Raw genomic sequence first — 57,208 nt, 5'->3', positions numbered from 1 at the left:
TGGTCGGAAGCCGCGACCGGGCGCCCCGTCCGCCAACAATCCGACCTGTTCGCCAGTCATGCGCTGGCCGTCTCCCCCGACGGCGCCCTTCTGGTCTGCGGCAATTACGGCCAAATCCAACTGTGGGACGGGGCCGGCGGGAAGAACCGGGGCCTGCTCGGGAATCACCGGGGGCTGATTACCAGCCTGAGCTTTGCGGCCGGGGGCCGGATTCTGATCTCCGCCAATTATGCCGAATCAGGCGTGCAACTATGGGACATGCAAACACTCGCCCGATGGCGCGCGTTGGAGAAAGAAAATCTGGGCAAACAGAAAAACACCCCGTCGTCGGTCGCGGTGACGCCGGACGGCCGGATGCTGGCGACCCACAACAAAAGCGGCGAGGTCCATCTGTGGGAGACGGCCACCGCCGGGGAACGCCGGACCATCCCGACCGAGATCGCCGACATCGCCGAACTGGCGTTCTCGGCGGACGGCCAAATACTGGCCGTCGCCGGACCGGATGGCCTCATCCAGTTTCTTGATCTGGCCGGGGGCCGGAAAATGCCCCTCTTGTCGGCAGGCCCACTGGAGAGTGGCGCCTCCCCGGCCATCGCCTTCTCGCCGGATGGCCGCCTTCTGGCGACCGTCCGGAACGACGCCACCATCATGCTCTGGCCGGCGCCCGCGTTGCCGCCTCTCGTGGGAAAACTGTCCAAGCGGCCCGGAGAAGTGTGGAACGATTTGGCCTCGGACCATGCGGCGACCGCCGATCAGGCCATCCGCACCCTGACCGCCTGCCCGGCCGATGCGGTGATTGTTTTGAAAAGCCATTTCAAGCCATTCCTGTCGCCAAGCCGGGAAGCGATTACCCGTTGGGTGACGGACCTCGACAATGATCGATTTGCCGTCCGCGAACGAGCCGGGGCCGAACTGGCAAAGCTCCGGCAACTGGTCGTTCCGGCGTTGAAGGCAGGACTGAAGAACAAGCCCGGCGAAGAAAGCCGGAGCCGGATCGAAAAACTACTGGCCCAAGCAGAGGCCGGACGGCTGGAACCGACCGGGGACCAACTCCGCGAAATCCGGGGAGTCGAAATCCTCGAATCGATGGGAACCCCGGCGGCGAGACAACTCTTGGAAAGCTTGGCTTCGGGCACCCCGGAAGCCCGGCTTACTCAAGAGGCGAAAGAATCCCTGAGCCGACTGAACTCGAAAGCCCGCCTCTCCGGGGGAACGCCCTGATGTTCCGCATCTCGCTTGTGTCACTGATGATGATCGCCCTCGACGTCGGCGCCGAACCCGGCCCCGCCCCACGCGAGATTCGGACGGACCTATACGGCGACCGCCTCCCGGAAGGGGCCATCGCCCGGCTCGGGACCGCCCGCTGGCGGCTTGACGGGTTGGTCAGGTTTCTCGCATTTGGGCCGGATGGGAAGACGATTCTTTCTTGCACCAAGCGGGAGTTGATCGTCTGGGACCGGGAGACCGGGTTGGCCAAGTGGCGGTTGTCGACGGGAGCGGATGTTTCTTCGCTTGTTCTCTCGGGCGATCAGCGGATTTTGATCGGGACCGGCAAAACGCAGATCCGGCGATGGGATTTGGCGAACGGGCGGGAGTTGCCAGCCATCAAGGAAGAGGAAAAGCGATACGCCGTGGCGGCTCTCTCCGCCGACGGATCGCTGGTGGCGGCCGGGGAGGATGGCAGGTCCGAAATCGATGTCTGGGAGACTGCGACGGGCAAGCGACTCCATCGCTTCTCGCCGGGGGAAAACTTTGCCCTTCGATTGCTGGCGCTTTCTCCGGACGGCCGCCGATTGGCGTATGCGGGCAACGACGACCACATCACCCTGCTTGATCTGGCGACCGGCCGCGAAGGCCTGCGGCTCCGCAAACCCGGCGCCCTGATGGGCCTCACGTTCTCCCCCGATGGCAAGATGGTGGCGGTCATCGGGCTGGACCAGATTGTCTGCCTGTGGGACGCGGGAACTGGCGAACTGCGCCATCAATGCAACGCGAATTTTCCGGAAAGCAATTTTAGGAACGTGATCGCTTTCGCCGCAGACGGCAAGACGGCGGTTCAGACCAGTATTAATGGCATCGCGTTATGGGATACCGCCACCGGCCGGAAGTTGCAAACCCACCCGGCGACCGATCACCTGACCGCTGTTGCCTTGTCGCCGGACGGGAAGACAATCGCCATCGGCGGCCGCGAACAGAACATCCGGCTGATGGACGCGGCCACGGGAAAAATCCTCAACCCCACGGCCGGGCACAACGCCCCGGTTTGCGCGATCGCCTTCTCTCCGGACGGGCGGACCCTCGCATCGGCCGGGGAGGACCGAACCATCCGGATGTGGGACACGCGAACCAGCCGGGAGTTGTTCCAAGTCTCCGGTCACGATAGCGGCGCCACCAGACTGTTCTTCACGCCGGACGGCCGTTTTCTGATCTCCACCGACAAAAACGCAACCATCCGGTGGTCGGAGGCGGCGACCGGCCTTCCCCTTCCCCGACGATCCGTCATGTCCATCAGCCATCCTCTGGCCCTATCCCCGGACGGGACCATCCTGGCGTGCAACGATGGCGGCCGAATCCAACTGAGGGACGGGGCCACCGGGGCGGACCGGGGACCGCTCGGGATTCTTGGGCATGAAGTCAACAGCCTGAGCTTTGCGGCCGGAAGGCGAATCGTGGCCGCCACAGAAGGCGGGGAGCCAGGCATCCAATTGTGGGATGTGCAAACCCGTGCCCTGTGGCGGACTCTGCCGGGCGGTCAGCACCGGAGCGTACAGCCCCACTTGATGGCCGTGACGCCGGACGGCCGGATGATTGCCATGCAGCAAGCGGGCGGACATATCGATTTTTGGGAAACGGCCGGCGCGGGGAATCGTCGAACCATCTCGACCGGGCTGCCCCAAATCACCGAACTGGCTTTCTCGCCGGATGGCCAAATGCTGGCGGTCGCCGAAAATGGCGGCCTCATCCAGTTTCATGACATGACCGAAGCCCGAAAATCGGGCTCCCTGTTGGTGGGGCCGCTGAATGCCGAGGCCCGCCCCACGATGGCTTTCTCGCCGGACAGCCGGACGCTGGCGGTTGTCGGGAGGGATACCACCATCACACTCTGGGCCGTGTCCGTCTTGCCCCCGTTGGAGAGAAAAGCGTCGATTCTCCCCAAGGGTTTGTGGGATGATTTGGCGGGAGATTCGGTGACGGCCTATCACGCCATCCGCATCCTGACCAACAATCCGACCGATGCGGTGAGTTTTCTAAAAGACCGCATGCGACCGGCCCCGCCAACAGACCCGATGGCGATTGCCCGCTGGGTGACGGAACTCGACAACAACCGGTTTGCCGTCCGCGAACGGGCGGGAGTTGAATTGGCGAAGCTTCGGCACCTGGCTCTCCCCGCCTTGCAGGCCGGATTGAAAGCCAAGCCCGGCGCCGAGGCGCAAGGCCGGATCGAAAAATTGCTGGCGGCCGTCAAGATCAGGCGACCCGACTTGGCCGGGGACGAGCTCCGCGAGGTCCGGGCCGTCGAAGCCCTTGAAGCGGTGGCAACCCCCGAAGCGAAACGACTCTTGGAAAGTCTGGCCAAAGGCGCCCCGGAAGCCCGCCTCACGGAAGAGGCCAAAGAGTCTCTGAGTCGGTTGAATCGGAATACGAACCGGCAATGAGCCGTCGCCCGGCGGGAGCGAGGCTTGGAGGGCCGCCTCCGAGGTCGTTTCCCCTACGATGATTCTGATTCTCTTTCACGAGGCTCTCCATGCGCCGATTCCTCCTGCTGGCCGGCTGGCTGCTCCTTGCGATGACCGGTCAGGCCGCCGACAAGCCGAACATTGTGTTTATCTTTTCGGACGATCATGCCTATCAGGCAATCAGCGCCTATGGCGATCCCCGGAAGTTGAACGAGACGCCGAACATCGATCGGCTGGCGAAGGAGGGGATGCGGTTTGATCGTTGTCTGGTTCCCAATTCCATTTGCGGGCCGAGCCGGGCGTGCGTGCTGACCGGCAAATACAACCACCTGAACGGGTTTTACAACAACACCAACAGCCGGTTTGACCCGGCCCAAGTCACATTTCCCAAGTTGTTGCAAAAAGCGGGTTATCAAACGGCCGTCGTCGGCAAGTGGCACTTGATTAGCGACCCGACTGGGTTTGATTACTGGCACATCCTGCCGGGGCAGGGAATCTATTACAACCCGCCGATGATTGACAACGGCAAACGAGTCAATCATACCGGCTATACGACGGATATCATCACCGATCTTTCGCTGGATTGGATGAAGAACCGCGACAAGTCGAAGCCGTTCTTGTTGATGTGCCAGCACAAGGCCCCGCACCGGGAATGGTCACCCGCCCTGCGGCATCTCGGGCATGACAACGACCGCGTTTACCCGGAGCCGGAAACCCTGTTTGATGATTACTCCGGCCGGGGCAAGGCCGAGAAAAGCCAGGACATGACGCTGGAGAGAACCTTCACCCGTCTGGATGCCAAGTTTGTTTATCCCCCCGGCATGAACGATGAACAGAAAAAGGAATGGGACAAATATTATGCCCCCCGCAACGCGGCCTTCGAGAAGAACAAGCCGCAAGGCAAAGACTTGGTGCGATGGCGGTACAACCGCTATCTGCATGATTATCTCGGCTGCATCAAGGCCGTTGATGAAAGCGTCGGCCGGGTGTTGAAGTATCTGGAGGACAACAATCTCGCCGAGAACACCATCGTGGTGTATGCCTCCGATCAGGGGTTCTACCTCGGGGAACACGGCTGGTTTGATAAGCGCTGGATCTTCGAGGAATCCCTGCGAACGCCGCTCTTGGTCCGCTGGCCCAAGACAGCCAAACCTGGTGGAACAACGAACAAAATCGTCAGCAACATCGATTTCGCCGAGACATTCTTGGAGGCCGCCGGGGTTGAGATCCCCAAGGAGATGCAGGGCCGGAGCCTGACGCTGCTGCTTCGCGGGGAGACGCCGAAAGACTGGCGGACCAGTTTTTATTACCACTATTACGAAAACAGCCCGGCCGTTCATAATGTGGCCCGTCATTACGGGGTGGTCACGGATCGTTATAAACTGGTTCGCTTTTACGACCCGGAGTTTAACTATTCGGAACTGTTCGACCTGCAAAAGGACCCAAAGGAACTCACCAGCATGTTCGACAAGCCGGAATATGCCGACGTTCAAAAAGAACTGGAAACTGAATTGGTCCGCTTGCGAAAAGACCTGAAGGTTCCCGACCCCGACCCGCCTGAGACGATCATCGGTAAGAAGGAGCCGAAGAAGAAGGCGAAGGAGTGATTGCGGTCAGGTGAATGTTTTGGCGAGCCGAACATTGCCATCTGTCGGGGACCAGAGTACTCCGCACGCTCCGCGTGCGGTCGGGGCTTTGACCCATTTCATCATCTGCCATACGGGAAGTCCTATCCGCACGCGGAGCGTGCGGAGTACCCTGGTCCTCGACCGGTAATTCTTTGTTTTTTACTTTCCGGCGGGGTTTTGCAGCAACGGCGTCAAAACATCGCGGGCAAACCTTTGTGAGAATCTCCCCGCCCCTTCGACCGTCATGTGTTCGGTGTCGCCAAATCCGTCTTCGGTGATCCAATCTCGTGAATCGACCACACTCGCGTGATAATCCCGTTTAAACCCGTCCAGCAGGCCGTTTACTCGATCATGAACGGTTGTGGTGGCCCATGATCGAAGGGACGGCGATTCGGGCATGAGGACCAACACCACCCGAATGTTCTGGTCGCGGCACGTTTCCAATAATTCCCGCAAGCACGCCTCGGCCGTGGGGCTGACATGGAACTCCGAATAGTGTTTGGCGACTGATTTCTCCGAGGCGGCAAGGATGGCCTGATAACGAACCGCATCGTGGTGTTCAAAGTTCGGAAGCCGTTGGAAACCATGAGGATCGACGCCCCGCCAGCGCACGTCGATCTTGCTGTCTCGCGGCAGCCACCGGCGGGCTTCGATCGCCAGGAGGAATGACCGCTGGGAATATGACAGTGTCAGTTGGTCCCACGTCCATTCACCAAGGAAAAAGTCTGGGCGGCCGGCTTGCCGGGAGACGGCGTCCACATCAGCCAGACCTGTCCGGCGCAGATAATATGCCCGGTCTGTCCGGATGGCATCCTCTCCGTCCAATCGCAGGGAGACCGGTGAAATTTCCGCCACCACGAGATCGGGGGTAATGCCTTCGGCGAGGATTCGCCGCAGGCACAGCAATTCGATCAGCGGCCCGCCAGAATTGATGCCATAATTGAACACCACAGCCCCGTCGGGCAAGTCCCCCATCGCATCCGGGCGAATGCCCATCCCGGTGCGAGAACTGCCCAGCGTGATGACAAGCGGTCCGGATTTTGAACGCTCGCCCAATCGGTCGCGGAGTTGGTACAGCCGTATTCCATACTCCGGATCACGCAAATCCGGGCGAATGCTCTCAAGAACGGCGAAAAGCGACGCTTGTCCGAGCAAGAATCCGACGGCGAGCCATCCCAACACCTTCCGGGCGCGCCGCGAGGCTTCGTCACGTCGGCGAGAACGGAGTTTCGTCATCGGCCTGGAGCATTCCACGGATTTGTCGTCCTAAAACTGAAAGTAAATGAAGCCCTTGGCTCCTTCGGGCGCGAGGGTCAGGGCGATCATCAGGGCACCTGCGTATCCGAATCCCAAAACAGGGGAGGGTGTCCGGGAAACCACGCGGCGCCAGCCGCCGTTACGGGCGACCATGTGACACACAGCCATGACGGCCATCGTCCACCACAGACTGACCCCGGCCAGCGGCCCCGGCAATCCGGCCCGCCACGACAGCATGCGACCGAACATCACATACGCCGCCTCGAAGGTCGTCGCCCGAAAAAGAACCCAGCAAAAAGTCACTGTCAGAAACGTCACGGCGATCCGGACCGCCGTTCCGGGCACTGATTCGAGAACCGAACGAAGCGCCGGCCTCGGGCCACACCATCGGCGGAACGCACGATGACCGACCAACAGCGAGCCGTGAACCATGCCCCAGACGATGAAGGTCCAGTTGGCGCCATGCCAAAGCCCTCCCAGAATCATGGTGAGCATGAGATTTCGCGTGGTTTGCCACTCGCTTCCCCGGCTTCCCCCCAACGGGATGAACAGATAATCTCGCAACCATGTGGAGAGGGAAATGTGCCACCGCCGCCAGAACTCTGACACGTTGGCGGCCGAGTATGGCATGTCAAAGTTGATCGCGAGTTTGTAACCGAGCAGATGAGCCGAGCCAAGGGCCATGTCGGTGTAACCCGAGAAGTCACAGTAGATCTGCAACGCATAGGCCAGCGCCGCAAGCCAGATGGCGGCGGTTCCGTATGATCCGGGATTGGCAAAAACAGGATCGGCCATCATGGCCATTCGGTCGGCCACGGCCAGCTTTTTAACCAACCCCAGGATCAGGTATTCCGCTCCGAGCCTCGCGCGTGGCCAGCTCCATCGTTTGGGCCGGGCGATTTGTGGCAGGAAGTCCCTGGCGCGGACGATTGGCCCGGCGACCAAATGGGGAAAGAAAGTGATAAAAAGCACGAAATGGGCAAGGTTTCGCTCGGCCCGGATACGCCGACGATACACATCGACCGTGTAATTGATGGCCTCAAATGTGTAAAATGAGATGCCAATTGGCAAGATCACACGAAGCAAGGGGAGCGAGGCCGTCCCTCCGGCCCGGTGCAGAGCTGCCTCCAGTGACTGAAGAAAGAAGTTGGCATACTTGAAATAACACAACAGGCCCAGATTGCTTGCCAGACTGATGAAGAGCAATAGCTTTCGCACTCGATGCGAGGAAAACCGGTCCATTCCCCTGGCCAGCAGGTAATCAATGACTGAGCTCACGCCGACAACAAGCGCCAGCCACTCGTTCCAACTCGCATAGAAGAACAGGCTGGCGGCGAGCAGCAGCCAGACGCGAGCCTGCCGCCACGGCAAAAGCCAGTGAATCACAAACACGCCCGTGAAAAACACGAGGTACTGTAGCGAGCAAAACAGCATGTCGCTCGGACTCCAGCGAATCGCCCGGAGATACTCCCGGCCAGGCGATGGCGACACATCAAAGGCGGGCCAGTTCGTGTTCAATCAAACAGGGTTGAAAGACTTCACTGCAGTTCATCATCGGTCGGCCGTCATCCTGACTTAAGGCCGTCTCGCGGCAAGTCGTCCGCCTCATAGGCAAAAGAGAAGGATGCCATCGCGGGTCTAAATTCTCCGCTCACCGGCATTGCGACAGCTTACCGCATCCCCGTGTTTTCCAAGGCTTTTCCATTTGTGTCCAAAATCTGGAAGTGATGAATCCCCGGCTTGGTTTCGTCCTTGTGGGTCCAGACGATTTTCTTGTCGCGGGTGATTTCGGTCAGTTTGACATCCTTGGCCCCGGCGTGGTGGCTGGTGATGACGGTGTTGCCGTTCGGCAGGCGTTGCACGCCGCAGGCGTCGTTGATCGGCTTGCCGGGGAGGTCGTCGTTGGTCACGCGCCAGACTTCTTTGCCCTTGGGGTCCACTTCGATCACCAAGTTGCCCAGCGTGCAGCCGATCAGGGTGTTGCCGTCGGGCAAACGGATGGCCGTGAAAGGCCAGTGCGGCGTCTTTGCTTCCCAGACGATCTTGCCCTTGGGGTCATACTCGCGGACGACTTTGTCCAGCAGTTGCGGCACCAGATAATTGCCGTTCGGCAGCTTTCGGGTCATGCGGGTTTGCAGGTGGTGGTCCTTGGTCTGGGCGGTGATCTTCACTTCCAGTTCGATCTTGCCGTCCTTGTTGAATTCCAAAATACGGGGATCGTTCCCGGCCTCGGTGATCATGTATCGTCCGTCGCCGACCAACTGGGCGGTGTTCACCTCGGATTGCGCTCCCTTGGCGGAGAAGAGAACATTCTTGTCCCGTGACAGATGGACCACGCCGCCGCCGGGGAATTCCTTGTTCTTGGTGATCGTTAGCAACACGCTGCCATCGGGCAACACCCAGCCGTCGCGGCTGCCTTGGGGATATTCCCAGAGAATCTTGCCGTCGCCCCCCTTGATGTAGGTGGCCCCGCCGGTGGCGAGAAACGAATGCGTGATCGCCGGTTCTTCCGCCCGTGAGGCGCCGACGAACGAACCTATGGCCAACACGGCCGCGACTAAATGACGAACCATCGAATGCTCCGTTGTGAAGGGGAGGAACATTCTATGGCCCGCGTGGATGGTCCGGCTGATATGATTGACCATGACAATCTTCTGCGGAGAAAAGTTGATGGGGCGTCTCGGCCTCGTGCTTCTGTCCGGCCTGCTGGTCGCCCAATCAGGTCGGGCGTGTAGCATTCCGGTGTTCCGTTACGCCCTCGAAAAATGGGCGCCGTCGAAGTACGAACTGGTTGTCTTCCACAAGGGGCAGCCGGCGCCGGAAGAACAGAAACGTATCAAGTCCTTTCGGGACGACGCGGCCACCGCTAACCTGCTCATCAACACCATCGACCTGACTTCCAATCTCGAACCGAACATCCGGAAAATCTGGGAACGTCTGCCGAAGGACATCCTGCTTCCTTATGGCGTGTTGCGTTACCCGGAGGCCAGCGAGAAAACGCCGCATGTGTGGGCCGGGCCATTGGCCTCCCCGGAACTGGACGGGTTGTTGATTTCCCCCGGCCGGGCCAAATTGTTCGGCCGCCTCACGATGGGGGACACCGCCGCCATCATCCTGCTTCTCAGCGGGGACGCCAAGGCCGATGAGGCAGCGAGGGCGTTTCTGGCCAAAGAGGTTCCCTATTTCGCGAAGCGGATCACACTGCCGATCCAGACGATGGAGGGGCCGCAGATCAAATCCCTGTTGCCGCTGGACATCCGCTTCAACGTGGTGGAGCTAAACCGCACCGGCGACGAGGCGATGGTGGCCGCGATGCTGCTCAACAGCGAAGACGGTTTGCCGGAAGAGAAGGGGCCGATTGCCTTCCCGGTCTACGGCCGGGGCCGGGCGTTGTGCAGTTTGCACGGCGACGACCTGAAAAAGCCGGACGAACTGCAACGAGCGATGGAATTCGTCTGCCGGGCCTGTTCGTGCCAGGTGAAGGAACTGAACCCCGGCATCGACCTGCTGATCCACGGCGATTGGGAGGAGATTTTCGAGGTTGAAAAAGGCCCCGCCCCGCGAATCACAACGGCCGTCGAAACCACCCCGGCCCCGCAACCGAAGAAGGCCGATGCGCCGGAACCGAAGAGCGGCGAACGGCCCGTTCCCCAAACACCGCTCGTTCCCGAATATCGCACCCCGCCGCCCGCCGATTATCAGGCCGTCGAAGTGCGAACGACTCGCGATGATGATTCTCCCTCCCGCCTGAAGCCGTATCTGCTCGCCGGGGCGGCTTTTCTTGTGTTGCTGTCCGGTGTTTGGGTTTGGCGATCCCGCCGCCCCCGTCCGTAAAACCTTCGGTAAATTCCCGCCATGCGTTATCTTCCCTGGCTTGTCCTGGTTGGTTCCGTCGGATTGCTCGGCGGTATCGCCCTCTTGTGGAACAACAACCCACCCGTCCCGGCCCCTGATGAGCCGGAGGCCAAGCCGGAATCGGTGATTATCGTCCATGTGGCGGCCGCCCTGCGACCGCCGATGGAGAAGGCCGCCGCCGCGTTTGAGAAGGACACCGGCATCAAGGTCGAACTCCGCTTCGGCCCCTCCGAGCAACTTCTCAACACACTGAAGCTGACCAAGCAAGGGGATTTGTTCCTCCCCGCCGATGACAGTTATGTGAACCAGGCCCGCGAGGCGAATCTCACCGAACAGCGATATGACCTCGCCCAAATGAACGGCGTGGCGATCTTCCGCAAGGACTACCCGAAGGCCGCCGCCGACATCACTTGGGATGACGTGTTCAAACCGGCCACGAAGATCGGGCAAGCCAACCCGGATATCACCGCCATCGGCAAGCTGACGCGGGACCACCTTTCCAAGTCCGACCGGTGGAAGCAAATCGAAGCCAAACAACCGGTGATGCTCGGCACCGTGACGGAAGCTCTGAACGCCGTGAAACTCGGCAGCGTGGATGTGGCCATTGTGTGGGAGGCGCTGGTCCCCAAGGACAGCCCGTTGAAGCGGGTCGCCCTGCCGGGGCTAGAGGGCATCAAAGCCAATGTGACCGTGGCCGTGTGCAACGGGGCCGAGAGCCGGGCCGAGGCCCGCTGGTTCGCCCAATACTTGGAGAAAGAAGACGGCGGCCAGGTGTTCTTCCGCGAGTTGGGCTATGCCCCGCCGCCGGTGGCTGAACAACCGAGGGCCGAATCGAACAAGACCGGCGAAACCGTGGAGATTCTGCTCTATGCCGGGTCGATGCTCCGCCCGGCGGTGGAAAAGACGATCAACGAATTCGAGAAGGCCGAAAACGTCCGCGTGATCCGGGTGTACAACGGCTGCGGCATTCTGGTCGGCCAGATGCGCACCGGCCGACACCCGGATTTGTACATCGCCTGCGATCCCCGCTTCATGGGGGAAGTCGAAGACCTGTTCCTGAAGCCGACAACCCTTTCCAACAACCGGCTGGTGATTGCCGTTCCCAAGGGAAACCCGGCCGGACTCAAGGGCTTGAAAGACCTCGGCAAGCCGGACCTCAAGGTGGGCGTCGGCCACGAACAACAATGCGCCCTTGGCGCCATCACCAAGGAAACATTCCTCAAGAGCGGCGTCTACGCGGATGTGAAACGGAATGTCAAAGTGGAATCCCCCTCCGGTGATTTGCTGGTGAACCAATTGATGACCGGCTCGCTGGATGCCGTCGTTTGCTATGTGAGCAACGTGAAACCGAACGAGGCGAAACTGGATTATGTCCCCGTCACCGGCATTCCCTGCGCGGCCCCGCAACAGCCGGTGGCCATCGCCAAAGACAGCACCAAGCAGGCCATCGCGGCGAAATTGATTGAATACCTCCGCACGGCCGAATCGAAGGAACGCTTTCTGGAACTCGGCTTCGGCTGGGAATGGAAAGGGCCGACGAAATGAGAGCGGCCCGCTCCACGGTGACGTTCTATCTCGGATTGGGGTCGATCGGCGTCTTCTATGTCGGCCTGATTCTCGCCATGCTCGCGGCCGACTTGTTCTTCACCACGCCGGACCATCTCTTGGGCGCCCTGCAAACCCGGGAGATTCAGTACGCCATCCGGCTTAGTCTGGTGTCGTGTTTCGTCACCACGCTGTTGTCGCTGTGGGTGGCCGTTCCGCTTGGTTATCTCTTGGCCCGCACACAGTTCCCCGGCAAGGCGATTGTGGACACGATTTTGGACATCCCCATCGTGTTGCCGCCGCTGGTCCTCGGCCTTAGTTTGTTGATTCTGTTTCAGATGCCTCCCGGCAAGTGGATCGAACATCAAACCACCCACCACATGGGGAAGATGCTTGTCCTCGGGGTGTTTCCCCTGTTCGCGAGCGTGGTCGCGTGGTTGTTTGCCCGTCGGCATGTTCCCTATTGGGCCATTCTCTCCGGCGTCGCCGTCGCCACCAGTCTGCTGATGGTGACGGGAACACTCGACCGCCCGATTCATTGGTCCCAGACAAACTTCGGCACCGGAATCACCTACGCGATCCCCAGTGTGATCCTCGCCCAATTTTCGGTGAGCGCCGCGTTCGCCGTCCGCACGATGCGGGTGACGTTTGACCAGATTTCCCCCCGCACGGAACAGGTGGCCCTTACGCTCGGCTGCACGCGGGCGCAGGCGTTTTGGCTGGTCGCCATCCCGGAATCGTGGCGAGGATTGGTGACCGCCGCCACCATCGCCTGGGCGCGGGCTTTGGGGGAATTCGGCCCCATCCTGATCTTCTCCGGAGCCACCCGCATGAGGACGGAGGTGCTGTCCACCACGGTGTTCCTTGAACTCAGTGTCGGCCGGTTGGAAGGAGCCATCGCCGTTTCCCTGCTCATGGTGATTGTGGCGGTGTTCGCCCTGCTGCTAATGCGGACCTTCGGCCTGCGGGGTGGGTCCGTATGATCCGGTTAGACGAGGTGTCGATCCGGGCCGGGACATTCCGGCTAGAAGGCATTTCCCTGGAGATTCCGACGGGTTCCTACGGCGTGCTGATGGGTTCCACCGGCTGCGGCAAGACCAGCGTGCTCGAAGCGGTCGCCGGGTTACGGCGTGTGACCGCCGGAAGTATTTTGCTCGGCGACCGTCGTTCCATAACCAACCTTCCCCCCGGATTGCAAGGCGCAACGACCGGCACGGTTTTGTTCGGCGACCGCGACGTGACCAACCTTCCCCCCGGTGAACGGGGTATCGGCTATGTTCCGCAAGACGGGGCGTTGTTCCGCACGATGACCGTCCGGCAGCATTTGGCATTCGCCTTGAAACTCCGTGATGAACCGGCCGACAAGATTGCGGAACGGGTGGAGGAATTGGCCGATTCATTCCGCATCGGGCATTTGCTGAACCGCCGGCCGGCCGGGTTGAGCGGCGGCGAGATTCAACGGGTGGCGCTGGGCCGCGCGTTGTCGTTTCGCCCGAAATATCTTTTGCTGGACGAACCATTGAGCGCCGTGGACGAGACCACCCGGGATTCGCTGATCGCCTTGCTGAACACCATCCGGGCGACACGGGAGGTGACCGTGTTGCACATCACGCACAGCAGCGCCGAGGCTCGTGAACTGGCCGATGTGCGTTATCGCCTCGCCAATGGCCGGGTCGAGCGTGAAAGGGGCGGCCATGACGCCTGACCTCACTCCCGAAGAACAAGCCACCTACGAATGGCAGACTTGGATTCCCGGCTTCGGCGAAGAGGGGCAGCGTCGCCTCAAGGCCGCCACCGTGTTGATTTCGCGTCTCGGCGGTGTCGGTGGCACGGCCGCTTATGCGCTGGCGGCGGCCGGGGTGGGCCGGATGATTCTGGCCCATGCGGGGAAGATCAAACGGAGCGACCTGAACCGGCAACTGTTGATGACACACGCCGGATTGGGAACGTCCCGCCTTGATTCGGCCGTGCGGCGGTTGAAAGAACTCAACCCCCGGCTGGTCATCGAGGGAATCTCGGAGAACCTCAATGAAACCAACGCCGACCAGCTTGTGCAATCGGCGGATGTGGCCGTCTGTTGCGGGCCGCTCTTCGAGGAACGGCTGGCGATGAATGCCGCCTGCGTGCGGCACGGCAAACCGATGATCGACGGGGCGATGCACGAACTGACGGGCCAGCTTTCCACGATGTCCCCCGGCCGCACGGCCTGTCTGGCGTGCCGGGTTCCGGAGATCCCGCCAACATGGAAACGACAATTCCCGGTGTTGGGGGCCGTCTCCGGGACGGTGGGGATGCTCGCGGCTGCCGAGGTGGTGAAAATCCTCACGGGAATTGGCGAGCCGCTGTTTGGCCGTCTGCTGACGTTTGACCTCCGCGACATGCGTTTTCGCACGGTGAACATTCGCCGCCGTCCCGACTGCTCTGTTTGCGGCGGCGTGAGGAATGAATGAAGTTCCCCCTTGCTTCCCGCCACGCGATCATGCACAATCAAATCACAACCATCGTTGTTCGTTGTCATCCGAAACATTCATCATCACCAAGCTCTCCCGGCGGTGAACATGTTCCACGGGAACACTCATGTCCCTAGCGTTGGCGGGAAAAACAGTCGCTTTGGCCGAGGGCCGGCAACTGGAAGAACTCAAAGCCCTGTTGGAAAAAGAGGGGGCCATCCCCTTTTGCTGCCCGTTGTTGAGCATTCTGGACTCTCCCGATGCGGAGCCGGTCAACGCGTGGATTGACGAGTTGATCGCCGGGAAACTGGATGTGGTGATTCTGCTCACCGGCGAAGGGTTGCGGCGCCTGATGGGCTTCGCCCAGCGGGCCGACAACCGCGAGGCCGTCATCGCGGCGCTGGGCAAGACGCGAATCATCACCCGCGGCCCGAAACCGGTGCAGGCGTTGAAGGAAGTCGGGTTGAAGCCGGCCCGCGTGGCCACCGCCCCGACGACCAGCGGCGTCATCAATTGCCTTCAGGAAGAAGACTTGGCGGGCAAGACCGTGGGGGTGCAACTCTATTCCGAGGCCAACGTCCCCCTTCAAGATTTTCTCACCCAAGCCAGGGCCATCGTCCGGCCGGTTCAACCTTACGTCTACGCCCCCTCGGCCGACGCCGATCGGGTCGTCGACCTGATCCATCGAACCGCCAGCGGGGCAATCGATGTGTTGGTGTTTACCAGTTCACCACAGATTGAACGCATTTACGAAGTGGCCGCCGAACGCCAGCTTGACGCCGTCTGGCGCCAGGGCCTTCACCGGGTGAAAATCGCCTCCGTGGGTCCGGTCGTCACGGAAACTCTCCGGAACAAAGGCGTGAACGTTGACATCCAACCTGAACAGGGTTTTCAGATGAAGAATCTGGTGGTCCATATTGGGCGGGCGATTGCGAAGGGGTGAGCAAACTTCGTCACCATTTCATCCGATCCAATGAGTGATGATGAAGCCAAGAGCCCCACTGCGTGAGCGGTGGGGGTGGCTTCCCGAGGGTGAGGGCCACCCCCACCGCTCACGCAGTGGGGCTCTTGGTCTTCGGCCTGAAACGATGTCAAAGATCAGGCGTTAGAAACCATGTCCTTCTCTCACCCGCAATGGCTTCCCCTCCTCGGGCTACTCCCCGTCCTCCTGTTCATGGAATGGCTGGCCCAACGCCGGCGAAACCAAGCGTGGGCCATCTTCGCGGAGGGTATTTCGCTTCAACAACTTTCCACCGTGCCCAACGTTCGCCGATGGCGGGCCTTCTTTTCCATCGCCCTCGGCGCCGGCTTTTTGCTGCTGGCGTTGGCGGGGCCGCGATGGGGGGCCGGAGGGGAAACCGGCGTGGTGATCGGGCGGGATCTCATCATCGTTCTCGACCTGAGCCGGAGCATGACGGCCGAAGACATGGCCGACCCGACGCATCATCAACGCTGGCAGGCCGCCCAAGCCGGGGTGCGGGATCTGGTGACGGCCGCGCGACGGCGGGGCGGGCATCGGTTTGGATTGGTGGTGTTTGCGGCGAAGCCTTGGCTCGTCTGTCCGTTGACCTCCGACGAGGAGCATTTTCTGGCCCGGCTGGAAGAGTTCAGCCCCAAGGCCCCGCCGCTGGAAATCCGGCCGGGGGCCGACGAGGCGATTTCTTCCGGCACGTCGATTGGGGCGGGGATCGCCTTGGGGCTGTATTCACAAGACCCGCGATTTCCCGGCCATCGGGATATCCTGCTGCTGACCGATGGCGACGGGCCGGGTGTGGAAGAGGAAGTTCAACCGGCGATCCGGATGGCCGCCGAGCAGGGCATTCCGGTGCATGTCGTTGGCTTGGGCGACCCGGACAAGCCGACATCGCTGGTTCTTGGTGCGGCCCAGGAAGATTTCGTCGGCACGAAGTTACAGGAACCCTTGTTGAAGGACATCGCCCGCCGGACCAACGGGGAATACATCCCCGCCCACCGGGATATGCCGCCGTTGGGGGAATGGTTCACCAGCGTGCTGGCGCCGCGACCGAGCCGCACCTTGAGCGACGATTTGATTCCGCAACCGAAGGATCGCATGCCGTGGTTCGCGGCCATTGGGTTGATCTTTTTGATGATCGGCTGGGGGAGGGAACGATGAGGCGAATCCTGTTCATGATGGCCGCCCTCGTGGTCGCCGGCGGCCAGCCCCCCCGGACAGTCGGGGAGTTGATGCGCGAGGCCGAGGTGGCTGTCGGGCGCGGCGAGTTGGACGCGGCCGAGAGTCTGTATGCCGAGGCCGAACCGCTGACGGCCGATCCCGGCTTGGTCGCCTTCAACAAGGGGGTGGTTCTATTTCGCCGGGGAAACTTCCGACAGGCCGAACTGCACCTGAGACGGGCGCTGGCCGATGCCGCCATCCCGCCGGAACGCCGGACAAAAGCCCTGTTCAATCTCGGCGACACGCTGGTGAAACAAGCCGGGGACACCAACGCAAAGCTGCTCCAAACGGCCATCGAGTGTTACGAATTGGTTTTGCGAGAATCGACGGACGACAGTTTGAAGACGGACACGGCCCACAACCTCGAACTGGCCAAATTGCTATGGGCGGCCATCATCTCCCGGCAGCCGCCAAAGGATCGAGACCGGGAGTTTGAAAATCCCGACAAGCCCGAAGAAAAAAGACCGCCTCCGTCGCCGAAGAAAGAAGAAGGCAAAGAGGATGCCCCCGGTGGCCCGAAGACAAAGCCGGACCAGAAAGAGAAAAGCGAGCCGACCAAGGAGAAGGTTGAATCGCCGAAGGAATCGCAGGAAACCACCCGGAAAGTGCCGGGATCGGGCAACATGCCCGTGCTGGACGACCGCGCCGCCGCCGAGCCAATCAACACCGAAGACGCGGAGGCCATCCTGAAACGAACCGCCATCCGCCTGCAACGCGAACGCCAGAAACTCCGGGAAGAAACCAGTCAGGGCGAACGCTTCCGGCCGAATGACTGGTAAGAATCCTCTTCAATTCAAAGTCATCATCACCAAATGATCTGGCCCCAAACACATGTTTTGAAGTTGTGCCTTTTTTGGGGTTTCAAAAGTTGGTTTTGGTCTTGGCGAGCCGAGCAGCGTAAGCTACCGGGTAGCTTCCTGCGGTCGAGCCCGCTTCCCTTTACTCAGCCTGACTTAAACCCGTGGCTACAGTGCCTTCCCTGCCGGAAGCCACCCGGCAGCTTACGCTGCTCGGCTCGCCAAGACCAAGAACACCAGCGAAAACCCAAACCCCGAAAAGGTCGCAACTTCAAAAAGCACATGGCCGGGTGGTTTGTTGCTTTTGGATGTCAGGAATGCGCTTCGGCCTGTGAGACTCCCTCCAGCAATGGCTTCATGTTTGGACCGGCCGATTAATTTTTGCGGGCATGTCACACGCGCCAATCCTGTCTCGTCATGTTGGGTGTCCCCACAAAAGGAACCGAAAACATGAGCATCAGACTTGATCCCTTCGCCGCCGCCCCCGCCCTCATGAAGGACTGGATGGGCACTTCCCTGGCGGTCGCCACCAGCCTTGAGCCAAGTCTCATTGAACTGGTGAAGATCCGCGCGTCGCAGATCAACGCCTGCGCCAACTGCATCAACATGCACACGCAGGAGGCACGGGCAAAAGGCGAGACGGAGCAACGCCTCTATCTGCTCTCGGCTTGGCGCGAGGCTCCTCTCTACACTGATCGTGAACGGGCCGCGCTTGCCTGGACCGAGGCATTGACGCGAATTTCCAAGGAACACCCGCATGAAAGCGATTATGCGGCTCTCAAAGCCCGGTTCACGGAGGAGGAACAGGTGAAACTCACCCTGATGATCAACATTATCAATGGCTGGAATCGCATCGCCATTGGCTTCGGCCCTTGGGCGGACCCCGTGGCGGCAAAAGCGGCGGCGGCCAAGGCGGTGGCTTGATGCCGGATGTTGCGTTCGAGGACGCGGCGGCGAGCTTCAACCCGCTGCGTCCTCAACTCACCCGCGTCGCCTATCGCATGCTTGGCTCGGTTGCCGACGCGGAGGATGTCGTGCAGGAAGCCTTCATTCGCTGGATGGGGGCGGAACGCGCCGACGTGCGCGAGCCCGAGGCTTTCCTGCGCCGCACGGTGACGAGACTGTGCCTTGATCATCTCAAGTCGGCGCGGCATCAGCGGGAAACTTATGTCGGCACATGGCTTCCCGAGCCGATTATTGACGAGGCGGATGTGGACGACATCACCCTGCCGATGATGCTCGCGCTGGAACGCCTCTCTCCGCTTGAACGAGCCGCCTTTCTGCTGCACGATGTGTTCGGGCTGGGCTTCGAGGAAATCGCGGCGACGATCCAGCGCGATGCCTCGGCCTGTCGTCAGCTTGCCAGCCGCGCGCGCACCCATGTCCGCGAGGCGCGTCCGCGTTTTCGGGTGGAGAAGGATCGGGGCCTTGAGCTTGCCAATGCCTTCTTTGCCGCCTCCCGCAGCGGCGACCTCACCGCGCTCGGCGAGATGCTGGCCGCCGATGTGAGCATCCATTCGGACGGCGGCGGCAAACGCCCCGCGGCCCTGCGGCCGATTGTCGGCTTCAACAGTGTGATGAAGACGCACAAGTTGCTGGCGGCGCTGTTCAAGGAAAATGTCTCTCAGTTCATCAGCGTCGGCTTCATCAACGGCCTGCCCGGCTTCATCACACGCGAGGCCGACGGTGAGATCCAGACGACCGCCCTCGACACTGAGAACGGCAAGATCACGGCCATCTATGTGATGCGAAACCCCGACAAGCTCAGACACCTGCGATCCGGAGGTGTTGACCGGTGAGAGAGCCGAATTCCGGCGCGAACGGTATCCCCGGCAAGACTTCGCCGTTGACCATCAGAGCTGTTCGATCAACACCGACGATTCGTCCGCGACGACGCGGGTGTAGACAAGAAGTCCCCCCGGCCCGAACTTGAACTTTTCCGTTTTGATGACGCCGTTTGGCCCCTGCACATACACCGAATTGTAGCCGGGGTTGAGGATGGCCAGGAAGCCGAACAAAATCAGGCCGCCGAAGAGAAGTCGTTTGGTTGAACGGGACATGCGCGTCCCTCCTCTGTGGAGTGTTTGCGAAATGAACACTCGACGGGCGATGCGCTATGATAACTGATGAGAAATGGCTTGTCGCCGATGAATCGCCAAATTGGTTGACTCAACGAACCGGCCCGGCATTCTGAAGAATGCCGGGCCGGTTCGCGTTACGTTTCTATTTTGCCTGGCCGCCGGTCACTCACTCGGAGGACAAGTTCGCCAGATACTTGTCGTAAGCCGCGCGGGTGGTGGCTTCATCGACGTGGAGTTTCTTGAGCTTCACTTGCAGTTCGTCCATTTCCTTTTCTTGGTTTTCCAAGGTGGTCAGGTAGCGGGTGAACAGCGGGGATTCCTTCGGCGTTTCCCGCAGGTTGTCTCGCAGCCGCTTTTGGTCAGCCGTGATCGTCTGGATGCGGCGGTCGGCGTTTTGGATTTCCTGCCGAAGCGTGTCCCATCCGGCCTTCATCTTGAGGGCTTCGTGAAGTTGCTTCTTCAGGCTTTCCGGGGCTTCTTGCAAATTGATGAAGTAGCGGATCGTGTCGTCGGCTTGGTTCGTCAGTTGCATTGTGCTGCCGGCTTCGCGTTCCTCGACGATGGAATAGCTCGTGTCTTTCTTCGAGCCGACATCCAACTGGAAGCGATAAACCCCGGCGGCTTCTTCCATCGGCGTGTTCTTGCCGACGAACTTGAAGCCCTGCCCCTTGCGGTTGGGGTGTTCGATCAACAGGGTGCGGTCGGTTGTGGAACGGTTGGCCACGTCGTACACCCGCTCTTCGCGGAACAGTGTGTTCGTGTAAACCACGCCCTTCACGGCCTTGACGCTGGTGATCTTGGATGTGTTGTTGCCGTTCTTCACGGAGACTTCCGTGCCAAGGTCGATGGCATAACTCACCAGACGCTCTTCATCCGGTTGGAGGTCCAGCACACGGGTGTCGCCGGCGTAGACGGAGCCTTCAAAAATCGTGATCGGCCCTTGCGAGAGCGGCATTCCGGATGTGTTCTTGAACTTCAACCCCAACAGCGGGTGCTTGGCCTGCACGGCCGGGTTGTAGATGCTGACTCGCTTGCCTTCCACCTTCTTGTTGACGATGGGGAGCAACGCGGACTTCTGCCGGCCGAGGTTCACGGGTTGATCGACCACATATTGGTGGTAGTCGCCGAGGGCCGAGGCTGTCGTGGCGCTTTGCACACTGGCCCCGAGGTCCATGTCGCCCGCCAGTCTTTCGGACACTTGTTTGGCGAACTCACGGCGATACTGTTGCTCTTGCAATTGACGGTTGGCGGAGCCTTTGCCGTCGGCTTTCATTCCATCGGCCGGCATGGCGCCACCGAATGCCATTCCCGGCTTGCCGGGGGCGGCGGCTTTCGCCATCGGTTCACCGGCCGGGGCGGCATTGCGGGCCAGGGCCGTGTCATAGGTCGGCGGCCGCAGGGAGGCGAACAGTTCCGGTTCCACCGTTGGGCGGCCGACGTAGAGGGGGTTGTACAGGTCCATCTTGAAGGAGATCGGCCGGCCGGAGACGAGGGCCATCGTCACGCCGGTCCAGTCTTCGTCCGTCGGGTTTTCGACCACGGCCCAGCCTTGGAGGAACGGTTGCCCCTCCTTGCCAAGGACCAGCCGATAGCTGGTCTTCCAGATCGGGTTTTCGATCACATAGCCAACTTCGACTTTGCGCTTGCCTTCGCCGGTGAAGTAAAGGCTGACGGCCTTCTTTGCCGAATCGTGCGACAGTGACAAGGTTTCAAGCGCCCGCCGCATTTCGTTTTCGATGATCGGGTTCGAGAACCGGAGCTTTTGCAGTTCGTTGAGCCGGACAGCCCGCACACCCTCGGCGCACCACATGTTGAGGATTTCGACTTCCTGCGTCCCGTCCTTGCCGGTGACCTTTTGCTTTTCGGTGCCGATGATCTTCCCGGTCAGGCTGCCCGGCTGGTTGGCGGTGTTGACGAGCGTGACTTCGACGGCCTCGCCACGGGCTTGGTTCAGGATGTTCGAGAACGTCGGGTTGTTGTTGAGGTTGATCGCAAACGAGCGGAGTGTGCGGTCAATCGGGTCGTGCGAATCATAGGTGACCGTGGAGACCCGGCCGGTTTTCGATTGGTCGATGAGCGTCATCGACTTGATGAGATCGTTGATGTCGTTTTCGGGGAAGGTGAGGTCAACGCGAGCATCTCCCTCGACTTCGCCGGCGCGGGTGAAGTGGCCGACGCCGGAGTTGAACAGGATCACCTGCGAAATCGGCAGGCTGATCGCGGGCTTGAGATCGGTCGGCTTGCCCTTGTCCGCCACGACGGCCGTGGGGGCAGATTCGCCCCGCTGGGTCATTACGATGGTTCCGGTCGCCAGGGCACCGAGAACCGGCAGGCCCCAGAGGATTCGTCGCATCACGCTCATGAGAGATCTCACCGAATGGTTCGCGGAAGATGGGTACACTACCTAAAGACGAGGCACGATCGTCAGAGTTTGACGAATTTAAAAGTGATTGTCAATCCGCTGAACGGGCGCACAGGAACACCATGAATTGGGCCGACTTTTACCGGCATCTTTTCCAAACGGGCGAGGCCGTGCTGTACGACCGGCCGGATGAGTCCCCGGTGCCGGACGAAGACACCGCCAATTTGCTGCGGACCCGCTTCATGCAGAGACGGGCCGATCTGGCAGGATCGTTGATCGACTTTGACCTTCCGGCTGCGTGGTCGGCGGCCCGGTTCACCGCCTTGGGATGCTGGTTTCTCACGTCGCGGGAAGAGCCGGAGAGTGAATTAAAGCGGTTGCTGGCCGACGCCCCGAAACCCCGGACCGCCGCCGAACATCTTTCGGCGGACCTGACACTCCGGTATCTGGTCACCGTTCACCGACGAGCGGAATCGCTCCATGTGGATGACCCGCTGACCATTCGCCTTCGGGAAGTTTTGCGGGAATGCCCCCTCACCGGGGCAATGGCCGGGGAATTGGACCCGCCAACCGGCGACATGACCTTGGGCGGCCATGCGGGGTTGCGGATGCTCTATGCCGAGCGATTAATGGGGGCGTTCAAATCCGGATGGTGGCCGGAGGACGGCCCCATTTGTGAGATGGCGGAATTGGTGTTTCAACAAGCGGGCCGGGCGATCCCGGCGCCGGTTGAAACACGCGCGGTTTGATCCGCAGTTCAGACCGTTTCGTCCGAGGGCAACCGGGCCGGGGTGGCGCGTTCGGAGCGAAGGTGGGTGCCTCGGGAGTTGCCGCCGGGGCCGTGGCCGGCGTGGGCGCGATAGCCGTTGGGCTTGGCCGTCTCGTGCGTGGCGCTGGCGGCGGTGGTCGCCGGGGTGTCGTAATCGAAGTCGCCGCCGTCGAAGTCGTCGTATCGGCACACGTAGCCCGGCAGTTTGGCCCGGTCCTTTTCTTCGTGGAAGGATTTCACGATGGCCTGCTGCATGATCTCCCGGCACATGCTGTTGATCGGGTGGGCGATGTCCGCGTGCAACTTGGCCCGGCCGTCGTGGTCGCGGGGAGCGCGGCCTTCGTCCAGGTGCGAGCCGCAATTGTTGCAGAAGCGGCTGCGAAGGTGATTCTTGGAACCACAGCGGGGGCAGCGATCCGTGAGCTTGCGGCTCGGCATCGCCACGAACAGGCCCCGTGTTCCTTCGATGATTTTCAGGTCGCGGATCACAAACGCATTGTCCAGCGTGATGGAGCAGAACGCCATCAGACGTTCGTTGTTTTCCTCGACCAACTTGATGCGAACTTCGGTGATAACCACAGTTGATCTCCTATCCGTTTGTGGCGCAGGTGCGAATCAGGAACGGCTCCGGACACGAAAAACACGGGTGTTGACATCACCTTGGGAAGCCAACCCGTTCGACAGGTCATCCGCAACCTGTCGGGCCTCCCCGGCATTTCGACACAAGACAAACAAACACGAGCCCGACCCGCTCATCAGCGTGCCGGCTGTTCCATAACCCCGCAGACGGCGATGCCAGTCGGCCACCACCGGGGCGAGTTCAAAAGCCGGTTCCTGCAACCGATTGTGCAGGCATCGGCCCAATTCTTCCGCGTCGCCGGCGGCCAGCGCCTCGCGGGCGGCCCTTCCGTCAACCGGGTGTTCGGGAATTCTCAGCCGACGATACACATCGGCGGTTCCCAAACCCTGTTCGGGTTTCACCAATACCAAGTCGAAGATCCCGCCAACCGGCGCCGGTTCGATCACTTCGCCACGACCCGTGGCCCAACCGGCCGGCCCGTTCAAAAAGAACGGGATGTCGCTTCCCAATTTCGCCGCCAATCCGGCCAGTTCATCCACGGGAAGATTGAGCTCCCACAGACGGTTCAACCCGGTGAATGTCGCGGCCGCATCGCTGGAACCGCCGCCCAAACCCGCCGCCCACGGAATCCGCTTCTCCAGATGAATCTTCGCCCCGGCCTGACAGCCGGTGTGGTTCCGCAGCAGTTCGGCCGCCCGGCACACAAGGTTTCCCGGCCCCGTGTCCAGTTCCGGCTTGTCGGTTGTCAAAGACAAAACCCCGGCTTCCGCCGACTCAAACGTCAGCTCATCGCCCAAATCAACCGCCAGCATGAGCGTGGCGATTTCGTGGAAGCCATCGGCTCGTTTGCCGAGGATTTCCAAGAACAGATTCACCTTGGCGGGGGCGAACACGCGAAGGGGTTCCGAGGGCGACTCTGCGTTGTTCGCAGGCGCGTCGTGGCTGATCAGCATGGGTGGAAGCACTTGGGAGAAGTGTCCCCTCCGTGGGTCTGCATCGACATGATCCCGAACCGTCCTGGTTGGGGTTGAATCGCTTGGAGAGCGCGACTCATGGCCCAGGTGTGAATCTTGTTGGCGAGCGGATAATACACATACGATCTTTGCCGCGTCAAGCCCGTCTTTCAGGATAATTTGGAGAATCGTAAAAGTTAGCCGGGCAAGGGAAATTGAGGTGAACGGAAAGACACTGAATCGGCCAGCCATTTAAGGGTGGCGACGATTACTCGCATGAGATTGTTCGACTTGTTGAGTCAAAATGGAGATTTTTTCATCGACATGGCGCTTTACCTGCGACACAATCAGGACTCGGGCATCCTTCGGGGGATTTCTTCCCCTGCCCGAAAACCATTTCTCTTGAGGGTTGTGTTATGCGTTCTTTTGTCTGCAATCTAGACGCCCCGACCGAACCGATCGACATGCCTTCCGTGCCGGATGATGATGAATTTGAAGACCTCCTCGCCGACCTCTGGAGGGACATTGGCGAAGGCGACTGATGGGAAGATTTTGCCGATTGTGGGGAATTTGATTTCCCAAGCCACCGGGCAGCCGGGATCGCGGGGGCGAAAGCGAACACCCCGCCGATCAAAAATCAACCAGCCCGGTGTGACAGTCTAATGCCAGTCATCGGGTAACTTCTGCACGACACCTGCCGGAATTTACAAGCCCAATGCAGGAAGTGCATCGAGGCGATTATCAGAGAAACGTGCGTCGGCGAAGGATGGGCAGCCGAAACAGGCAGACAGGGACTCAGTCAGGCGGGAAGGAAAACCGCCTGGCTGAAAACGACAAAACCGGCGGGATCACCGCCGGTTGCATGAAATCACGATTGTTTTCGGCCAGTCTTACCGGGCGAGGCGGGTTCCGTACCGCGTGGTGAGTCCGCCGAGCAGCATTTCCAGCATGCCGAACAGCAACACGATTCCAAGACCCAGGCCGATCCACGTCATATTGGTTTGGATGAAGTCGATCATCGTATTCTTCCTTGAAAGGAAACTCTTCTGATGCAAGGGAGTTCAGTTTGCCTCCCCTTTCACACCAGTCGAACGAATAACAAAGCAAGAGTTGCGCCACGCCGAAAAATAATTCTTGCCTTGTGAGAATGGGCGGACTATGCGGATTTGAATGAAAAAGGGATCTGAAGGGTTTTGGTCGCAAAACTCAGGATTCGTTCAAGGTTTCACAAAACGAACGACATCAACAAACATTGGGTAGAGGTTGGTTGTTATCTCTTGGTCGGGAATTGTCCGAGCCAGAAGCGTAACACGATGGCGCAGGCTGGACATTGAACATCGGTTTCCGTCCATCCCCCGGCCCCCTTCCCTAAAGAAGGAAGGGGAAGCAAGCGGGTGGAAGCCTCTGGAATGTAGGTCAGCCTTTCTAGGCTGACGGACCTGCCAGCGTGGATTTGACTGGTACGGAAATAGTCGCAAGGCACGTCCGGATTGAATGGGCGAATCGTAAACGATCTGCCTTGTTCAAACCGGACATGCCAGTTTCCATTGGCATGCGATCACGCAAAACTCAATACGAGATTCGGCGTGAAGATATTGGTTGGGAAAGCGTTTTCTCGGCCCGAATCACGGCCCGATGGCGCCGTTGAGGCGTTCGTAGGTCAGCACCGAGGGCTGATTGTTCATCCAGAATCGGTGGCCTTCCTCGCGGGCTTGCCGCAAGTCTTCCGATTCGTTGAGCAGTTGAGTCATCCGGTAATTCGGGTCCGAATCGTATCGGTTAAAGGGGAGGCCGCAGCCAATGCTCGGCAAGAGTCCGGCCACCGCCACCAACCCGAGCAAGATTTTGCGTCGCATCCCTGCCATCCTTTCGGCTCGCCGCCGATCCCGTGAACGTCCCGGCTTCCTGCCGACAACGAACGCGCCCATTCACATGGAATTATTTTCGACCAGACGAACGAATGACTTGAACGGATTTTGTGGAATGTGCCATGAAAACGCCAATCTCAATTCGGAGTGAAAGTAACGGTGGGCAACCGGGATCGTATTACCCCGGTTGCCCGCCGTTATTCGCATTCTCCGTGAAATCATGGACCGATGACGCCGTTAAGCCGTTCATACTTCTGATTTTCTGGCTGATCGACCATTGAGGAATCCCGGTGCTCCCGAGGTTGCCCGCCGAGTTCTGATTCGTGGACCAATGATGAGATTTGATCGTTTGAATTGGGATTCGTTCGGAGATTGGGTGTTTCGCAACCAATGCCGGGCAACACCAAGATGATCGTCGGCAGTATGAACAAGTGCTTGCGTCGCATTTCAGCCATTCTGTGATTTTCGTGCATCTACAGCGTAAAAATCATTTTCGTCTGGACTGAATGACAACCTGAGTGGATTTTGCCGAATGTAGTGGAAGAACCGGCCGGATGTGATGAAAGTGTGATCGTCTGACAGGTGCCCGATGCCCCCATGAAAGGATGACGATGATTCGCCTCGCAATCCTCCTTAGCTTCGTGTCGTTTCTGTCTCTTCCCGCCTCGGCCCGCGCGTTGGGGAGCGCATTGGCTGGCAACATACCGCTTGGGCCGGAGCATCGGTTTGGGAAGGAACTGCTTGCAGTCGTCAACACGGAGGAACGAGTCTATCTCGAACACCGCGAGGGGTCGGGAATGTACTTCTACTTCAAGGGCGGATCGAAGGCCCTCAACGAAACGCTCCGCCGGTTTGCGGCCATCCCGGCCGAACAGCGAGAACTCATTCTCCTTCCGGCCCCGGCGAAGCCGATCAACCATAGCGGCACGTTGATCGCGTATGACTGGCGCTTGCACACGCCCCTTGGAAGACCGATTCTCCTCGCCAAACTCTCGGAAGTTTCCGACACCCGGACCACGCTCACCATCCACCTTTCCGAGCCTCTCCCGGCCATCGCGGGCGATTTGAAGAAGACCAAGAAGTGGATCGCCGATCTGGGCGGCGACTTCCGAACCCGCGAACGGGCCACCAAAGAACTGGCCAACATCGGCCCCCCGGCGGCTGCGTCGCTTCGGGAAGCGCTGACGGACGACATCTCCCCGGAAGCCCGCGAACGAATCGAGCGGTTGCTGGCCGGCATGAACGCCTGCCTTCGGCTTGACTTGCTTGAATTTCCGGCCGGGGTGCCCGTGATCGGTCTGGAGGGATTGCTGACGCGAGGCCATCGGGAGCTTGCCAACAAAGACCCGGAAATTCGCAGTCAGGCGGTGACCTATCTGAGCGTCCAGCAAGCCCCGGCCGGGGAGATTCTGCCGGATCTGGAGAACGTGTTGAAGACGGAGACTCATCAATCGATCCTCACCAGCGCGGCCCGTGCCGCTCATCGACTCGGGGCGGATGCCAAACCGCTCCTGCCCGCGTTGCGAACGGTGTCCAACGGGACAGACAGAAACCTCGCCAGCCTCTGTTCCCGGACCATTGACCATGTTGACAAGGCCGCTGCGGAACCGTTGACCGCCACGGATGCCCAAAAACTGGCGACGATTCGCCGGGAAATCCGGGAGTTTGTCGCCAGTCGCCAAGAGAAGAGCGAAAAATCATCTCGATGATTTCTTCTCCGGCGGCCTTCCGAACCGAGCCTCGACGCCCTTTTTGATAACCGCTACAAGCGGCGAAAAACTGAACACATTGGACACACTAAAAGAAAAGAAAAAGGGCGCCGGGATCTCGCGAGACACGAGGCCGGGCTTGGTTGGCTGTTCTCCGACGATAAGAGATGCGTTGCCGTGATTTGTCGCAACGTGTTTAAATTCAGGAACATCCGGCGAAGAACTCTTGCCCTGTTCGAGCCGAAAAAGTCGCGGGCACGACCGGCTTGGACAGGGCAAAAAGCGGGCAGATACCTGTCCAAAAACTGTCCAAAAACGGACGATCAGCCAGACAAGGTGTCCAGTTCCGGTTATTTTCTCCGCAACCCCGTTCCCGGCCTGCTGTTCGTTCGATGGCCCGCTTCCAGGACGAATTCGCCGTTCACAATCACATCCCGCATGCCGGTGGCGAGCAGTTTGCCGTCGTCGAACGTGGAACGGTCTTGGATGGTCAGCGGGTCGAAGACGATGACATCGGCCGCCATGCCGGGGGCGAGCAGGCCGCGATCATGCAGGCCGTGACGACGGGCCGTGTGGCGGGAACACTTCATCACGGCTTCCTCAATGGTCCAAACGCCCGAGCGGACATACGGCCCGAGGTATTTGGCGAAACAGCCGGTGCCGCGCGGGTGGGGTTTGCCGCCGATGTAGATGCCGTCGCTGCCCCCCATCATGCGAGGATCGCGCATCAACGCGGTGATGTCGGCCTCTGTTCGCAACGCATTGTGCGGCACAACCGAATTCACGGCCATGTTGGTGGCGAGCAACAGGTCGAGAATCACATCCCCGAGGGGCCGTTTCAGCAGATCGACGGCCTCGGCCAGCGTCTTACCTTCCAAGTGCCGGTATTCATCCGCCGGCACGGAGCCAAGCCGCACGCGGTTGAGATCGAAGCGGGGCTTGCTCACCCATTCTTTCACTTGCGGCCGAATGGCCGGGTCGCGTAGCCGTTCTAATGTGAGGCCGACGCCCCCGGCCTGCGCCTCCGGCGGCAGGGTAATCATCCCGAGGATGGTGGAGCCGTACAGGTAGCAATACAGGTCAAACGTGACCTCCGCCCCTTGGGTGGCCATCACGTCCATTTGCGGAATCACTTGGGAGGCAATGCTGTTGAAATGCGAGATGTGAACCCCGCATCCGGCTTCCCGGCCAATGGTGGCGACTTCGTCCATCGACGGGATGTAATTGTGCGGGCCATAGCCCCGCATGTGGGTGACATACACGCCGCCAAACGGGGTGATCTCCTTGCACAGTTCCACCAGTTCGGCCGTGTCCGCGTACAAGCTCGGGATGTAATCCAAGCCGGTGGACAGGCCGACGGCCCCTTGTTCCATCGCCTCGCGGATGGCCCGTTTCATCTGAGTGAATTCTTCCGGCGTCGCCCGCCGCTCGGCCAGACCCATCACATCCATGCGCACGTTGCCGTTCGGAATCAGGCACGCGACATTCATCGAAACCCGGTGATGGAACGCATCCAGATATTCGGCCATCGTGCGCCATTCGATTCCGGGCGTGGGAAAATTTCCGTTAAACCCGGCCGTGTAGAGCCGCATGTATTGCTGCGTCTCCGGGGTTCCGGGGGCGAAGGCCACGCCGTCCTGACCGAGAATATACGTCGTCACTCCCTGCCGAATCGCCGGCTCATGAATCGGATCATGCAAGAGGATCAGATCGCCGTGAACGTGGGCATCAATCATCCCCGGTGCGACGACTTGCCCGGTCGCGTCGATGATCTTCTTCGCGGTCGCGTGCGGGAATCGGCCGACGCCGACAACGCGATCCCCCTCGATGGCCACATCGGCCAGAAACTTCGGCAAACCGGACCCGTCAACCACCGTGCCGCCACGAATGAGGACATCGAGCATGGAACATCTCGGAAAAAGAGGATGCGTTTGGGGAAGGAGTTATGAAGCCGCCGTCGGCTGTTCGGCCAGCAAGGCCGGGAGAGCTTTTTCAATGGGAGGCAGGCCGGCCATCGGGGAGTATCGGCCGACCACGTGGCCGGATCGATCCACGAGGAACTTCGTGAAGTTCCACTTGATCGCCCCGCTGCCGAGGAAGCCCGCTTTTTCGGCCTTCAAATGTTGGAACAACGGATGGGCATTGCCGCCGTTCACAAGCACTTTGGCAAACATCGGGAAACTGACGCCGTAATTCAGCGTGCAAAAATTGTTGATCGCCGAGTCCTCTTTTTTCTCCTGCCAGAGAAACTGCCGGCAAGGGAAACCCAGCACCACCAACCCTTGGTCTTTGAACCGTTTGTAAAGGTCCTCAAGCCCCGCATAATGGCCGGTGAACATGCAACGGCTGGCGACGTTCACAATCAACATCACCCGGCCCCGGTATTTCTCCAGAGTGGTTTCGCGGCCGTCGATGGTGGTCACCGGGATGGTGTAAATGCTCACGGAATCTCGATGAGTTTGGAAGGCGGGAGGATCGTTAGTTTATGGCGGTTGTCGGCGAGGACCAAGGAGAATGACATCAGATGATGATGCTCGCCGGTTTTCGCCCCAACGGGGCGGGCGATAATAGCCAGGGGCGGCTTCCGCCCCTGGAAACCGGCCCGGCAATGAAATACCGCCCCAACGGGGCGGCACTTCCCCGTGCGGCGTCTTTCCGTTGATAGGAAAACGATTAGAGAATCTCTTGCCGGAAACACTTGCATCCGATCATGCCTGATCGCCGGCCAGCACATGGAGCAAATCATGCCTCAATCTTTTGCGAATGTGATGGTGCATTACGTGTTCAGCACCAAAGGGCGAGAATCATGGCTGGGCGATGAAATTGTTCAGCGGCTTTACCCATTGATCGGCGGTATTATTCGTGAACGGAAATGCGCTTTGCTGGAAATAGGCGGCATCTCCGATCATGTTCATCTGTTGGTTTCGCAGGGACGGGAAATATCGATCTCTGATTTGATGCGTGATGTCAAATCGGGTTCGAGCAAATGGATACATGAAACATTTCCAGCCTTGCAATCATTCTGTTGGCAGGCCGGTTATGGCGCTTTTTCGGTCAGCCAATCAAATGGCCGGCATGTCCGCGATTACATCCAAAACCAAGCAGTCCATCATCAAAGGCAGACGTTTCAAGAGGAGTATCGAGAGATTCTTCGGCGTCACGAACTTGAATGGGACGAACAATATGTGTGGGACTGATTGGCAGCCTTGTTGAGTTTGTGCCGCCCCGTTGGGGCGGAATGTCATTGTCGGTCGGATCGCTTCCAGGGGCGGAAGCCGCCCCTGGCTATTGTCGGGCGCCCCCTTGGGGCGAAAACCGGTGATTGCCATCGTTTGATGTCATCACTCCTTTACAACCCACTTCCCAAATCCCTTCGACTCTCGCACGTCTTCACCTTTCTCTGTAAGCACCACAATCAAGGTGGCGGCGCCATCGATCTTGTCGATGACCGGGAGAACCTTGTCGGCCGGGAGGATGCTGGCCATTTTGGTCAGGCTGTCGGCTTCAATTCCTCGCCTGGCAATCACCGTCACACTGCGGCGGCCGGTGAGGCCGAGACCGGTTTTGGGGTCGGCGATGTGCGAGTAGCGTACCCCCGCGATTTCCACGAATTGAACCTCGTCGCCGGAGGTGGAGATGGCCGCGTTTTTCAGCCACACATACTTTGTTTCGGCCGTCGAACCCGGCAACCGGCCGATGGCCACTTTCCAGCCCGGTTTGCCGGGGGGAGCGTCGCTGACGGCGATATCGCCGCTGGCGGCGACGAGGGCTTGGGTGATGCCGTGCTTGGCGATGATTTTCAAGCATTCATCGGCCGCGTGGCCTTTGGCGATGCCGCCGAGGTCGAGTTGCATCCCGGCGACCGTCAGATTGACAGTTTTGGCCTTCGGATCAACCTCCATCTTGCGGTAACCCACCCGGCTCAGGGCTTCCTTCAACACATCCTCGTCCGGAAGACGGCGGTCTTTGCGGGCCTGTCGCCATAGCTTCACCACCGGGCCGATGGTCACATCGAAGGAACCATCCGAGAGGGCGGACACTTCATTGGCCTTCGCCAGCACGGGGAAAAGGTCATCGGACACTTTCACGGGTCCGGCCAGAGCCTTGGTGCTTTTGGCGCACAGTTTGGAAAGCTCGCTGTCGGCCAGGTAATCGCTCATCACGCGGTTGAGTTCCGCGACGCGGGCGAACGACTCTTTCGCGGCGGCATCGGCCGTCGCCCGGTCCTTCGCATACAGCACAATCCGGAATTTTGTCCCCATGTGCGGCTCTTCAAACTCAAAGCGGCCGGGTTCTTCGGCACAAACCGTTGAAAACCCGAGCAAACCCACAAGAAGAATGACGGTGTTCCGCATAGAATGATCCTCCTTAAGGTTTCAGTTTACATGGCCCGTCACGTATTTTTTGGCCCGAAGCTTGACAGACCGGCCGCGACAGGAGAACTTACACCCCATGCGACATCGAATTCCTCTCTGTGCCTCGTTTGTGTTGGGCGGCCTTATGGTCGCGGCCGCCGTCGGCGATCCGGCCCCGGTCAAGCCGACCCCGACGCACCAAAATTACACCGAAACCCTTGCGGCTCCAGATGGTTCCAAAGTCAGTTTCGACATGGTGGCCATCCAAGGCGGCGAGTTCCTGATGGGCAGCCCGGCCGACGAACCCGACCGCAAGCCGGACGAAGGCCCGCAGGTCAAAGTGAAGTTGAAGCCCTTCTGGATGGCCAAGACCGAAGTTTCTTGGGACGAGTTTGACCTCTACTTCCGGCTCAACAACCCGGCCCTGCAAGAGGGTGGCGACAAGGAACCGAAGAAGGAAGTGAAGCCGGACAGCGCCGACGCCGTCTCCAAGCCAACCATGCCGTATGTGGACGAAACCTACGGCCACGAACGTGAAAAACACCCGGCCATCTGCATGACCCAGCACGCGGCCATGAAGTATTGCGAGTGGATGTCCAAGAAAACCGGCAAGACCTACCGCCTGCCGACAGAAGCCGAATGGGAATACGCCTGCCGGGCCGGGACGACCTCCCCCTATGGCATCCCCAAGGATGCCAACCTCGGCGACTACGCGTGGTACAAGGAAAACTCCAAGGACGAAACCCACCCTCGCGGCACCACCAACGCCGGCGCCCAGAAGAAGCCGAACGCCTGGGGCTTGTACGACATGCAGGGCAATGTGATGGAATGGTGTCTCGACCATTATGTGGCCGACGCCTATTCCCGCTATGCCATGAACCTGAAAGACGGCTTCGCCCTGTCCCCGGTCTTCAAGCCGACCGCCAACAAGTGGTGGCACGTCGCCCGCGGCGGCCACTTCAAGAGCGAGGCCAAGGACTTGCGAGTCGCCGCTCGTGTCCGTTCGGACAAGACGTGGATGCGACAAGACCCGCAAGAACCCCAGAGCATCTGGTGGCTGACCACCTTCGACATCATCGGCTTCCGCATCGTCCGCCCGGTGGAAGACGACGAATTGAAGGGAATCACCTCCAAGGTCGTCAAGGAAAATGATCAGACGTTTACGCCGGCGAAATAAGTGACAAACAAGATTAACCACAAAGGCGCAAAGATCACACAAAGTTTCACAGAGAAGAAAAGACGAATGGTTTTCACTTTGCGAATCTTTGTGTGATCTTTGTGCCTTTGTGGTTAGTACTTTTCTTTTGCCTTTTTCCCAATCATTGACTCTCTTGAGGTATCTCTCCATGTCCGAACTGAATCGACGCGATTTTGTGGTGTCCGGGGCGGTGGCCGCCGGCGCTTTGGTTTCCATGACGGCGGGCGGCGTTCATGCCCAAGGCAGTCAGGCCATGAAAGTCGGCCTGATCGGGTGCGGGGGCCGGGGAACCGGCGCCGCCCAGAACATCCTCGAAGCCGATCCGAACGTGCAGATTGTCGCCCTCGGCGATGCGTTTGAAGGCAACGTGAAAGGCGCCCTCGCCGGGTTGAAGCGCAAAGACCCCAAGCGAGTGACCGCCACCGAAGAAACCGCGTTCCACGGTCTCGACGCTTTTGAAAAAGTGTTGAAGAGCGATGCCGAACTCGTGATCCTTGCCACGCCCCCCGGCTTCCGGCCGTATCACTTGGAAGCCGCCATCAACGCCGGCAAGCACATCTTCACCGAAAAGCCGGTGGCCGTCGATGTGACCGGCATCCGCAAAGTGCTGGGCCTGGTGGCCAAGGCGAAAGAAAAGAACCTTGCCGTCGTCGCCGGCACGCAACGCCGCCACCAAACCGGCTACCTCGAAACGATCAAGCAACTGCACGACGGCGCCATCGGTGAAATCACCTCGGCCCGCGCTTACTGGAACGGCAACGGCATCTGGTTCCGCGACCGCCGGCCGGGCATGACCGATGCCGAATACCAACTGAACAACTGGTATCACTTCAACTGGCTTTGCGGCGACCACATCGTCGAACAACACGTCCACAATCTGGACGTGATTAACTGGGTCTTGGGCACCCACCCGATCAAGGCGACCGGCATGGGGGGCCGCAGCAACCGCAAGGTCGGCCCGGCGGCCGAAGTCGGCCACATCTTCGACCACTTCGCCGTCGAATTTGAATACCCGAACGGCGTGATCGTGCAAAGCTATTGCCGCCAAATCGAGGGATGCGCCAACAATATCTCCGAGTCAGTGGTCGGCACCAAGGGCAAGTGCAACGTCGGCGGCTATGTCATCAACAACAAGTACTTGCTGGAAGGCAAGAACGACAACGCCCCGTATGTGCAAGAACACATCGACCTCATCAAGAGCATCCGGGCCGGCAAGCCGCTCAACGAACTGGAAAACGTGGCCACCAGCACCATGACGGCCATCCTGGGCCGGATGACCACCTACTCCGGCAAGACGCTCGAATGGGACAAGGTGATGAAGAGCGCCACGGAAGACACCTTCCCGAAGAACCTCACCCTGCAATCGGCCCTGCCGGTCAGCCCGATTCCGGTCGTCGGCAAGACCAACTTCTTTGGCGCCGCCGGCTGATGCCGGTTTTCCGCTGATTCAGTGATTTGACGCGCCAAGAGCGTTGCCACCGGAAGATGACAAAATTCATCCTCTGGTGGCCAACGCTCTTGGCGCGTCTGGAGATGAATTTCCTCTCCCGGACAATCTGGTTTGCCGTCTCGCTCGTCAAACAAGTCATCTCCAAGTCCGTTGGCCTTTCATGCCGGGGTTTCAAAATCATGAGCCATCGTCTTTATTGCCGGGTGGCGGTCGTCGCCTTGGTCGTGTTGGCACAAGTGGGGCGGGCGGACCGGATCATCGCGGTTCCGGTACCGACCAAGCCGGTCACGCAAGCCATGCAAGCCGGGGTGATTGTTCTCGGCAAAGTGGCCGAGATCGAGAAAGACACCGTTTGGGTCGCGCCGTATCGGGGGGCCGGCAAGGAACAGAACGTCGCCTACAAGATTGCCGTCCTGAAAATCGAAGACCCGCTGGTCGGCGCCCGCGGCCTCACCCAACTCCGCGTTGGCTTTCTCGCGGATTCCCCGGCTCATGTGGACCCGGCGTTGCCGCGAACGGCCGTCGGAGTGCGTCGCGGAAACATGGCCGGGAGTGTCGCCCTTACGGCCGAGATGGACGGCTTGTTTATGCTTGTGCCGCACCAGACGGGGGACTTCTATGTCATCGTCATCAACGGCGATCCGCTGCTCAAAAAGGATTTGAATTACGCCAAGGACTCGGAAGCGGTCAAGAAAATCGCCGCCGCCATCGACGATCCGGTCACGGCCCTGAAATCAAAGAACAAAGACGACCGGGCGATGGCCGCGCAGACCCTTCTGATCCGCCACCAGACCCGCCCGTTATCCGCCAAGGTGACGGATGAGGACATCTCTCCCGAAGAAAACAAATTAATCCTTCAGGTCATCGCCGAACTGCCGTGGACTCCCGAAGGAAGTGACAACTCGAAGCCCTCCCGCTCGGGACTTTGGAAATACCTGCATACGGAAGAACTCGGCTTCGTGCCGCCAGTGTTCAACAGCAAGAACCAAGCTGAGTTCAACAAGCAATGGGAAGAAGCGACCAAAACCTTTTTGAGCGAAAACGCGGGCAAGATCAAAATCAAGAAGTTGGTGGCCGGGAAGTGATTGCTTGCCTCACAGTGTGCCGTTGCTGTCGAAGTCAGCATCATTCCATGCGGGAGATTCCAAATCATGAAACGATGTCTTCGTTGGGTGGCGGCCATTCTTGTGCTGGCCGCCGTGGGTTCGGCGGCTCAAGCCTTGGTAGTGGTCAAAGCCAAGCCGCTGTCCCCGGCGAAGCAAGCGGTTCAAGCCGAGGTGATTGTTCTCGGCAAAGTCGTTGAAGTGGAAAACGACACCGTGGAAATATCGCCGTACAAAGGGGCCGCGCCGGAAGAACGTGTGTCGTTCAAAATCGCCATCATCAAGATTGAAACCCCGCTGGCAGGGGCAGTCGGCCTCACGCAACTTCGCGTCGGCTTTCGTTCGGACGCCCCGCCGCCCGCCGCGCTGACCGCCGGGATGGAGGGGGCTTTCATGCTTTCCCCCCATTACAGCGGCGACTTCCACGTGGCCGCCGAGAACGGCCTTCCCCTGCTGAAATCAGACGAAGCTTTCGCCAAAGAAGTGGAAACGGTCAAAAAGATTGCCGGCGCCATCGACGACCCGGTGACGGCCTTGAAATCGAAAGATAAAGCCGAGCGGTCGCTGGTCGCTTTTACTCTCCTCACCCGCTACCGGGATCGGAACCGGGCGACCAACGGCCGGATGGTCGAAGCAGATATCCCCGCCGAAGAAAGCAAGTTGTTGATTCAGGCCATCGCAGAAATGCCGTGGAATCCCCAGGAAACCGATTTCACGAAGCCCTCCCGTTCGTCCGTGTGGCATTTGCTTCAAACGGACAAACTCGGATTCCAACCGCCAGTCATGAAAATACCCACCGTGGGCGACCCGCCGGACGCCGTGAACAAACAATTTGAAGAGGCGACGACCAAATTTCTGAAAGCCAACGCCGACAAGATCAAGATCAAAAAGATTGTGGCCGGGAAGTGATTCCCGCCGTTTGCATCCGTGCCGGTTTCATTCAAAGAGTTCCAATCATGAAACGATGTCTTCGTTGGTGTGCCGCCGGTCTTCTGGCGATGGCGATGAGTTCTTCGGCCCAAGCCCGGAAAGTGGTCGATGCCCGGCCGCCATTGCCGGCGACGCAGGCTGTTCATGCCGAGGTGATTGTTCTCGGCAAGGTCGTCGAAATCGAGGACGACACGATCGAAGTCGCCCCGTTCAAAGGGGCCGCGCCGGACCAGCGAGTGTCATTCAAAATCGCCATCATCAAGATTGAAAATCCGCTGGCGGGGGCGACCGGCCTGACGCAACTCCGCGTCGGCTTTCTCTCCGATGCCCCGGCGCCCTTCGCCCTGACGGCCGACATGGAGGGCGTTTTCATGATCTCGCCGCATCATGCCGGGGATTTCCACGTGGCCGGTCAGCGGGGTATTCCTCTCCTGAAATCGGACGCGAACTACGCCAAAGAATTGGAAACGATCAAAAAGATCGCCGGGGCCATCGACGACCCGATCACGGCCCTGAAATCGAAGGACAAATCCGAACGATCTCTCGCCGCCATGACTCTCCTCGCCCGTTACCGGGGTCGGCCGGTTAATGGCAAGGCAGTCGAAACGGACATTCCGGCCGAGGAAAACAAGTTGTTGATTCAGGCGGTCGCGGAAATGCCGTGGAACCCCGAGGAAACCGATCAAGCAAAGCCTTCTCGTTCTTCCGTGTGGCATTTCCTGCAAACGGAACAACTCGGATTCCAGCCGCCCGTCATCAACCAACCCGCCCCCGGTGCCCCGGCCCCGGATTACAACAAGTTGTGGGAGGAAGCGACCGGCAGATTCTTGAAGGCCAACGCGGACAAGATCAAAATCAAGAAACTCGTTGCGGGCAGATAACTTGCGACGTTTCCGGGCGGGCATCCGGGGCTTTTGCCTGCGGATGTCCGCCCGAATCTCTTTTCCAGAGCAATCCGCTCAATCCCCAATCCCGTCTAAAATGTTATCTTTAAGTCCGTCGCCATGTCATGCCGGAGTTTCAACAGATCATGAAACGTTATTTTCTTCGCTGGTCCGTGGCTGCCCTCACGGTCGTCGCGTTGAGCCATGTGGGCCAGGCCGAGGCCAAGGCGCTTCGCGTCGCCCTGCCCCCCAAACCGGCGATGCAAGCTGTTCAGGCCGAGGTGATCGTTCTCGGCAAAATCTCGGAAATTGAAAAGGACACCGTCGAGGCCACCCCATACAAGGGCGCCCCGAAGGAACAAAAAGTCGCCTATAAAATCGCCGTGTTGAAGATCGAAGATCCGCTGATCGGCGCCCGCGGCCTGACGCAAATCCGCATCGGTTTCCAAGCCGAGGCCGCCGTCCCCGCCGCCCCGGTCCTCAACAACAACCAACAACCGCAAATCGCCATCGCGCGACGGCCCATTCGTCCGGGGTTCGGCCCGGTTGCGTTGACGGCCGGGATGGAAGGGGTGTTTCTGCTCACGCCGCATCACGACGGGGACTTCTATGTCGCCGTCAACAACGGTGCCCCGCTGCTGAAAAAGGATGACAATTACGCCAAGGAACTGGAAACGATCAAGAAGATCGCCGGGGCCATCGACGATCCGATTCTGGCCCTGAAATCAAAAGACAAGGCCGACCGGGCGTTGGCGGCCCAATCCATCCTGACCCGTTACCGTGGCCGGCCGATCAATGGCAAGGTGGTTGAGGAAGACCTTCCGGCCGAGGAAAACAAGTTGCTGGTGGATGCGGTCGCGGAACTTCCGTGGACACCCGAGGGGAACGATTACACGAAACCCTCCCGCTCCGTCTTGTGGAACTTCCTGCAACCGGAAAAGCTTGGCTTCAAGCAACCGGTCTTCAAGCAACCCGTCCCCGGCGCCCCGGCCCCGGATTTCAACAAGCAATGGGAAGAAGCGACGAACGAATTTTTGAAAGCCAACGCCGACAAGATCAAGATCAAGAAACTGGTGGCAGCCAAATAAAGAAGGGATGAAGGATGAGGGATGAGGGATGAAAGGAAAACCAAAGACTAATGGTCTTTGGTTTTCCTTTCATCCCTCATCCCTCATCCTTCATCCCTCTCTTGTCAGCCCATCCCCGACGTCGTGTTCAGGTTCCTCGCGGGTCGCAGCGGAACCGTCGGGGCCGTTGGCACTTTGACCTGCGGGCGGGCGGGCCGGCTTTCGAGGAGTCGGCCGGTCACGGCATCCAGCACCAATTCATCTCCGTCGGCCACCAGACGGATTCGCACGATTTTCAGGCCGTTTTCCTCCCCGTAACTGAATGAATGCAAGGCCGTGATCGGATGGCCGCCAAATCGGGAATGGCTCGTCCCGATTGAATTGGAATCGGGCTGGGGGACAAGCACCTCATGTGACTTTGTCACCAAGTGAGGCTCCAGCAATTTGGGGGTTTCCGCAGATTCCGGGATGTTGCCCCAAATAATCAAGCCCCCGCTGAGCAGCAGAAACGTGAAAGCCACCACGGTCAGTTTGAGCGGAATGGCCGGAGGCTGGCCGGGTTTGGAAGGTCGCATCGGAACCTCGGACTGGTCGGGTGGAAAAACACCTGTAAGACGACAGAACTTGTCAGGTATATCGTGAAATCTTTCTGAATATTTGCCCTCGTCGGGGAGTCCTGCCACGGAAAGCTACTTGCAACGACTGACCGGGGAACTTGTCGAACGACTCGAAGCCGTTCCGATGATTGTTCGCCAGCGGCATTTAAGCTGGCTATTGGAGCAACAGAACCCCGATGGCGGCTTTTCCGGCCGCGAGGGGGGCTCTGATCTCTATTACACCGGGTTCGCCCTGCGGTCCCTCGCCGTCCTTCAGGGGCTGACCCCGGAAATCGCCGATAAAGCGGCCGCTTTCCTCCGCAGTCAACTCGCCAAATCAACCGGCGTGGTCGATTTCTTTTCCCTGCTGGTCAGCATTTTCCTGGTTCGCCTCGGCGGCGGGCCGGACATACTAACACAAGCCCCGACTGATTGGCCAGACCGGGTGGCCGAGACGCTCGAAACCTACCGACACGCGGACGGTGGCTACACCAAGGTTCCCGGCGGCTCCTCCGGCAGCACGTACACAACCTTTTTGGTTGCTTTGGCGTTGGAACTTTTGAACAAAACCATCCCACAACCCGAGAAGACGACTGCGTTTCTACACTCCCGATATCGCGATGGCGGCTTCGTGGAAATCCCCCAAATGAAACGAGCCGGGACCAATCCCACGGCGGCGGCCGTCGGCACGTTTCAAATATTGGGGACACTGGATGACACCACCAAACTCGGCGTGAGTGGGTATCTCCCGGCTCTGAAATCAGACTTCGAGGGAGGCATCCGGGCGAATGATCGCATCCCCACCGCCGATCTGTTGTCCAGTTTCACCGGGGCATGGACCCTGAACGAACTCGGCGCCCTCGACCGGCTCGATTTGGTGGCCCTGCGGGAATATGCCGAGTCCGTCGAATCACCGACCGGCGGCTTTCGCGGCGGACTTTGGGACACACAGGTCGATGTGGAATACACCTTTTATGGGCTGGGCGTGTGCGCCCTCACTTGGCACGCTTGAGAGATGAGTGAGAAAAAGAAGATTAACCACAAAGACGCAAAGATCACACAAAGCTTCACAAAGTTGAAAACAGATCAGAAGCAAAGCGAAGAAATCAAAAGTCACAAAGGCATGACAGTCTGCTGATTCGTTTATGCTTTGGTGAATTTCTGTGTCTTCGGTTTTCCGTTGCGAAGGAATGGAATGTCACTCGTCGTCGATCAACTGACCCGAAGTTTCCCGACCCGCGGGGGAACCCTGAACGTCCTGCGGGGAGTGGCCCTGTCGATGAACGCCGGGGAGTCTGTCGCCGTGATGGGGCCGTCCGGTTCCGGGAAAAGCACGCTGCTCCAGATCATCGGCACCCTCGACCAACCCACGTCCGGCACGGTGACGCTTGATGGCGTCAATCCCTTCCAACTCCGCGAGACGGAATTGGCCGCTTTCCGTAACCGCAAGATCGGCTTCGTGTTTCAAGATCATCATCTGCTGCCGCAATGCACGGTTCTGGAAAACGTGCTGGTTCCCACATTGGTGACGGCCGGCTTGGATCGTGCCGAGACGGAGCAGGCTGCCAAGAAACTACTGGAACAAGTCGGCTTGGCGAATCGCCTCGACCATCGCCCGGCCGAACTCTCCGGCGGGGAACGCCAGCGGGTGGCCATCGCCCGTGCGTTGATCTTGAAGCCGCCACTATTGCTCGCCGACGAACCGACTGGCAACCTTGACCGCAAGACCGCCCGCGATGTCGGCGAACTGCTGATGGCCCTGCACCACGCCATGAAGACCATCCTGATCGTCGTGACGCACAGTGCCGACTTGGCCGCCACCTTCCCGAAACGGGCCGAAATGAATGACGGCCTGTTGGAATGGATTTCCTGAACTCTCACCCGGAACATCAATCATGTTGAACGCCGACCAACTGCTTGCCCGCCTGTACGCCCTCCGCAAGGACTACGCCGACGACCCCGAGGACGAAACCTACCAAGCCCTGCACCATGCGTTCATGTTCGTCTCGTATCAGATGAGCGGATTTCGTGAATATCTGGAAAAGGAAAGGGCCAAAGAAAAGAAGGAAGAGAAGTAAGGGGCGCCAAGGCGCTTACGGCAACAGTGGCCGCACCAAATGCCCCGGATAAGTTCGCCGAACAGGTTCCCGCAGGCCGAAATGTTCGGGTTCGTGATCGGGGCAGCGATACGTTCCAAACAGGAGATCCATCAAGGGCGAGATGTTGGCGTAGTTCCCGGCGTCGCGCTCACGGTCGTGATGCCAGTGATGCAGTTGCGGGGCGCCGATGACCATCTTGAGCGGGCCAAGGGGAAGCCGGACGTTGGAGTGAATGTAAATCGCCCAGATGCCCCGGAAGAGGATCAGGCCCGCGATGGTCTCCAGCGGGAAGCCGAGGAGCATCGCCGGCAGGTTGATGAGGCCGAGGGTGTAGATCGTGTCGAGCGGATGTTCGCGGTGGGCGGCCAGCCAGTCGAGATGCTCGGCACTGTGATGGACCGAGTGGAAACGCCACAAAAAGCCGACGCGATGTTGAAGGCGATGGCCCCAGTAAATCAACGCGTCGCTGAGCAACACCACTTCAAGGGCTTGCAACCACCACGGTTGTGAGGCGACCGTTTGCCGAAAATTCGCCGGGACCACATCACCCAGCCAGCGATTGAACAGCGACAGAACCCAAAGAGTCAGGCTGCCCCAAAGGAGATACTGCCCGGCGAAGAAGCAGAGATCCGTGAACCAGTCTGGCCGAAAGAACCGCTGACCGGGCTTCGCCGGGAACACCAACTCCAGCGGGCGAAACACCAAGGCCAGAAACACAAAACTCAGGCCGGTCAGCACAATCAACGAAAGCAATTCCATGATGGATTCCCCGGATGGGTTATTTCGGGGTTTCGGCCGCTTGCGGTTTCGCCGCCGGTTCCATGAACAGAATGCCCCACAATTTGGATTGCTTCATCAAGGGCATGGATTTGGAACCGGCCATGTGAATGCCTTGATCCCCGCCTCCCCAGATGACGATTGGTTTGGCGGGCGGCACCAGTGACATGGATTTGGAACTATACATGCGGATGTCGAAATCCGGCGCCACCTCCCCCGCCGGACTGATGATGATCGCTTCCTCGTCGAAAACAGGCGGCGGGGAAGACCGGTCGAACGCCCCGAGCCGGAAGGAAATGTATCCCGCGATCAGCAGGATGGAGCTGGTCAGGGTGCCCGCCCGGACCGCGATGGCTGAAATTTTCACCGTGAAACCCCCGTTTCGGGATTGATTGGCGACGAGTCATGCGTGACCGTCCATCATCCTACGAGCAAGGGAGAGCGGGCGTCTTGGCCGATACGAAGGCGTTACCAAGCTCGGCGGCTTCGACGGACACGGGCAAGATCATCCGTGCTACGCTTCTTTTTCCAAGCATTGGCACGGTTTTTGCCGGGAATTATTGGGCCAAACAAGCAATAATTGATCGATGTCCTTCGTTGGTTCTCCCAATGATTGATGGCTACAATCGCTTTGGGTGACCTGTTTTGGAAGTTCGCCCGCCACTCGTGCTGAGTTGGCTGGCCTTTCGACAGATGGACGCTCCGGCCAACCGACAGAAAGATCACATGAACCCCCGCTCCGACGAACGGATTCCGACCGGGGTTCCCGGCCTCGACTATGTCCTTCTCGGCGGCTTTGTCTCCGAGGGGTTCTATCTGGTGCAAGGCGACCCCGGATCGGGGAAGACAACCGTTGCCCTCCAATATGTCCTCGGTCGGCTCGCGGCCGGGGAATCCAGTCTGTACATCACCCTCACCGAATCCCGGCGTGACTTGGAAAACGCCTGCGCCTCGCATGGATGGTCGCTGGACGGCATCGAAATCTGCGACCTGACGCTCTCGGCCGCCAATCTGTCGGGGGAGCCGGAATCCTCCGTCTTCCATCCCTCCGAAACCGAACTCGGGGAGACGACCAAGGCCATCTTCGCGGCCGTGGACAAGGCCAAGCCCAAACACGTTGTTTTCGACGGCTTGTCCGAAATGCGGCTGCTCGCCGGCAACCCCCTCATTTACCGGCGGCAATTGCTGGCCCTCAAGGAGTTCTTCGCCGCCCGGCACGCCACCGTCCTCCTGCTGGATGATCGCTCCTCGCCGTTCGGAAGCGTGCTTCCCGAAAGCCTCGTCGGCGGGAACATTGTGCTGGAGCGAACCCTGCCACAATACGGCCGGGCCCGGCGCCGGATGTATGTGACCAAGGTTCGGGGGTCGAACTTCCGGGAAGGGTTCCACGATTACGAGATCATCCAAGGCGGGGTTGTGGTCCATCCCCGGCTCGTCGCCGCCGAACACCATGAAAAGTTTGTTCGCAAACTCAGACCCTCCGGCTTGGCGAATCTCGACACCATGCTTTTCGGGGGCCTGACCACTGGCTCGACAACCCTGATGCTCGGGCCGGCGGGCGTGGGCAAATCGACGATCACCATGCAATTCTGCGTGACGGCGATGCAGGCAGGCGACAAGGTGGCGGTGTACATGTTCGACGAGGTGCTGGACACCTTGGTCGAACGAGTCGAGAAACTCTGTCTGGGCAAGGAAGGCGGCTTGCGGGCATTTATGACCGAAGGCATGCTTCACGCCCAGCAAGTGGACCCCGCCGAGATGACGCCCGGCGCCTTCGCCCACGAGGTTCGCCGGGCCGTGGAAGCCGGGGCCAAGGTCATTGTGATCGACAGCCTGAACGGATACCTGAATGCCATGCCGGAGGAGCGGTTCCTCACCACTCACCTGCACGAACTGTTCAGTTATCTGAACCAAAAGGGGGTCACCACGTTGATGGTCGTGGCCCAGCATGGCATGATCGTGGGGGGCGGCGGGATGGCCGGGGATGTGGATGTCAGCTATCTGGCCGACACAGTCCTTCTGTTCCGCTACTTTGAGGCGCGCGGGGAGATTAAGCAAGCGATCAGTGTGTTCAAGAAGCGTACCGGCGAGCATGAGCGGACCTTGCGGCAGATGACCATCTCGTCAAAGGGGGTGACCATCGGCGAACCGCTCCGGGAGTTCCGGGGAGTGATGACGGGGGTGCCCCAGTACGAAGGACTCACGTCGCCAATCCGGGAACAACCCAAAGCGGAAGGAGCGTCCGCTTCGTGACACCGGCGACTTTGCACGATCAGCGAGTTCTTGTGTTGATGCCCACCGTGCGCGACGGTGAGCGGACCCGCGCGGCCCTCGCCACGGCCGGGCTGGAATGCGATGTGTGCGCGGACATGGCGGACTTGTGCCGACGAATGACCGAGGGGGCCGCCGTCGCCCTGCTCACCGAGGAAGCTCTGACCGCTGACCGCGCGGGCCGCATGGCCGACGCGATTCTCGCGCAACCTCCGTGGTCCGATTTTCCCCTCGTCGTCCTGGCGCGAGAAGGAACAGAGAACCGGCCGGAGGTCAACCGCGAGACCATGAACATCTCGTTGGTGGAACGGCCAATCCGCATCCGGTCTCTCCTGAGCATGGTGAAGTCGGCCCTTCGGTCACGCCGGCGCCAGTATGAGGTCCGCGATCACCTTCTTCAACATGCGCGTCAGGCGGCGATTCTCCGGGATCAGGAAGAACGGCTTCAATTCGCCCTGTCGGCCGGTCGGCTGGGATCGTGGACTCTCGATCTGGCCACGGGGCAAATGGAATGTTCGCCCCGATGCAAAGAAAATTTCGGCCGCCCGGCACAAGAAGCGTTTTCTTACCAAGACCTGTTTGACGCGATGCACCCGGATGACCGCGAACGGGTCGGGGAGGCCGTCCGGCGGGCAATCGACAATCGCACGGACTACGATGCCGAGTACCGAAACATCTGGCCGGACGGGGCGGTTCATTGGGTGATGGTGCGGGGACGGGCGACCTATCGCCCGGACGGCACCCCCGCCCGCATGACCGGCGTGTCCCTCGACATGACCGACCGGCGGCGAGACGAGGACGCCCTGCGGGACGCCGACCGGAAGAAGGATGATTTCCTCGCTCTGCTGGCCCATGAACTGCGGAACCCGCTCGCCCCGATTCGCAATGGCCTGCAGGTGATCCGCTACGCGGACACGCGGGCGGTGCGGGAACAATCGCAGAATATCATGGAGCGGCAACTCGGGCACATGGTCCGTCTGATCGACGACTTGCTCGACATCTCCCGGATCAATCGCGGCAAAATGGAGCTTCGTCTTGCCCGGATTTCCTTGGCCGAAGCCGTGGAAAACGCGATTGAGACCGCCCGCCCGGCCATCGAGAAAGCGGGCCATGAATTAGAGGTGTCCCTGCCGGCCGGGCCGGTGATGCTAGATGCGGACCTGACCCGGCTGGCCCAAGTGTTCGGCAACCTGCTGACCAACAGCGCCAAATACACCCCGGCGGGAGGCCGAATCCGACTGACGGCCGAACGCGATGGCGGCCAGGTGAAGATCAGCGTGCGTGACACCGGCATCGGCATCCCCCCGGAGGCCCTGCCCAAAATCTTCGACATGTTTTCCCAAGTGGACCGGAGCATCGAGCGCTCCACCGGCGGTCTCGGCATCGGTCTGGCGCTCGTTCACGGGCTGGTCGAGATGCACGGAGGGACCGCGACGGCGGCCAGCGAGGGGCCGGGGCAGGGAAGCGAGTTCACGATCCGTCTGCCCGTCGCCGCCGGTTTGCCGACCGACAGTCCCCAAGCCGGGAGAAACAGCCCGGAGGTTGCCCCCAACCGGCGAATTCTGGTGGTGGACGACAACCGGGATTCGGCCGAGTCGATGGCCATGATGCTTCAACTTCTCGGCAACGACGTGACCGCCGCACACGATGGAATCGAGGCGGTGGAAAAGGCCGGGGAGTTTCGGCCCCAGATCATCCTCATGGATGTGGGGATGCCGAGGCTGAACGGGTACGATGCCACCCGCCGAATCCGCGAACATTCTTGGGGGCGCGATGTCACCGTGATCGCCCTGACGGGATGGGGACAGGACGGGGACAAAGCCCGTTCCAAAGCGGCCGGATGCGACGGGCATTTGGTCAAGCCGGTCAGCCTGGATGACCTGACCAAATTGCTAACCGAGTTGACGACTTCGGCCGCCAAGGCGTGACTGGCGGCTGAATCATCAGTGCCGGAAGTGCCGCACGCCGGTGAAGAGCATTGTCAGGCCGCGTTCGTCGCAGGCAGCGATGGATTCGGCATCCCGTTGCGAGCCGCCGGGTTGAACGAACGCCACCACACCGGCTTCGGCGGCCGAGTCCACGTTGTCCCGGAAGGGGAAGAACGCATCAGAGGCCAGCACGGCCCCTTTGACTCGCTCCCCGGCTTTGCGGATCGAGATTTGCGTCGAGTCCACCCGGCTCATTTGCCCGGCGCCGACACCGACAACCATTGAGCCGTTTGCCAGCACAATCGCATTGCTCTTCACATGCTTGCACACCCGCCAGGCGAACCAGAGGGCTTCCAGCTCGGCGGTCGTCGGCTGGCGCTTCGTCTTCACGACCCACTTCGAGGGATCATCGGCCCCGGCATCGCGGGCTTGCACCAGCAAGCCGCCGTCCACCCGGCGGAAGTCGAGAGCTTTGCCGCTCGCCACCGTGAACGGGCCGGTTTTGAGCAGTCGGACGTTTTTCTTCCACGTTGGCTTGGTGGTGAGGATTTCAAACGCGGCCGGGTCGAAGTCCGGGGCGATGATGCACTCGACGAACTTGCCCGGCTCGGCCAGCTTTTCGGCCGTCGCCGCGTCCACCGGGCGGTTGAAAGCGAGGATGCCGCCGAAGGCACTGGTGGGGTCGCCGGCGTAGGCATTCAAAAACGCATCAGCCAGTGTTGATGCGATGGCCGCGCCGCACGGGTTGTTATGCTTGACAACCACGGCCCCCGGCTCGGTGAATTCCTTCACGAGATTCAGAGCGCTGTCGAGGTCCAGCAGGTTGTTGAAGCTCAGTTCCTTGCCGTGCAGGACTTCCGCTCCGGCGACGGTGTCCGGTCGCGGGGGTTGCTCCGCGTAGAATGCGGCCGGTTGGTGCGGGTTCTCGCCGTATCGCAGCGGGCTTTTGCGGGCCAGCGTGACGCTGAAGCGGGCGGGGAGTTCTTTTTCTTCCGAGGTCTTGCCGAAGTAGTTGGCGATGGCCGCATCATAAGCGGAGGTGCGTTCAAACACTTCCTTCGCCAGCCGCCGCCGGGTTTCCAGTGTCAGTGTCCCGCCGGATTTTTGCAGTTCTTCAATCACTTCGGCGTATTGGCTTGGCGAAGTCAGCACGGCGACGGCGGCAAAGTTTTTCGCGGCCGAGCGGAGCATGGACGGCCCGCCGATGTCGATGTTCTCGATCACTTCCTCATCGTGGACGCCCGGCTTGGCGACCGTTTGCTCGAACGGATAGAGATTGCAAACCACCAAATCGATGGCATGGATGTCGTGTTCGGCGATCTTCGCCATGTGTTCCGGCAAATCTCGCCGGGCGAGGAGGCCGCCGTGGATCTTCGGGTGCAAGGTCTTCACCCGGCCGTCGAGCATCTCGGGAAAACCGGTGACTTCGGAAATATCCTTCACGGGAATCCCGGCCTCGGCAATCGCCTTGCGGGTTCCCCCCGTGGAGATCAACTCCACGTTGAATCCCGCCAGCACGCGGGCCAGATCCATGAGGCCGGTCTTGTCCGAAACACTCAACAACGCACGCCGAATCATGTACATCCTCAGTCCGTGGGCAACGGCAGGGTTTTTGGGAGATAGGGTTTGGGAAGCAGGGTTTAGGGTTTAGGGTTTATGCGAACATTTTACATGTTCCTAATCCTGTCTGCTAAACCCTAGACCCTAGACCCTAAACCCTGCTTCCTAAACCCTGAGCATGAAATGCTCGTCTTTGATCGCATTTTACGGATCGTGTCACCTCGGGCCAACGCGGATCAGGCGGCCGGTTCCCCGGATACTGATGCCGTCCGGCATATCGGTGGCGGTCATTTCTCCGTGGGCCACGGCGGCGGCTCGTTGCCAGTGGTCGCGGGTCATGCCGCCGAGGGGCCAGCCTTCGCGTTCCCACACCCGGTGGAACAGTTCCCGCAGGTCGTGATCCGGGAGGCCGGCCAGCGGGGGCTGGCTGAGGATCACCAAACTGCCGGCTTTTGGCCGTTCGACGATGGACAGCAATTCGCCGATTCGTTGGTCCACTTCTGCATAAACTTCTTGGGCTTGGGAAGCGAGTCGGCCCAAGGCTTCGCTCAAGTGAGGGTTGAACGTCTTCAACAGGGGAAGCAATTCGTGCCGGATGCGGTTGCGGGTGTAGGCGGTATCTTGGTTGGTGGCGTCTTCCCGCCACGATTGGCCGGTGGTTCGGAGGTAATCCAGCACATCGGCCCGTGTGAGGCCGAGCATTGGGCGAACCAGTTGAACACCCTCCACGAGCGGCCGGGCCGGGGCGATGCCGCGCAGGCCGCGAATGCCGCTGCCGCGAATCATGCGGTGGAGGACCGTTTCGGCCTGATCGTCGGCCGTGTGGGCGGTCGCCACCCAGCGGGCGTTGTTTTCCTTCGCTACTTGGGCGAGGAAGTCATATCGCAACCGGCGGGCGGCGGCTTCCAGGTTCTCGCCGGTGGCGGTCGCGATGGCCCGCACGTCGGCGGTTCCGTGATGGCAAAACTGCTCCCCGGCGAGTTGATTCACGAAAGCCGCGTCCGCGTCGCTTTCCTTTTCACGCAATTGGTGGTTAAAATGGGCAATGGAGATTCCCCCCGCCCACGGAAGTTCCCGGAACGCCCGCCGCATCGCCACACTGTCCGCGCCGCCGGAGACGGCCAGAACCCCCGGTCCCCGCTCGTTGCCGAGAATCGATGACAACGAGGCATGAATTTCCAATGAAAACCGGGAATGCGAAATATCCATCTTGACCCGCCGAACAGAGACCGTTACACCCTGACCCACTCGGAACAGACGATGGATGACCAACCGCCGCCCCCGCCCATCCGAACAGCCACCCGGCCGCCCAAGCCATCGGAGGAACGCCCGACGTGGTGGGTTCGCGGGTTGCTCCTGTTAATGGCGGCCCTGTTCGCCACGGTGTTTTACGTGGCGACGCAGGTGAGGCCCTACGGGCCGGACGGCGAACCAATGCGGATGGCCTCCCACGAGAGTTTGGGGCTTCCGCCATGCAACTTCAAGCAGGTGGTGGGAATTCCCTGCCCGTCCTGCGGGATGACGACGAGTTTTGCCATGCTTGTCCGGGGGGACGTGTGGAACTCGTTGCGGGCCAACTGGGTCGGCACCCTGCTGGCCACGGTTCTTGCCCTGTCGGTTCCGTGGAGCATTTATTGCTCCCTGCGGGGCCGGTACTTGTGGGTGAGACGGTTTGAGATTTTCGTGCCTCTCGCCATGGGCGTCTATGTGGTCTTGATGCTGACGCGATGGGTGGGGGTGATTGTTTGGGACAAGCTTTGAGCGATGAGCCGAAAGGCCATCAGCTGGGCCAATGTCGATGGCCGGCTTTGTTCAGGGGATTTGGGGTTTGGCTCATGGCTCACGGCTTGCGGTCAGGATGGCCGCAGCCTTCGGGGGGAAGGTTCCATGTCGAAACGGATTTCGCGGCGAACGATCGTTCTCGGGCTGCTGGCCAGCAGCGTCAATTTCGGGTGCGGGACCAATCCCTTCCTGATTCCCGAGATTCTCTTTGGCGGGCGGGAAGCGCGCAGCCTGGCCGAGTTTCCCTTCAAAGTGCAGCCAAAGCATGAGGACGCCAAGGTCGTCGTGCTGGTTTCCAGCAAACCCGGCCTGCCCTCGGACCTTTCCGGCGCGGATCGCAAGCTGAACGTCGAACTGATGCAAGTGCTGGACGCCCGGCTGAAGGAGAACGAGGAAAAAGTCCAGGTTCTCAAGATGCCGAAGATCGACGAATACAAGTCCGAACATCCGAACTGGCGGTCAGCCCACCCCTACGACATCGGCAAGAATTTTTCCGCAGACTATGTCGTCGATGTCGAGATTATCGACATGGATCTCTACAAGCCAAACAGCCAGGGCCAGTGGCTCCAGGGACGGGCGGCGATTTCCGTGAACGCCTACGATCTTTCCAAGAGCGTGAGAGACCCCGCCTTCCACTCGGATTATAACGTCGAATTCCCGAAGGGCCGCGAGATCGAGGTGGAAAACCGTTCGCAGATCTCCGGGTTCTATCAAAAATTTGTCAGCCGGATTGCATTTGACATATCGCTCAAATTCACCTCTTCGACAACAGATCACCAACGAACCTTTACGATGGATTAATCTCATCAGGCGGGGCCGCCGTGATTTTCGTCCTCGTCTTGTTCGTCACGATCTTCACGACGGTCATGAGTTTGATCGTTGTCGGGGCCATCGGTGCCGGCGGCTACTTCCTCGGCCAGCAATACGGCTGGGGATGGTGCGTCGCAGGGGCCGGGCTGGAATTCGCCCTCGCCGGGAGGTTCTGGCGCAAGGCCGGCCGACAGGCCGCCCTATGCTCGACAGGCATTTGGGCCGTCTTCTGGCCGATCTCGAAAGACGAGCCGACGCCCATCTATCGGCAAATTGATCGAATGCAGGTGGGAGGCTGGTTGCTGGCGACCCTGTTCGCCACCGTGGCGGCTTTCATGTTTCTGGTGAATATCGCCCTTCTGACGGCGGGCAAATCATGACACCGGAGCAAACAGCCGGGGTGATCGAAAAACTTCGGATCGCCGCGAGCCAGCCCGTCAACACCGATGATTGGTCGTCGGAATCCGCGTGCATCATTGAGGAATGCCTCGAAGACTTGTCGAACACCAAATCGGATATCCGGGAAGCCATTCCCATCTTGATGAGTCTGCGGCACGACAAACGGCCGCAACCCACCCCAATGGCCCTCTGCGGCCGGAGTTGCCACACCCTCGGGGACATGGCCGATTCGCTGTTGCAATCCATTTCCAAGCCCGAGTGAAACTCGTCTGGCCGAAAAAACACCCTCCATGGTATCCTGTCGGGTGATGAACACCCGAGAACTCTTGCGCCAGGAGGGCGACCACTAATGGGCGCGCCCGTTCGCAAACGATTGATGCTCAGTGCCGTCAGCAATTGGCTGGCGTTTGCCGCCACGCTGCTGGTGAGTTTCTTCCTCACCCCGTACATGATCCGGCGGCTCGGGGCCGGTCCTTATGGCGTGTGGGCATTTGTCGAATCATTGCTTGCTTATCTGACACTATTCGACCTTGGCATTGCCGCCTGCGTGGTGCGCTATGTGGCGAAGTTCCACCAAACCGGCGAGGCCGACCGGTTGCGCGGGTTGCTTTCCACGACGTGGTTTCTCTTTTCGGCTCTCGCCGGAGGAGCCTTGCTCGTCGGCGGGGCGATCATCCCGTGGTCGGTGGCGGGAATGGCTTCCAGCGGCGTTCCCCGCACGGAGGCGATGACCTTCGGCCTGCTGATGCTCGGGAACTTGGCGATCACGCTGCCGTTAAGCGTCTTCCCGGCCATCCTCGACGGGTTGGAACGTTATGGCTCCAAGAGCGTCGTCCGGTTGATCGTGCTGACAATCCGGACGGGGGTGTTGATCGCGGTCCTCGAAACCAGCGGCACGCTGTTGGATGTCGGCTTGGTCATCACCGTCGGCAACGTGTTGGAACACGCGATTTTCGCCGTGCTGTGCCGGAAATTTCTGCCGGAGATTCGCTTCCGCTGGCGGCATGTCAACCGGGAATCGTTCCATGAAATCCGGGGCTACGGCACGAATGCGTTCCTCGCCATGATCGCCGGGCGGGTGACGGTGCAGAGCGGCACGCTGATTGTGGCCGCGTTTCTCGGCATGGGTTCGGTGACGGCCTTCGCCATCATCGGCCGGCTGGTCGAGATGGCCAAATCCCTCTTGCGCACCGCCATCACCACCTTGACCCCGGCCGTCAGTTCGCTGGAAGCCGCCGGGAAACACGATCAAATCCGCGACATGTTCGTGAAGGCCACGCGCTTCGTGTTGTATCTGATCCTGCCGATCCAAGCCGGTTTTGTGATCTTCGGGGAAGTGTTCCTCAACCTCTGGCTGAAAGACCCGGCTTACGGTGAAACCTGTTATCGCCCCCTCGTGATCCTCAGCCTGCCCCTGTCGCTGGCGATGGCCCAATCCGTCGCCGCCCGCATTCTGTACGGCACCGGAAGGCTCAAAACCTTCGCTCGCATGTCTCTGCTGGAAGCGGCCGTCAACCTCGCCCTGAGCATCGTCTTGTGCCAATCATTCGGCCTGATTGGTCTGGTGTGGGGAATCGTATTGCCAAACGTGTTGATCAATCTGTGGACCATCCACGAAGCCCGCCGCCCGATGGGATTATCGTGGGGAGACTATCTCTGGGGAAGCTGGCTGAAACCGCTGATGGCAAGCGTGATTCCGGTAATGATTTGGCTGCTGTTGGCCCCGCAAGTGACGACGTGGGCAACGCTGATGGGCGTGGGATTGGCGGGGATGTTGCCGTATGGGATGGTGATCGTTGGTTGGGAAATTGGCCTGAAATGGAAAGTCCGTGTGCCCTTCGGCATGTTCAAGACAACAGCAAAGAGCCCCGCTGCGTAAGCGGCGGGGGTAGCTTCCATGGTGTGGTAGCCACCCCCGCCGCTTACGCAGCGGGGCTCTTTGTTTTCACTGAAAACTGAAAACTCCGCCTTTATTCCACCGTCCACAAATCATCATTCTTGAACATCTTCATCAGATCGCCTTTGCCCTTCTTGGCGAGGGCGTCGGCCGATTGCTTGGCTTGGAGTTCGTCGTAGCTCGGCTTGGACACGTTCCGCACGACGCCGAAGGCTTCCGGGAAGGCCGGGCACATGAAGCGGCTCAGCAGGTAGGCCATCGTCGGGTTTTCGACGTTTTCGTCGTGGACAACGACATCATCCAACGCGCAATCTTTGCCGATGGTGACCACTTCCGGCGTCAGCCCGTTGAGGCGGATGCCCTTGTTGCGGTCCTTGCCGAAGATCATCGGCTTGCCGTGTTCAAGGAACATGGCGTTGTCGGACTTGGTGGTCTTTTCGGTGACGTATTCAAACACGCCGTCATTGAAGATCTTGCAGTTCTGATAGATCTCGACGAAGGCCGATCCCTTGTGAGCGGCGGCCCGTTGCAGGGTCATCGTCAGGTGGTTCGGGTCAAGGTCCATCGTGCGGGCGACGAAAGTGGCCTCGGCGGCAATGGCCATCGACAGCGGCCGGATCGGCGAATCCACCGAGCCTTGCAGCGTCGTCTTGGACTTGGTGCCGACGCGGGAGGTCGGGGAGTACTGCCCCTTGGTGAGACCGTAAATCTCGTTGTTGAACAACAACACCTTGATGTCGATGTTGCGGCGCAAAGCATGAATCAGGTGATTGCCGCCGATGGAGAGGCCGTCGCCGTCGCCGGTGACGACCCACACCATGAGTTCCGGCTGGGCCAGCTTCAACCCGGTGGCGAACGTCGGCGCCCGCCCATGGATGGTGTGGAACCCATATGTATTCATGTAATACGGGAACCGGCTGGAACAGCCGATGCCGGAGACGAAGGCCATCTTCTCACGCGGAAAATTCAGCGTGCTGAGGGCCTTCTTCATCTGGGCGAGGATGGAGTAATCGCCGCAGCCCGGACACCAGCGAATTTCCTGATCGCTGGCGAAGTCCTGGGGCTTGAGAGTCGGTAATGCAGTGGTAGCCATGAGTATGTTTTCAGTTATGGGAGAGTTTCAGGTTTAACCTCACCCCCCGGCCCCCTCTCCTAAAAGAGAGGGGGAGCAAGAGGGAGGGAATGCTTGCCAATTGCTTCCAGCCATCTTCCGCTTGTCTTGTCCCCCCTCTCTTTTAGGAGAGGGGGAGCAAGAGGGCGAATATCACTGCAACAACTTCCCGTCTTCATCGGGCGGTCTTGTCCCCCCTCTCTTTTAGGAGAGGGGGTTAGGGGGTGAGGTTGTCTTTACGACTTCAAAATCCCCTCAATCGCCTCTTCCAGTTCGCTCACCAAGAAGGGCCGACCCTGAACTTTATTATACCCTTGGGCCGGGATCAGGAACTGAGCCCGCAACAGGAGCAGCAACTGACCGGCGTTCAGTTCGGGGATGAGGAACTTCTTGAACTTCTTGAACACCTCGGCGGTGTTCTTCGGGAAAGGGTTCAGGTGGCGGAAATGCACCTGGCCGACCTTGAGACCCTTGCGGCGGGCCCGTTGGACGGCGGTGGCGATGGAGCCGTAAGTGCCGCCCCAGCCGATCACCAACAGGTCGCCGTCCTGATCTCCTTCGATTTCAAGGTCGGGGATGGTCTTGGCGATGTTGGCGACCTTTTGGGCCCGCGTCTTCACCATGTGTTCGTGGTTGTGGCCGTCGTAGTTGACATTGCCGGTGCCGTCCTGCTTTTCGATGCCGCCGATGCGGTGTTCGAGGCCGGGGGTGCCGGGGATGGCCCACGGCCGCACCAGCAGTTCGTTCCGCTTGTACGGGAGGAACGTGCCGGGTTCGCCGGCGCCGTTTTCGTGCGTCTGGCCGTTGGAGGAGTTCGGGCCGGTCGGGTGCTGGACCTTGATCGACGGCAGTTTGGAAAGATCCGGGATCGGCCACGGTTCGGCCCCGTTGGCGATGTAGCCATCGGACAGCACGAACGTCGGCACCATGAATTGGGTGGCGATGCGGATGGCCTCGAAGGCCATGTCGAAGCAGTCGCCGGGCGAACGCGGGGCGACGATGGCCACGGGGCATTCGCCGTTGCGGCCGAACATGGCTTGCAGCAAGTCAGCCTGTTCGGTCTTGGTCGGCAGGCCGGTGCTGGGGCCGCCGCGTTGAACGTCGATCACGACCAAGGGAAGTTCGGTCATCACGGCCAAGCCAATGGCTTCGGCCTTGAGGCAGATGCCCGGCCCGCTGGTGGCGGTGATGCCGATGGCCCCGCCGTAGGCCGCCCCGATGGCGATGCCGACGGCCGCGATTTCATCCTCGGCTTGCAGCGTTTTCACGCCGAAGTTCTTCATGTCCGCCAGTTGATGAAGAATGTCCGAGGCCGGGGTGATCGGGTAACCGGAGAACACCAGTTGCTTCTCGGCCAGCGTGGAGGCCGTCACCAGCCCCATCGCCATCGCCTCGTTCCCGGTGATCTTCCGGTAAACGCCGGGGGTCATCTTGGCCTTGGCGACCCGGTATTGCACCGGCATCACCTCGACCGTGTCCCCGTAGTTGTAACCGGCTTTGAGGGACCGCGTGTTGGCTTCCAGCACGTCGATCTTCTTGCCGAACTTGTCCTTGATGTACTTCAGCGTGCCGTCCATCGGCCGCTCGAACATCCAATACACGAGGCCGAGCGCGAAGAAGTTCTTGCAACGGTCGGAGTCTTTCGGCGTCAGGCCGCACTCTTTGACGGCTTCGCGGTTCAGGGTGTCGATGGCGACCCGGACAACGCGGTAACCCTTGAGCGAGCCGTCTTCCAGCGGGTTGACGGTGTATTTGGCTTTCTTCAGGTCGTTGGCCCCGAAGGAATCCGAGTTGACGATCAGGATGCCGCCCGGTTCCAGGTCCCGGAGGTTGGTCTTCAGGGCGGCCGGGTTCATGACGACCAGACAGTTCAGCGTGTCGCCCGGCGTGTGAATATCCGAACTGGCGAAGTGAACCTGAAAGCCGGATACCCCGGCGAGGGTTCCGGCGGGCGCCCGAATTTCGGCCGGGAAGTCCGGGAACGTCGCAATGTCGTTCCCGAGAACGGCCGAGACGTTGGTAAACTGGGTTCCGGCGAGCTGCATGCCGTCCCCCGAGTCGCCGGCAAACCGGATCGTAATCGACTCGACTTCTTGCACTTTCCGACTCGCCGAATCCGGCGTCGCGGTCGCGGACATTGAGAGTTCCTTGAGTCAAACACAAATGGGAGAGAATATGGACACGGGCGGTTTTTCGGGTGGGTGGTTCAAGCCCCCTCGGCCGACGCGGGGTGGGCCGTCGGGTCCGGGGGTTGGCAATATACGGCGGCCGGGTAATGTTCGACCAGATACCGGACGATTCGCTTGGCGGATACCATGCCAACGGGCCGGTTGTCATCATCAACAACCGGCAGGTGGCGGTGCCCGCCGGACTTCATTCGCCGCACGGCCGCCCGCACGCTGTCACGCGGGTTGACGGTTTCCGGTTGCGGGGTCATCACGTCGTTGATCGGCGTTTCCAAGCTCTTGCCGACGGCCAGCACGCGGCCCATCAGGTCGCGCTCCGTGAAAATTCCGGCGAGGGTTCCGTTTTCGGACACCAGCACACAACCGATGTGTTCTCGCCGCATGAGGGCAACGGCCTCGGCCACGGTACTTGCGCGATCCACCATCCGCGGGGATGACGGTTCGAGCCGCATCACGGGATCATTGCGGAGGTTGCGGGCCAATTCCATGAGACAATACCACCTGTGGTCGGACCGCGTCTTGGAATGTCAAACCGTGGTTCCAAGGGACCGGGCCAGTCGCCGACAGATTGTTCGGAAGGTGCGGACTCGGGAAGGTGAACCTGAAAACGACCACACGAATAATTTTCCGCAGCCAGCCGCCGGATGGCAAGAGGGGGGGGGGAAGTTTCATGGCAAGGGAGGAGAGAATGACCAATGACTGAATGACCAATGGGGCATTATGCTAGTTCGTCGGCAGTGAATACTTGTGTGGCCTGAAAAAGAAGTCCTTAGCGCTGGTTTTCTAGGATGAGATTAGCGGTCGCATCCCTGATTCCCAACGAAAAGGACATTCGCCATGATAGCCGATTTCACCGATTTCTGCACTTGGGTCTATTGCCTCGTCGACGACTTTGTCCGGCCGCTGGCTCCCTTGCTGCGACGAACCGGCCCCGAGCCGGAATGTTCCGACTCCGAACTGATCGCCATGGCCGTCATCGGCGAATGCCGGGGATGGCATCGCGAAACGGAACTGCTCGCCGCCCTGAGGGATTACAAGCATCTGTTTCCGCGTCAGCCGGGCCAGAGCCGGTTTAACCGA

General features: G+C 60.0%; 53 protein-coding genes and 1 pseudogene (1 of these 54 cut by a window edge). 34 read left to right on the top strand and 20 right to left on the bottom strand.

Annotation, left to right across the window (positions count from 1 at the left end):
• The 3 genes from BGIM_RS49920 to BGIM_RS0111470 form a co-directional block, all read left to right on the top strand.
• The coding region annotated (locus tag BGIM_RS49920; protein WP_238537605.1) for a WD40 repeat domain-containing protein crosses the window boundary (this coding region is incomplete at its 5' end): on the top strand, positions 1-1,221 show 1,221 of its 2,177 nt. The annotated region extends 956 nt beyond the left edge of the window.
• Positions 1,221-3,656, top strand: a complete 2,436-nt coding sequence (locus tag BGIM_RS0111475) for a WD40 repeat domain-containing protein (RefSeq protein WP_020469922.1) — start codon at positions 1,221-1,223, stop codon at positions 3,654-3,656. The genes BGIM_RS49920 and BGIM_RS0111475, both read left to right, overlap by 1 nt.
• Positions 3,657-3,745: 89 nt before the next feature.
• The gene (locus tag BGIM_RS0111470; RefSeq protein WP_020469921.1) at positions 3,746-5,284 is read left to right on the top strand and encodes a sulfatase family protein; all 1,539 of its coding nucleotides are present in this window, start codon (positions 3,746-3,748) and stop codon (positions 5,282-5,284) included.
• A gap of 180 nt (positions 5,285-5,464) precedes the next feature.
• On the opposite strand, the gene BGIM_RS0111465 is transcribed toward BGIM_RS0111470, so the two are convergent.
• From BGIM_RS0111465 to BGIM_RS0111455, 3 genes are all read right to left on the bottom strand, one after another.
• Positions 5,465-6,541 (bottom strand): hypothetical protein, encoded by a 1,077-nt coding sequence (locus BGIM_RS0111465; RefSeq protein WP_020469920.1) that lies wholly within the window; start codon positions 6,539-6,541, stop codon positions 5,465-5,467.
• Between the two features lie 30 nt (positions 6,542-6,571).
• Positions 6,572-7,996, bottom strand: coding sequence for an MBOAT family O-acyltransferase (locus BGIM_RS0111460; RefSeq protein ID WP_020469919.1), 1,425 nt, complete (start codon positions 7,994-7,996; stop codon positions 6,572-6,574).
• 236 nt (positions 7,997-8,232) lie between these two features.
• Complete coding sequence (locus BGIM_RS0111455; protein WP_040889007.1) at positions 8,233-9,135, bottom strand: beta-propeller domain-containing protein; 903 nt, start codon at positions 9,133-9,135, stop codon at positions 8,233-8,235.
• Positions 9,136-9,232: 97 nt separating this feature from the next.
• On the opposite strand from BGIM_RS0111455, the gene BGIM_RS0111450 reads away from it, so the two are divergent.
• From BGIM_RS0111450 to BGIM_RS0111400, 10 genes are all read left to right on the top strand, one after another.
• Positions 9,233-10,396 carry a hypothetical protein gene (locus BGIM_RS0111450; RefSeq protein ID WP_020469916.1) on the top strand — a complete coding sequence of 388 codons (1,164 nt, stop codon included), beginning with the start codon at positions 9,233-9,235 and terminating at the stop codon, positions 10,394-10,396.
• A gap of 21 nt (positions 10,397-10,417) precedes the next feature.
• Entirely contained in the window at positions 10,418-11,962 is a 1,545-nt protein-coding gene (gene modA, locus BGIM_RS0111445; RefSeq protein ID WP_020469915.1) for a molybdate ABC transporter substrate-binding protein, read from the top strand.
• Positions 11,959-12,945, top strand: a complete 987-nt coding sequence (locus BGIM_RS0111440) for an ABC transporter permease (RefSeq protein WP_020469914.1) — start codon at positions 11,959-11,961, stop codon at positions 12,943-12,945. Before modA ends, BGIM_RS0111440 begins: the two co-directional genes overlap by 4 nt.
• The gene (locus BGIM_RS0111435; RefSeq protein WP_020469913.1) at positions 12,942-13,667 is read left to right on the top strand and encodes an ABC transporter ATP-binding protein; all 726 of its coding nucleotides are present in this window, start codon (positions 12,942-12,944) and stop codon (positions 13,665-13,667) included. The genes BGIM_RS0111440 and BGIM_RS0111435 overlap by 4 nt, the downstream gene beginning before the upstream one ends.
• Complete coding sequence (locus BGIM_RS0111430; protein WP_020469912.1) at positions 13,657-14,412, top strand: HesA/MoeB/ThiF family protein; 756 nt, start codon at positions 13,657-13,659, stop codon at positions 14,410-14,412. The genes BGIM_RS0111435 and BGIM_RS0111430 overlap by 11 nt, the downstream gene beginning before the upstream one ends.
• Positions 14,413-14,539: 127 nt before the next feature.
• Positions 14,540-15,355 (top strand): uroporphyrinogen-III synthase, encoded by an 816-nt coding sequence (locus BGIM_RS0111420; protein WP_020469911.1) that lies wholly within the window; start codon positions 14,540-14,542, stop codon positions 15,353-15,355.
• 171 nt (positions 15,356-15,526) lie between these two features.
• Positions 15,527-16,546 carry a VWA domain-containing protein gene (locus BGIM_RS0111415; protein ID WP_020469910.1) on the top strand — a complete coding sequence of 340 codons (1,020 nt, stop codon included), beginning with the start codon at positions 15,527-15,529 and terminating at the stop codon, positions 16,544-16,546.
• Positions 16,543-17,385, top strand: a complete 843-nt coding sequence (locus BGIM_RS0111410) for a tetratricopeptide repeat protein (RefSeq protein WP_020469909.1) — start codon at positions 16,543-16,545, stop codon at positions 17,383-17,385. Before BGIM_RS0111415 ends, BGIM_RS0111410 begins: the two co-directional genes overlap by 4 nt.
• 468 nt (positions 17,386-17,853) lie before the next feature.
• Complete coding sequence (locus tag BGIM_RS0111405; RefSeq protein ID WP_020469908.1) at positions 17,854-18,327, top strand: carboxymuconolactone decarboxylase family protein; 474 nt, start codon at positions 17,854-17,856, stop codon at positions 18,325-18,327.
• On the top strand, positions 18,327-19,202 hold the full coding sequence (locus tag BGIM_RS0111400; protein WP_020469907.1) for a sigma-70 family RNA polymerase sigma factor: 876 nt from the start codon (positions 18,327-18,329) through the stop codon (positions 19,200-19,202). Before BGIM_RS0111405 ends, BGIM_RS0111400 begins: the two co-directional genes overlap by 1 nt.
• Before the next feature lie 54 nt (positions 19,203-19,256).
• Here BGIM_RS0111400 and BGIM_RS0111395 read toward each other — a convergent pair whose 3' ends face one another.
• Positions 19,257-19,463 carry a hypothetical protein gene (locus BGIM_RS0111395; protein ID WP_020469906.1) on the bottom strand — a complete coding sequence of 69 codons (207 nt, stop codon included), beginning with the start codon at positions 19,461-19,463 and terminating at the stop codon, positions 19,257-19,259.
• 187 nt (positions 19,464-19,650) lie between these two features.
• Complete coding sequence (locus BGIM_RS0111390) at positions 19,651-21,846, bottom strand: hypothetical protein (protein ID WP_020469905.1); 2,196 nt, start codon at positions 21,844-21,846, stop codon at positions 19,651-19,653.
• A gap of 122 nt (positions 21,847-21,968) precedes the next feature.
• Between BGIM_RS0111390 and BGIM_RS0111385 the strand changes: the two genes are divergently transcribed.
• Entirely contained in the window at positions 21,969-22,595 is a 627-nt protein-coding gene (locus tag BGIM_RS0111385) for a hypothetical protein (protein ID WP_020469904.1), read from the top strand.
• A gap of 8 nt (positions 22,596-22,603) precedes the next feature.
• Here BGIM_RS0111385 and BGIM_RS49915 read toward each other — a convergent pair whose 3' ends face one another.
• Together BGIM_RS49915 and ispE are read right to left on the bottom strand one after the other, a co-directional pair.
• Positions 22,604-23,194, bottom strand: coding sequence for a SpoVG family protein (locus tag BGIM_RS49915; protein WP_020469903.1), 591 nt, complete (start codon positions 23,192-23,194; stop codon positions 22,604-22,606).
• Positions 23,195-23,230: 36 nt separating this feature from the next.
• Positions 23,231-24,148, bottom strand: coding sequence for a 4-(cytidine 5'-diphospho)-2-C-methyl-D-erythritol kinase (ispE, locus tag BGIM_RS49910; protein ID WP_020469902.1), 918 nt, complete (start codon positions 24,146-24,148; stop codon positions 23,231-23,233).
• 416 nt (positions 24,149-24,564) lie between these two features.
• Between ispE and BGIM_RS67810 the strand changes: the two genes are divergently transcribed.
• Entirely contained in the window at positions 24,565-24,690 is a 126-nt protein-coding gene (locus tag BGIM_RS67810; protein WP_020469901.1) for a hypothetical protein, read from the top strand.
• Between the two features lie 348 nt (positions 24,691-25,038).
• On the opposite strand, the gene BGIM_RS67805 is transcribed toward BGIM_RS67810, so the two are convergent.
• On the bottom strand, positions 25,039-25,167 hold the full coding sequence (locus BGIM_RS67805; protein WP_020469900.1) for a hypothetical protein: 129 nt from the start codon (positions 25,165-25,167) through the stop codon (positions 25,039-25,041).
• 606 nt (positions 25,168-25,773) lie between these two features.
• Positions 25,774-26,004 (bottom strand): hypothetical protein, encoded by a 231-nt coding sequence (locus tag BGIM_RS0111355; protein WP_020469899.1) that lies wholly within the window; start codon positions 26,002-26,004, stop codon positions 25,774-25,776.
• A gap of 623 nt (positions 26,005-26,627) precedes the next feature.
• On the opposite strand from BGIM_RS0111355, the gene BGIM_RS57320 reads away from it, so the two are divergent.
• Positions 26,628-27,725 carry a hypothetical protein gene (locus tag BGIM_RS57320; protein WP_020469897.1) on the top strand — a complete coding sequence of 366 codons (1,098 nt, stop codon included), beginning with the start codon at positions 26,628-26,630 and terminating at the stop codon, positions 27,723-27,725.
• A gap of 350 nt (positions 27,726-28,075) precedes the next feature.
• Here BGIM_RS57320 and BGIM_RS0111335 read toward each other — a convergent pair whose 3' ends face one another.
• Positions 28,076-29,629: an N-acyl-D-amino-acid deacylase family protein gene (locus BGIM_RS0111335; protein WP_020469896.1), complete on the bottom strand. Its 1,554-nt coding sequence runs from the start codon at positions 29,627-29,629 to the stop codon at positions 28,076-28,078.
• Between the two features lie 39 nt (positions 29,630-29,668).
• The gene (locus BGIM_RS0111330; protein WP_020469895.1) at positions 29,669-30,169 is read right to left on the bottom strand and encodes a glutathione peroxidase; all 501 of its coding nucleotides are present in this window, start codon (positions 30,167-30,169) and stop codon (positions 29,669-29,671) included.
• Between the two features lie 300 nt (positions 30,170-30,469).
• On the opposite strand from BGIM_RS0111330, the gene tnpA reads away from it, so the two are divergent.
• Complete coding sequence (gene tnpA, locus BGIM_RS0111320) at positions 30,470-30,922, top strand: IS200/IS605 family transposase (protein ID WP_020469893.1); 453 nt, start codon at positions 30,470-30,472, stop codon at positions 30,920-30,922.
• Between the two features lie 144 nt (positions 30,923-31,066).
• Here tnpA and BGIM_RS0111315 read toward each other — a convergent pair whose 3' ends face one another.
• Positions 31,067-32,080: an FAD:protein FMN transferase gene (locus tag BGIM_RS0111315; RefSeq protein WP_020469892.1), complete on the bottom strand. Its 1,014-nt coding sequence runs from the start codon at positions 32,078-32,080 to the stop codon at positions 31,067-31,069.
• Between the two features lie 97 nt (positions 32,081-32,177).
• Between BGIM_RS0111315 and BGIM_RS49900 the strand changes: the two genes are divergently transcribed.
• The 6 genes from BGIM_RS49900 to BGIM_RS0111285 all read left to right on the top strand — a co-directional run bounded on the left by BGIM_RS49900 (position 32,178) and on the right by BGIM_RS0111285 (position 38,733).
• Positions 32,178-33,257 (top strand): formylglycine-generating enzyme family protein, encoded by a 1,080-nt coding sequence (locus tag BGIM_RS49900; protein ID WP_020469891.1) that lies wholly within the window; start codon positions 32,178-32,180, stop codon positions 33,255-33,257.
• A 169-nt stretch (positions 33,258-33,426) separates the two neighbouring features.
• Entirely contained in the window at positions 33,427-34,707 is a 1,281-nt protein-coding gene (locus BGIM_RS0111305) for a Gfo/Idh/MocA family protein (RefSeq protein WP_020469890.1), read from the top strand.
• A 200-nt stretch (positions 34,708-34,907) separates the two neighbouring features.
• Complete coding sequence (locus BGIM_RS0111300) at positions 34,908-35,813, top strand: hypothetical protein (protein WP_157368892.1); 906 nt, start codon at positions 34,908-34,910, stop codon at positions 35,811-35,813.
• A 66-nt stretch (positions 35,814-35,879) separates the two neighbouring features.
• Positions 35,880-36,740, top strand: coding sequence for a hypothetical protein (locus tag BGIM_RS0111295; RefSeq protein ID WP_020469888.1), 861 nt, complete (start codon positions 35,880-35,882; stop codon positions 36,738-36,740).
• 47 nt (positions 36,741-36,787) lie between these two features.
• Positions 36,788-37,642 carry a hypothetical protein gene (locus BGIM_RS0111290; RefSeq protein WP_029629946.1) on the top strand — a complete coding sequence of 285 codons (855 nt, stop codon included), beginning with the start codon at positions 36,788-36,790 and terminating at the stop codon, positions 37,640-37,642.
• Between the two features lie 149 nt (positions 37,643-37,791).
• Positions 37,792-38,733: a hypothetical protein gene (locus BGIM_RS0111285; protein WP_157368890.1), complete on the top strand. Its 942-nt coding sequence runs from the start codon at positions 37,792-37,794 to the stop codon at positions 38,731-38,733.
• 104 nt (positions 38,734-38,837) lie between these two features.
• On the opposite strand, the gene BGIM_RS0111280 is transcribed toward BGIM_RS0111285, so the two are convergent.
• Positions 38,838-39,287, bottom strand: coding sequence for a hypothetical protein (locus BGIM_RS0111280; RefSeq protein WP_020469885.1), 450 nt, complete (start codon positions 39,285-39,287; stop codon positions 38,838-38,840).
• A 118-nt stretch (positions 39,288-39,405) separates the two neighbouring features.
• Between BGIM_RS0111280 and BGIM_RS0111275 the strand changes: the two genes are divergently transcribed.
• From BGIM_RS0111275 to BGIM_RS0111260, 3 genes are all read left to right on the top strand, one after another.
• Positions 39,406-40,320 (top strand): prenyltransferase/squalene oxidase repeat-containing protein, encoded by a 915-nt coding sequence (locus BGIM_RS0111275; RefSeq protein ID WP_020469884.1) that lies wholly within the window; start codon positions 39,406-39,408, stop codon positions 40,318-40,320.
• A gap of 183 nt (positions 40,321-40,503) precedes the next feature.
• A complete protein-coding gene (locus tag BGIM_RS0111265; protein ID WP_020469882.1) occupies positions 40,504-41,181 on the top strand; it encodes an ABC transporter ATP-binding protein in 678 nt (225 codons plus the stop codon).
• 22 nt (positions 41,182-41,203) lie between these two features.
• Positions 41,204-41,386: a hypothetical protein gene (locus BGIM_RS0111260; RefSeq protein WP_020469881.1), complete on the top strand. Its 183-nt coding sequence runs from the start codon at positions 41,204-41,206 to the stop codon at positions 41,384-41,386.
• A 15-nt stretch (positions 41,387-41,401) separates the two neighbouring features.
• Here BGIM_RS0111260 and BGIM_RS0111255 read toward each other — a convergent pair whose 3' ends face one another.
• Positions 41,402-42,166, bottom strand: a complete 765-nt coding sequence (locus tag BGIM_RS0111255) for a sterol desaturase family protein (RefSeq protein WP_020469880.1) — start codon at positions 42,164-42,166, stop codon at positions 41,402-41,404.
• Between the two features lie 19 nt (positions 42,167-42,185).
• Positions 42,186-42,551: a hypothetical protein gene (locus BGIM_RS0111250; RefSeq protein WP_020469879.1), complete on the bottom strand. Its 366-nt coding sequence runs from the start codon at positions 42,549-42,551 to the stop codon at positions 42,186-42,188.
• Positions 42,552-42,910: 359 nt separating this feature from the next.
• On the opposite strand from BGIM_RS0111250, the gene BGIM_RS0111245 reads away from it, so the two are divergent.
• Together BGIM_RS0111245 and BGIM_RS49895 are read left to right on the top strand one after the other, a co-directional pair.
• Positions 42,911-44,437 carry an ATPase domain-containing protein gene (locus BGIM_RS0111245; RefSeq protein WP_040889003.1) on the top strand — a complete coding sequence of 509 codons (1,527 nt, stop codon included), beginning with the start codon at positions 42,911-42,913 and terminating at the stop codon, positions 44,435-44,437.
• Entirely contained in the window at positions 44,434-46,383 is a 1,950-nt protein-coding gene (locus BGIM_RS49895) for an ATP-binding response regulator (protein WP_020469877.1), read from the top strand. The genes BGIM_RS0111245 and BGIM_RS49895 overlap by 4 nt, the downstream gene beginning before the upstream one ends.
• Positions 46,384-46,398: 15 nt before the next feature.
• Here the strand turns inward: BGIM_RS49895 and purH are convergent, their stop codons facing one another.
• Together purH and tilS are read right to left on the bottom strand one after the other, a co-directional pair.
• Positions 46,399-47,967: a bifunctional phosphoribosylaminoimidazolecarboxamide formyltransferase/IMP cyclohydrolase gene (purH, locus tag BGIM_RS0111235; RefSeq protein WP_020469876.1), complete on the bottom strand. Its 1,569-nt coding sequence runs from the start codon at positions 47,965-47,967 to the stop codon at positions 46,399-46,401.
• 192 nt (positions 47,968-48,159) lie between these two features.
• Entirely contained in the window at positions 48,160-49,152 is a 993-nt protein-coding gene (gene tilS, locus BGIM_RS49890) for a tRNA lysidine(34) synthetase TilS (protein WP_084759824.1), read from the bottom strand.
• On the opposite strand from tilS, the gene BGIM_RS57315 reads away from it, so the two are divergent.
• The 5 genes from BGIM_RS57315 to BGIM_RS0111205 all read left to right on the top strand — a co-directional run bounded on the left by BGIM_RS57315 (position 49,138) and on the right by BGIM_RS0111205 (position 52,813).
• The gene (locus tag BGIM_RS57315) at positions 49,138-49,704 is read left to right on the top strand and encodes a DUF2752 domain-containing protein (RefSeq protein WP_020469874.1); all 567 of its coding nucleotides are present in this window, start codon (positions 49,138-49,140) and stop codon (positions 49,702-49,704) included. The two genes, tilS and BGIM_RS57315, sit on opposite strands and share 15 nt — an antisense overlap.
• 126 nt (positions 49,705-49,830) lie before the next feature.
• The gene (locus BGIM_RS0111220; protein ID WP_157368888.1) at positions 49,831-50,526 is read left to right on the top strand and encodes a hypothetical protein; all 696 of its coding nucleotides are present in this window, start codon (positions 49,831-49,833) and stop codon (positions 50,524-50,526) included.
• Between the two features lie 20 nt (positions 50,527-50,546).
• Positions 50,547-50,915 carry a hypothetical protein gene (locus BGIM_RS0111215; protein WP_020469872.1) on the top strand — a complete coding sequence of 123 codons (369 nt, stop codon included), beginning with the start codon at positions 50,547-50,549 and terminating at the stop codon, positions 50,913-50,915.
• Positions 50,912-51,196: a hypothetical protein gene (locus tag BGIM_RS0111210; protein ID WP_020469871.1), complete on the top strand. Its 285-nt coding sequence runs from the start codon at positions 50,912-50,914 to the stop codon at positions 51,194-51,196. Before BGIM_RS0111215 ends, BGIM_RS0111210 begins: the two co-directional genes overlap by 4 nt.
• Before the next feature lie 87 nt (positions 51,197-51,283).
• A complete protein-coding gene (locus BGIM_RS0111205; protein WP_020469870.1) occupies positions 51,284-52,813 on the top strand; it encodes a lipopolysaccharide biosynthesis protein in 1,530 nt (509 codons plus the stop codon).
• A gap of 91 nt (positions 52,814-52,904) precedes the next feature.
• Here BGIM_RS0111205 and BGIM_RS0111200 read toward each other — a convergent pair whose 3' ends face one another.
• The 3 genes from BGIM_RS0111200 to BGIM_RS0111190 all read right to left on the bottom strand — a co-directional run bounded on the left by BGIM_RS0111200 (position 52,905) and on the right by BGIM_RS0111190 (position 56,616).
• Complete coding sequence (locus BGIM_RS0111200) at positions 52,905-53,924, bottom strand: 2-oxoacid:ferredoxin oxidoreductase subunit beta (protein ID WP_020469869.1); 1,020 nt, start codon at positions 53,922-53,924, stop codon at positions 52,905-52,907.
• 254 nt (positions 53,925-54,178) lie between these two features.
• The gene (locus tag BGIM_RS0111195) at positions 54,179-56,080 is read right to left on the bottom strand and encodes a 2-oxoacid:acceptor oxidoreductase subunit alpha (protein ID WP_020469868.1); all 1,902 of its coding nucleotides are present in this window, start codon (positions 56,078-56,080) and stop codon (positions 54,179-54,181) included.
• 68 nt (positions 56,081-56,148) lie between these two features.
• Entirely contained in the window at positions 56,149-56,616 is a 468-nt protein-coding gene (locus tag BGIM_RS0111190) for a CBS domain-containing protein (RefSeq protein ID WP_020469867.1), read from the bottom strand.
• A gap of 349 nt (positions 56,617-56,965) precedes the next feature.
• Here BGIM_RS0111190 and BGIM_RS64790 point away from each other — a divergent pair.
• Positions 56,966-57,208: pseudogene (locus BGIM_RS64790) on the top strand (IS982 family transposase); the annotation flags it as partial.

Origin of the sequence: Zavarzinella formosa DSM 19928, from assembly GCF_000255705.1 — a bacterium.
Lineage (GTDB): Bacteria > Planctomycetota > Planctomycetia > Gemmatales > Gemmataceae > Zavarzinella > Zavarzinella formosa.
Note: the sequence above shows the minus strand (reverse complement) of the source record. Positions and strands in the feature narration are given on the sequence as shown.

Coding starts and splice junctions, on each gene's coding strand:
- BGIM_RS0111195 (WP_020469868.1), bottom strand. CDS start 56,080: ATGTCCGCGACCGCGACGCCGGATTCGGCGAGTCGGAAAGTGCAAGAA.
- BGIM_RS0111260 (WP_020469881.1), top strand. CDS start 41,204: ATGTTGAACGCCGACCAACTGCTTGCCCGCCTGTACGCCCTCCGCAAG.
- BGIM_RS0111465 (WP_020469920.1), bottom strand. CDS start 6,541: ATGACGAAACTCCGTTCTCGCCGACGTGACGAAGCCTCGCGGCGCGCC.
- BGIM_RS0111285 (WP_157368890.1), top strand. CDS start 37,792: ATGAAACGTTATTTTCTTCGCTGGTCCGTGGCTGCCCTCACGGTCGTC.
- BGIM_RS0111420 (WP_020469911.1), top strand. CDS start 14,540: ATGTCCCTAGCGTTGGCGGGAAAAACAGTCGCTTTGGCCGAGGGCCGG.
- BGIM_RS0111460 (WP_020469919.1), bottom strand. CDS start 7,996: ATGCTGTTTTGCTCGCTACAGTACCTCGTGTTTTTCACGGGCGTGTTT.
- BGIM_RS0111200 (WP_020469869.1), bottom strand. CDS start 53,924: ATGGCTACCACTGCATTACCGACTCTCAAGCCCCAGGACTTCGCCAGC.
- BGIM_RS0111415 (WP_020469910.1), top strand. CDS start 15,527: ATGTCCTTCTCTCACCCGCAATGGCTTCCCCTCCTCGGGCTACTCCCC.
- BGIM_RS0111475 (WP_020469922.1), top strand. CDS start 1,221: ATGTTCCGCATCTCGCTTGTGTCACTGATGATGATCGCCCTCGACGTC.
- BGIM_RS0111305 (WP_020469890.1), top strand. CDS start 33,427: ATGTCCGAACTGAATCGACGCGATTTTGTGGTGTCCGGGGCGGTGGCC.
- BGIM_RS0111450 (WP_020469916.1), top strand. CDS start 9,233: ATGGGGCGTCTCGGCCTCGTGCTTCTGTCCGGCCTGCTGGTCGCCCAA.
- ispE (WP_020469902.1), bottom strand. CDS start 24,148: ATGCTGATCAGCCACGACGCGCCTGCGAACAACGCAGAGTCGCCCTCG.
- BGIM_RS57315 (WP_020469874.1), top strand. CDS start 49,138: ATGCGAAATATCCATCTTGACCCGCCGAACAGAGACCGTTACACCCTG.
- tnpA (WP_020469893.1), top strand. CDS start 30,470: ATGCCTCAATCTTTTGCGAATGTGATGGTGCATTACGTGTTCAGCACC.
- BGIM_RS0111265 (WP_020469882.1), top strand. CDS start 40,504: ATGTCACTCGTCGTCGATCAACTGACCCGAAGTTTCCCGACCCGCGGG.
- BGIM_RS0111455 (WP_040889007.1), bottom strand. CDS start 9,135: ATGGTTCGTCATTTAGTCGCGGCCGTGTTGGCCATAGGTTCGTTCGTC.
- BGIM_RS67805 (WP_020469900.1), bottom strand. CDS start 25,167: ATGATCGACTTCATCCAAACCAATATGACGTGGATCGGCCTGGGTCTT.
- BGIM_RS0111335 (WP_020469896.1), bottom strand. CDS start 29,629: ATGCTCGATGTCCTCATTCGTGGCGGCACGGTGGTTGACGGGTCCGGT.
- BGIM_RS0111255 (WP_020469880.1), bottom strand. CDS start 42,166: ATGGAATTGCTTTCGTTGATTGTGCTGACCGGCCTGAGTTTTGTGTTT.
- BGIM_RS0111300 (WP_157368892.1), top strand. CDS start 34,908: ATGAGCCATCGTCTTTATTGCCGGGTGGCGGTCGTCGCCTTGGTCGTG.
- BGIM_RS0111290 (WP_029629946.1), top strand. CDS start 36,788: ATGAAACGATGTCTTCGTTGGTGTGCCGCCGGTCTTCTGGCGATGGCG.
- BGIM_RS0111355 (WP_020469899.1), bottom strand. CDS start 26,004: ATGCGACGCAAAATCTTGCTCGGGTTGGTGGCGGTGGCCGGACTCTTG.
- BGIM_RS0111210 (WP_020469871.1), top strand. CDS start 50,912: ATGACACCGGAGCAAACAGCCGGGGTGATCGAAAAACTTCGGATCGCC.
- BGIM_RS67810 (WP_020469901.1), top strand. CDS start 24,565: ATGCGTTCTTTTGTCTGCAATCTAGACGCCCCGACCGAACCGATCGAC.
- modA (WP_020469915.1), top strand. CDS start 10,418: ATGCGTTATCTTCCCTGGCTTGTCCTGGTTGGTTCCGTCGGATTGCTC.
- BGIM_RS0111385 (WP_020469904.1), top strand. CDS start 21,969: ATGAATTGGGCCGACTTTTACCGGCATCTTTTCCAAACGGGCGAGGCC.
- BGIM_RS0111440 (WP_020469914.1), top strand. CDS start 11,959: ATGAGAGCGGCCCGCTCCACGGTGACGTTCTATCTCGGATTGGGGTCG.
- BGIM_RS0111390 (WP_020469905.1), bottom strand. CDS start 21,846: ATGAGCGTGATGCGACGAATCCTCTGGGGCCTGCCGGTTCTCGGTGCC.
- BGIM_RS57320 (WP_020469897.1), top strand. CDS start 26,628: ATGATTCGCCTCGCAATCCTCCTTAGCTTCGTGTCGTTTCTGTCTCTT.
- BGIM_RS0111395 (WP_020469906.1), bottom strand. CDS start 19,463: ATGTCCCGTTCAACCAAACGACTTCTCTTCGGCGGCCTGATTTTGTTC.
- BGIM_RS0111190 (WP_020469867.1), bottom strand. CDS start 56,616: ATGGAATTGGCCCGCAACCTCCGCAATGATCCCGTGATGCGGCTCGAA.
- BGIM_RS0111315 (WP_020469892.1), bottom strand. CDS start 32,080: ATGCGGAACACCGTCATTCTTCTTGTGGGTTTGCTCGGGTTTTCAACG.
- BGIM_RS0111435 (WP_020469913.1), top strand. CDS start 12,942: ATGATCCGGTTAGACGAGGTGTCGATCCGGGCCGGGACATTCCGGCTA.
- BGIM_RS0111400 (WP_020469907.1), top strand. CDS start 18,327: ATGCCGGATGTTGCGTTCGAGGACGCGGCGGCGAGCTTCAACCCGCTG.
- tilS (WP_084759824.1), bottom strand. CDS start 49,152: ATGGATATTTCGCATTCCCGGTTTTCATTGGAAATTCATGCCTCGTTG.
- BGIM_RS0111405 (WP_020469908.1), top strand. CDS start 17,854: ATGAGCATCAGACTTGATCCCTTCGCCGCCGCCCCCGCCCTCATGAAG.
- BGIM_RS0111410 (WP_020469909.1), top strand. CDS start 16,543: ATGAGGCGAATCCTGTTCATGATGGCCGCCCTCGTGGTCGCCGGCGGC.
- BGIM_RS0111430 (WP_020469912.1), top strand. CDS start 13,657: ATGACGCCTGACCTCACTCCCGAAGAACAAGCCACCTACGAATGGCAG.
- BGIM_RS0111205 (WP_020469870.1), top strand. CDS start 51,284: ATGGGCGCGCCCGTTCGCAAACGATTGATGCTCAGTGCCGTCAGCAAT.
- BGIM_RS0111245 (WP_040889003.1), top strand. CDS start 42,911: ATGAACCCCCGCTCCGACGAACGGATTCCGACCGGGGTTCCCGGCCTC.
- BGIM_RS49900 (WP_020469891.1), top strand. CDS start 32,178: ATGCGACATCGAATTCCTCTCTGTGCCTCGTTTGTGTTGGGCGGCCTT.
- BGIM_RS0111295 (WP_020469888.1), top strand. CDS start 35,880: ATGAAACGATGTCTTCGTTGGGTGGCGGCCATTCTTGTGCTGGCCGCC.
- purH (WP_020469876.1), bottom strand. CDS start 47,967: ATGTACATGATTCGGCGTGCGTTGTTGAGTGTTTCGGACAAGACCGGC.
- BGIM_RS0111280 (WP_020469885.1), bottom strand. CDS start 39,287: ATGCGACCTTCCAAACCCGGCCAGCCTCCGGCCATTCCGCTCAAACTG.
- BGIM_RS0111470 (WP_020469921.1), top strand. CDS start 3,746: ATGCGCCGATTCCTCCTGCTGGCCGGCTGGCTGCTCCTTGCGATGACC.
- BGIM_RS0111220 (WP_157368888.1), top strand. CDS start 49,831: ATGTCGAAACGGATTTCGCGGCGAACGATCGTTCTCGGGCTGCTGGCC.